Here is a 57,671-nt window from a genome sequence, read left to right as displayed (position 1 = left end):
GGCGGCCTCGGCCGGCTGCTGGTGCAGGGGATGGCCCGCGACCTGATCCGCCGCGGCGGGATCCCCGCGGTGGAGGCGTTCGGTCATGTGCGTCACGGGGGCGCGTCGCCGGTGACGGAACGGGTCCGGTGCACGGTGCCGGCCGACTTCCTGGGCAGCGTCGGCTTCAAGACCCAGCGACCGCATCCGACGTCCCCGCGGATGCGGATGGACCTGCGCTCCGCGCTGACCTGGCGCGACGAGGTGGAGTCGGCGATCGAGCGGCTCGTCGACGTCGTACGGCCGGCTCCGAAACCGGCGAGGCCCCCGACACCCACCCGCGTGAGCGGGAGCGTGCCGAGGGCCTCGGAGTGAGGTGCCGGATCAGTTGATCAGGTCCTCGAGCTCCTTGAGGATCGCGGCCTTCGGGCGGGCGCCGACGATCGTCTTCACGACCTCGCCGCCCTGGTAGACGTTGATCGTCGGGATGCCGGTGACGCGGTACGACGACGGCGTGACGGGGTTCTCGTCGACGTTCATCTTGAAGAAGGTGATCTTGTCGCCGTGGCTGCCGGCGATCTCGTCGAGGATCGGGGCGACCTGGCGGCACGGACCGCACCACTCGGCCCAGAAGTCCACGAGGACCGGCTTGTCGGACTTCAGGACCTGCGCCTCGAACTCGGCGTCGGTCACAGCGGAGATGTTGCCCACGGTTGTCCCTCTCTCTGGATGCCTGGTGCGTCGGAAGTCAGTACTGGGTGAACGCGATGCCTGAGCCGGATGTTCCCCGGCCGGTGGTCACAGGCCCGCGGTCTGAACCTGCTCGGAGACGGCCGAGGAGGCGACGGCGTCCTGGGCCTCCGCCGCGGTGGCCGCCGAGTGGTCGAGATCGGCGAGGTAGCGCTCCGCGTCCAGGGCCGCGGCGCACCCGGTGCCGGCGGCGGTGATCGCCTGGCGGTAGTGGTGGTCCACCAGGTCACCCGCGGCGAAGACGCCGGGCAGGTTGGTCGCGGTCGAGGGGTGGCGGACCTGCACGTAGCCGTCGTCGTCCAGGTCGACCTGACCGGTCAGCAGCTCCGACCGCGGGTCGTGGCCGATCGCGATGAACAGGCCGGTGGCCGGCATGTCGCGGGTCTCGCCGGTGACGGTGTCCTTGAGGGTGACGGACTCGAGGCGGTCGGTGCCGTTGATGGTCTCGATGACGGAGTTCCACTCGATCTCGAGCTTCGGGTCGGCGAAGGCCCGCTCCTGCATGATCTTCGAGGCGCGCAGCTCGTCGCGCCGCACGATCAGCGAGACCTTCGAGCCGAACCGGGTCAGGAAGGTGGCCTCCTCGACGGCCGAGTCGCCGCCACCCACCACGGCGATGTGCTGCTCGCGGAAGAAGAAGCCGTCGCAGGTCGCGCACCACGAGACGCCGCGGCCGGAGAGCTCCTCCTCGTTCGGCAGACCGAGCTTGCGGTAGCCCGAGCCGGTCGCCAGGATCACCGCGCGAGCGGTGTAGGTGTCCGTGGCGGTCTTGACCACCTTCACGTCACCGGTCAGGTCGACCTCGACCACGTCATCGGCCACCAGCTCGGCGCCGAAGCGCTCGGCCTGCGCGCGCATCTCGTCCATCAGGGCCGGGCCCATGATGCCGTCGCGGAACCCGGGGAAGTTCTCGACCTCGGTGGTGTTCATCAGGGCACCGCCGGCGGTCACCGAGCCCTCGAAGACCAGGGGCTGCAGACTGGCGCGCGCGGCGTACACCGCTGCGGTGTAGCCGGACGGCCCGGAGCCGATGATGATCACGTTGCGGGTCTCGGACATGACGTCCTCTCGAGTCGATGAGCTTGCACCTGCAGAACCGATCGTAGGCGAGGGGCATTCCCCGCGCGGGGCCGTGCCGACGCTCGGTCGGGCGGCGCTCAGGAGAGCGGGACCGTGGCCGAGCGCAGGACGGCGCCGCTGCCGCAGCGGAGCAGCTCGACGACGGTCGAGTCGCCCGTCGCCGGCCGGATCGCCAGGACGGCCGGGTGGGCGTCGTACTGCACGGCGACCAGGTGGCCCTCGCCGTACGGGCCGGACTTGCAGGCGTACCAGGAGGCGCGCCCGGCGCTGTCCAACATGGGTCGGTCTCCGGCACGGGCGTCCGCCGGGTATTCCTCGACGGTCGATCCGAGGGATCGGGTCATGGTCGACAGCTCGCGCAGCGCACGCAGCCGGTCGGTGGACGCGAAGTCGCGGTCCCGGACCACGACAGGCCGCGGGGAGGTCGGCTCGGGTGCGCGCAGGCGCTTCGCGAGGCTGCCTGAGTAGTTCTCGGCCGACGGCAGGCTCTCGTCCTGGGGCACGGCCTCCGACGCGTCCGCGTCCGAGGTGGTGACGTACGACGAGCCGCCGGCGGCACTCCCGTCCGATCCCGAGTCGGTCGCCGGCCCGCCGAGCTGTCCGAGCCCGACGCCGACGACCACGACGGCGGCCGCGGCGAGCAGCAGGTTGCGCGCGCGGCGGCGGCGCCGGTGAGCGTCCAGGTCGTCGAGGTCCTCGGCGGGCTCCTGCTCGGACACGACCTCGACCGGACCCACGGCCGCGAGCTGCTCCAGGACCCGGTCGAGCCGGGCGGCGACGTTGACGGGGACCGGGCCGTCGTGCCGCGCCTCGGCGAGGAGTCGGCGCACGTCGTCCTCGCGATCGTGGGCCTGCGGATCCGGATCGGGCATCTGCGCCTCCTCTCGACGGGTGGGGAACGGGTGGGGAACGGGTGGGTACGACGATCCAGCCTACGGAGGTGCCGTCGTGCCCTCCCCAGGTCGGACGGCGGCCGCCGCTCGAGGGTTCCTGGACGGGGTGTGACCCTCGTCCACTCGCGGGGCGAGGGCGCCGAGCAGCGCGGCCAGCCGGGTCCGGCCCCGGGAGCACCGGGACTTCACCGTCCCCTCCGGGCAGTCGAGCATCTGCGCCACCTCGGCGACCGAGTAGCCCTCCATGTCGACCAGGACCAGGGCCGCCCGCTGCTCGGCCGGCAACAGGGCGAGCGCGGCGAGCACAGCGCGTCGTCGCTCGGCGCGCACCGAGAGGTCGGCGGGATCACCCGCGTCGGAGCCCGACTCGGTCACGGACGTGACCATCGACCCGCGGCCGGCGTACTCCTCGAGGTCGTCGGGCAGCGCCTCGGTGCGTCGTACCTTCGCGGCGCGCAGCCGGTCCAGGCAGGCGTTCACGACGACCCGATGGAGCCAGGTGGTCACCGCGGCGTCGCCGCGGAAGGAGCCCGCACGCCGGTACGCCGCGATCATGCCGTCCTGCAGACCGTCGGCCGCGTCCTCCGGGTTGCCCATGGTGCGTACGGCGACCGCCCAAAGCCGGTCGCGGTGCCGGGCGAAGAGCACGCCGAAGGCCGACGTGTCCCCGGCGACGTGGGCGGCGAGGAGGTCGGCGTCGGTGCGAAGGTCCTCGCTCATCCGGCCCGGACCGCGATCTCGGCGACCTCGCCGCGGAAGTCTCCCCCCACCTCCGGCAGGGCGGTGAACCAGACGACGAGGTAGCGCCCGGACACCGGCTGCTCCAGGGTCAGCGTGTCGGAGGTGCCGACCGACTGGCGCAGGACCGGCTCGAGCCCGTCCACGTCCGTGGGCCGGTCGGCGGTGACGTAGAGGCTGATGTCGGAGGGCTCCCCGACGAGCCGCAGGTCGACCTCGCGCACAGCCTGCTCGCCGCCGAGGTCGACGACGAGGCCGACGCCGGTCTTCAGCCCCGGCGGCGGACCGAGCTGGTCGAAGTAGCCCGACGTCTGCCAGGTGGTCGCCGGATCGCCGTCGACGGCGTTGCCCGCCGTGTCGTCGTTCTCGACGCCGTCGTCGCTCTGCGGGTCGAAGGCGGTCGCGGTGATCCCCTCGACCGGCGTCGGTTCTGCCGTGGGCGTCGGGGAGGCGGACGGGGTCGGGTCGTCGTCGGGCTCGGTGCCGAGGGGGGTCTTGCCCCGCCCGAGGTTGAATGCGATGACCACGGCCACCAGCAGGAGGAGCGCCGCGGCGATGCCGGCGGCGAGCCGCAGCCAGCTGCGCCCCGGCACGTCGTCGACGACGGGGGTGATCCCGGTGCCGGAGGTGCGGCCGGGGTCGGTGGCCTCCCAGGGCCAGTACTCGGCGCGGTCCTGCGCCTCGCGGGCGGTGACCGAGGGCCGGACCTGGCGCGCGGGGCCACCGTCGGGAGGCTCGGGAGCGAAGAGCGGCCGCTCGGGCGGGCTCTCGAACGGCGGCGGGGGCGGCGGCGCGGTGTCCGGGGCGTCGAGCCAGGAGACGTCGTCGATGTCGTCGCCGAAGATCGGCAGCCCGGCCCGGGTGGGCTCGGGATCGGCGGCGGGCTCGGGCTCCGGCTCGGGTTCCGGCGGGGCCGGCGCGGGGTCGGGCTCGCGGACGGCGATCTCCGGCACCTGCGGGAGGACCACGGTCTCGCCGGGGCGGAGGTTGGACAGCGCGAGCTGCTCGGCCAGACCGGAGGGGTCGCCGACGAATTCGGTGAGCAGGTCGGCGATCCCGCGCGCGGTCCCGAGGTCGACGTCCTCGCGGCCGCGGGTCGCCGAGTAGGGGTTGAGGACCTCGTCGCACAGCGCGTCGAGGGGACGGGGTACGCCGGCGCGGACCTGGCGCGGACGGAGCACCCGGCCGTGCTCCTGCGGAGCCGGGGGTACGGCGGAGGTCGAGACGCCGGCCCAGCGACCGGTGAGCGCGCAGTAGAGCAGCCCGGCGAGATCCGTGACGTCGGTCCCGATCCGGCCCGGGGCCAGCCCGTGCAGGGCGGCGTCGACCGAGAAGCCGATGACCTTCACCGCGCCGGTCTGGTCGATGAGCACGTTCTCCGGCGCGAGCCGGCCGTGCGCGACCCCGGCGTCGTGGGCCACGGCCATCGAGTCGGCCACCTCCGCCACCAGCCACGCGGCGCGCCGGGCCGGGAGCGGACCGTGGGTGGCGACGACGGTGTCGAGGGAGGTCCCGGAGCCCCACTCGTTCACGACGTAGCAGAGGCCCCCGGTGCGCTCGGCGTCGAGGACGCGCAGGAACCGGGGGTCGAGCACCGTCGCCGACATCCGCGCGGCCTCGACCAGCCCGGCCGCGCGCTCGTCGTCCTCGGCGATGACGTGCAGCGCGACGTGCCGCTCCAGGACCCGGTCGTGCGCGCGCCAGAACCGGCCGTTGCCGCTCTCGCTGAGCAGGTCGACCAGCCGGTAGCGGCCGGCGAGGACGTCGCCGGGTCGGTTCGAGTGCGGCACGAGGCGGCGACTCCTTTCCGACGGCGGGCGGACGGCGGCGGGGCGCTCGCGGGCCCCCGCCTCATCGTAGGCCGGGTCAGGCCCGGTGCGCGGGCGGACGGCGGCGGGTCACGGTCTGCAGCACGGACGTGACCTCGCGCAGCCGCAGCAGTCGGGCCAGCACGAGGAACGCGAGGACGTCGACGACGGTCACCAGCCCACCGACCAGGAGGGCCGGCAGCCAGGAGGAGTCCTCGATCGCGCGCTGCAGCGGCCAGGCCACGGCGAGGGCGATGCCGGTCGAGATCGCGGTGGCGACGAGCAGCCGGACGAGGAAGCGGACGAGCTCGCCGGTGCGCAGGCCGCCGAGGACCCGGCGGAGCACGCCGTACGAGATCGCCGCGCCGACTGCGTACGACGCGGAGTAGGCGATCACCAGCGCCGGCGACGTCTGCTTCGCGCCGGTGTTGAGCACCAGCACCAGGGCGACGGCGATGTTGGTCGCCGCGACCCAGCACTGGATGAAGAAGACCGTGCGGGTGCGCTCGAGGGCGTAGAAGCCGCGCAGCATCAGGTAGTGGACGGTGAAGAACACGACCCCCGGCCCGAAGAGGGCCAGCGTGGGGACGTAGCTGTCGAAGTCGTCGGCCGCGGCGCCGTGGCCCCACACCACCTGCGCGATGTACGGCGCCACCACGGGGAGCAGCGCCGCGAAGGGCAGGACCACGGCGAGGGCGGTGCGCAGGCTGCCGGTGAGGGTCCGGGCCAGCCCGGCGAGGTCGCCCTCCGCCGCGCGGGCCGAGAGCCGCGGCAGGATCGCCGTCGCCAGAGAGACGGTGATGATCGAGTGCGGGACCATCACGATCAGGAAGGCGGAGGAGTACACCATGTAGCCGGTGCCGCCCTCGATGCCGCCGACGGTGCCGCTGGAGGCCAGGCGGACGACGACGGTGTAGGCGACCTGGTTGACGATGACGAAGAGCACCGTCCACACCGCCAGCCGCATCGTGTGCCCGAGACCGGTGCCCCGGAAGTCGAAGCGGGGCCGGAAGGTGTACCCGGCGGCGCGCAGGAACGGCACCAGGATCAGCAGCTGGGCCACGATGCCCGCCGTCGATCCGATGCCGAGCAGCAGCTCCTGGCCCGGGGTGAAGGCGCCGAACCGGTCATCGCCCTCGGCGGGGCCGAAGGTGAGCAGGTAGACGACCAGGACCAGCACCGAGATGACGTTGTTGGCGATCGGCGCCCACATCATCGGCCCGAACTTCCCGCGGGAGTTCAGGATCTGCCCGACCAGCACGAACATGCCGTAGAAGAAGACCTGCGGCAGGCAGAGCCGGGCGAAGTCGATGATCGACTCGCGGTGCGCGGCCAGGTCGGGGGCGTCGTACTGCGAGTCGAGGTAGAGCGACATCACCAGCGGGGCGGCGAGCACCAGCAGCAGGGTGACCGCGCCGAGGAACAGCGCGGCCAGGGTGACCACCCGGTTGGTGTAGGCCTCCCCGCCGTCGGGGTCGTCGCGCATCGCGCGGACCAGCTGCGGGACCAGGACGGCGTTGAAGACGCCGCCGGCCAGCAGGATGTAGAGCATGTTCGGGATCGTGTTGGCGATCGTGAAGATGTCGGCGTGCAGGTAGGCGCCGAGCGCGGCGGCCAGCAGCGCCGAGCGCACGAAGCCGCTCAGCCGGGACACGATGGTCCCGGCCGCCATCACCGCACTGGCGCTGAGGATCTTGCGGTCGGTCTCGGCCGCGTCCTCGCGGGCGCTCGTGTCGGGGACGCTCATGCGGGGGTGGGCGTCTGCTCGGTGGCCTCGGCCTCGTGGCGGGTGTCCTCGGGACCCTCGCCGGCGCCGGAGGTACGACGGGCCGCGCGGATCCGCCGCGCGAGGCGGACCCCGATCGCGCCCAGCAGCAGCGCGCCACCGGTGCCGATGATCAGCCAGATGACGTTGCTGACCTGGGCGGCGCGGATCGGGAGCCGGTCGCTGGTGCCGACGATCGTCCCGGCCATGTCGGTGACCTGGAGGGTGATGTTGTGGACTCCCTGCTGCTCGGTGGAGGCGGTGAGCAGGACGCTGCGCCGGCTCCGCGGCGGCAGGGTGACGTCCTCCTCGGTCATCGTGATGGTGATCGGCTCCTCGGCGACGGCCCGGACCCGGACGGTCACCGGCTGGTCGAGGGTGTTCTCGAGGGTCGCGGAGAACCGGCCGCTCGCGCTGGACAGCGTCACCTGGCGCGGCGCCTCGATCCGCACCCCGGCGAGCAGCTCCTCCAGCACCTCACGGGACGCCGCGTTGCTCGATCGGGCGGCGTCGGGATCGGCGCGGCTCGCGAACGAGAGGGAGGCCAGCGCCTGGTCGCTCACCTCGCGCCCCACGGTGTCGTTGCGGGTCAGCAGGTACTGCAGCGTGGTGCCCGCCTCGCTCAGCTCGCGGGCCGAGGCGAAGACGGAGGCGTCGAGCTGCCGTCGCTCCTGGACGCGGGGGTAGTCGACCTGGGCGGGATCGAGCTCCGTGGCCCGCTCGTCGACCACGTCCGCGACGGTGGTCAGGTCCAGCCAGGGCTGCTCGAGGCCGTCGAAGAAGCCGTCGGCGTCGTCCGCGGACCAGCCGCTGGGCAGGACGACGACCAACGGCTCGCGCGGCGTGGCCTGGCGGCGTACGGCGGCCTCGGCGAGGATCCGCTGGCGTACGGCGACCCCCGCGAGCGGGTCGTCGGGGCCGGGACCACCGCTCGCCGCGGCCGTGGACGCGAGGACCACGCGGCGACCGTCGACCGTGACGACGGTCGGCGCCTCGGCGCCGAGCTCCGGGACCATCAGGTCGGAGCCGAGCAGCGTCTCGTCGTCGCCGGCCAGCTCGAGGGAGTCCGGGTCGAGGAAGGTCCGTCCGCCCAGCGCCGGGCTGGTCGGGACCTCCCAGGGCTGCAGCGTGGATCCCGAGCGCTGCCGCGCCCGGGTGTACGCCGCCGGGTCGTGCGCCGCCGCGGCCGGGACGTCGAGGTCGCCGTACGGCAGGGCCAGGACCTCGGCCGACTCGAGGGCGTCGCCGAGCCGGTCGCGCCAGGCCGTCGCGGACCGGGCGGCGGCCTCCTCGACGGCGGTCGGCTGCTTCGGCGCCTCCTCCTCCGTCTGCTCGTCCGAGCCGTCCTCGCCGGCGGCGGAGGTCTCCGGGGAGGGCAGCGGGGTCTCGGTCTCGGGGGGCGGGGTCTCCGCGGGGTCCTCGGGATCGGCGAGCTGCCGGTCGGGATCCTCGGTGGCCTCGGGGTCGACGGTGAAGCCGAGTGAGCGTCCGGGGTTCCCGGCGGCGAGCCGGGCGGTGACGTCGGTGAGGGCCGGGTCGATCAGCCAGGTGAGCGGGCGGCTGCCGGCCGCCGCTCCGAACCGCACCGCACCGCCCAGCCTCCCATCGGTGGCCAGCGAGGACGACCAGGCCGCCGGGCCGGCGATCGAGCCGTCGTCGTCGTACTCGATCCCGGCGCGCAGCGGCACGACCAGCGCGGTCTTCACCTGACGCTCGGTACCGCCCACGCGCGGCAGGAAGGTGCGGGCGCGACCGTCCGCGGTCGGGGCGCTCGTGCCGGCGTCGGTCGCGCTGCGGCCGAGGGCGTGCACGCCGAACCAGTAGGCGCCCGCGTTCGCCTCGAGGTCCCCGCCCTTCTCGGCGACGTGCGCGCGCAGGTCGGCGCTGCGGACCCGGACCGTGTAGAACGCGGTGTCGCCGGGGGCCAGCTCGTCGACGGTGAAGTACGGCCCCCGCGTCGTGACCCGGTCGCCCACCGACGCGGACGGCGGGGTCGCCGCCGCCTCGACGAGCTCGGTGCGGGTGGTGAGGGGCTGGGCGGAGATGAACGGGTACAGGTTGATCGTCGACCAGGTGACGTCGCTGTCGTTGGTCACCCGGCCGGTGAGGACGACCGGGCCGCGGTCCGGAACGGTCGACGGCGACATCGTCTCGATGCTCACCGACAGCGGCGCGTCGGGGTCGTCGGGCCGGGCCGCCTGGGCCGCCTCGGCGGGTCCGCTCCAGCCCACCCAGGTCGTCGCCGCCAGCACGAGGGCAGGCAGCAGCGACAGGGGGCGGAGCATGCACTCGACTCTATCCGCCGGGAGTCTGAGCCTGCGGCGCCACCTCGTAGACTCACCCGCTGTGCCCGACGTCGTCCTGCCGCCCTTGAACCTTGCCGAGGTACAGCGGTCCGTGGCGACCGAGCTGGATCGGATCGCCCCCGTGATCGACGAGCTCGGCGCGCTCTTCGAGGCGGCCGGGCACGAGCTCGCGCTGGTCGGCGGTCCGGTGCGTGACGCGATGCTCGGCCGGCACCACAACGACCTCGACTTCACGACGTCGGCCCGGCCCGACGAGACCGAGCGGCTGCTGCGGACGTGGGCACGCTCCGATCGCGGCAGCGCGATCTGGGACATGGGCCGCGCCTTCGGCACCATCGGCTGCCGCAAGGGCGAGTGGGACGTCGAGGTGACGACGTACCGCTCCGAGTCGTACGACCCGTCCTCCCGCAAGCCCGAGGTCGACTTCGGCGACTCGCTCGACGGCGACCTGGGTCGCCGTGACTTCACCGTGAACGCGATGGCGGTGCGGCTGCCGGGCCGCGAGGTCGAGGACCCGTACGGCGGCGTGGTGGACCTCGCCCACCGGGTGCTGCGCACGCCCGGGCGCCCCGAGGACTCCTTCTCCGACGACCCGCTGCGGATGATGCGCGCGGCCCGGTTCGCCGCCCAGCTGGGCTTCACCGTCGACGAGTCGGTCGTCGCCGCCATGACCGCGATGGCCGACCGGATCCAGATCATCTCGGCCGAGCGGGTCCGCGACGAGCTGGTCAAGCTGATCTGCGCGCCGTACCCGCGCCTCGGCCTCCAGCTGCTGGTCGAGACCGGCCTGGCCGCGCAGGTGCTGCCCGAGCTCCCGGCGCTCTCGCTGGAGCGCGACGAGCACCACCGTCACAAGGACGTCTACGAGCACACCCTGACCGTCCTCGAGCAGGCGATCGCGCTCGAGGACCGGCTCGGCGGCGAGCCGGACTTCGTGTCCCGATTCGCGGCGCTGATGCACGACGTGGGGAAGCCGCGCACCCGGAAGTTCGTCGACGACGGCACCGTCACCTTCCACCACCACGACGTGGTGGGCGCGAAGCTGACCCGCAAGCGGATGAAGGCGCTGCGCTTCTCCAACGACCAGATCGAGTCGGTCAGCAAGCTGGTGGAGCTGCACCTGCGCTTCCACGGCTACGGCACCGGAGAGTGGACCGACTCCGCCGTACGCCGCTACGTCCGCGACGCCGGCGACCAGCTGGAGCGGCTGCACGTGCTCACCCGCGCCGACTGCACGACCCGCAACCAGCGCAAGGCCGACCGGCTGCGTCGTACCTACGACGAGCTGGAGGAGCGGATCGCGCGGCTCTCCGAGGAGGAGGAGCTCGCCTCCATCCGGCCCGACCTCGACGGGACCCAGATCATGGAGATCCTGGGCATCGGGCCGGGCCGCGAGGTGGGCGCGGCCTACAAGTTCCTCCTCGAGCTGCGGATGGACAACGGTCCGATGAGCGAGGAGGACGCGCGCGCCGCCCTGCTGGCGTGGGCGGCCGAGCGCTGACCGGTCTGGACCGACCTCGTCCTCTTGGGTGAATCCGACCCCAGGAACGGGCGGAACTCCTAGCGTCCGTGGGCGTGTTGCGCATACGCTCCGCCGCTCCTGCCGCGCTGGCCCTCGTCGTCTCCTCGTTCGCCCTGGTCGGACCGGCCGCCCCGGCCTCGGCCGCCCCGGTCCCGCTCGGGCTGGAGGCGGGTGACCTCGTCGTGTCCGACACCGGGCACGACCGGGTCGTGGTGCAGCCCGCGGACGGCGGTCCGATCCGGGAGCTGGCCACCGGTCTGGGGGAGCCCGCGGGCCTGGTGGTGACCCCGGAGGGCGATGTCGTCGTCGCGGACAGCATCCGGGCGAAGATCGTCCGGATCCCCGCCGACGGCGGCGAGCCGGAGGACCTGAACCCGTACCAGGGGGCCTGGGGCGTCACGCACCTCGCGCTCGACGGCGCCGGCGGGGTGCTCTTCAGCGGCACCGGGTGGGGCGGCATCGGCCGGGTGCCGCTGACCGGCGGCGACCTCGAGCTCCACGTCTACGAGTCGCCGTACCCCAACTACGCCGGCCTCGGCGTCCTCTCCGACGGCGACATCGTCGCCGTGGACTGCTGCGACAGCAGCACCACCCGGATGGAGTACGACGGCTCCGACCAGCGGGCCGTCCCCGAGCTGACCTACGACCCCTCGCTCGACCCGTCGACCGTGCAGCCGCGGAACATGTCCGGTCTCGCCGTGACCCCGGACGACCGGCTGGTCGTCGCCGAGACCTGGAACGACCTCGTGTGGGAGACCGACGGGACCGGCGGCCGGACCTCGTTCGGCGAGGATCTCGACGAGCCGGCCGCGGTCGCGCTGGGCGTGGACGGGGCGGCGTACGTCGCCGACCGGGTCAACAACCGCGTGGTCCGGGTGTCTCCGGACCGGTCCGCCCAGACGGACATGCTCGACTCGGCCGACCTGCTGCACCCGTCCGGCGTCGCCGTCGTACCCGTCTCGCCGGCGGAGGTCGGCGACGCGTTCGTCGGCACCGCCGGCGGTGACGTCGTCCGGGTCCGCGGCTCCGAGACCGTCACCGTCGCGTCCGGCCTGGATCCCGTCTCCGACGTCGTGGTTCGCGACGACGGCGAGGTCGTGGTCGCGACCGGCGACCGCCTGGTCGAGCTGTCGGGCGACGGGTCGACCAGCTCCGAGCTCACCTCCTTCGCCCACGGCGTGCAGGCGCTGGCGCTGCGGCCCGACGGTCGGCTGCTCGCCGCGGTGGACGACGGGTCCGGCGGGACCGACGTCCGGATCGTGTCGGCCGACGGCTCCGTCGCGCCCTTCGACGCCTCGCCGCTGTACGCCTTCACCGCGCTGGCGGCCGACGACCTGACCGAGACGTACGCCGCGTTCCAGGTCGCGCCCACGACGGGTCTCGTCGTACAGACCGCCACCGGCTCGCCGGTCGGTGCTCCCTTCGGCTTCGTCTCCGGCCTCGCCGCCGGGCCGGACGGCTCGTTCCTCGTGGCCGACTCGGTCTCCGGCAGCGTGCACCGGGTCGGGAGCGACGACCCGAGCGTCGCGCTCGCGTCCGGGATCGGCGGGCCGGAGCGGGTCGCCCTCGCCCTCGACGGCGACGTCCTCGTCGCGGCCTCCGGAGACGACGAGCTCCTCTCCGTGCCGGCGGCGGGTGGCACACCGACGACGGTCGCCGCGATCGACGACCCGGTCGGCGTCGGGGTCTACGTGCCCCGGCCCACCCTCGACGCCGTGACCGACTTCCCCGGCACCGGCAACGTCGGCACGGCGTACGACGGCTACGACTTCGACGCGGCCGGGAACGACGGCGGCGCAGTGACCTTCCGGGCGTACGGCGAGCTGCCGCCGGGCGTCGCGCTCGACGCGACGACGGGTGAGCTCGCCGGGACGCCGACCGCCACCGGGACCTACGAGTTCCGGGTGGTGGCCGCCAACGCCGCCCGCGGTGCCGCGAGCCAGGAGCTGGAGATCGAGGTCGGCAAGCGCCTGCAGACCATCTCGTTCGGGACGCCGCCGACCGGCGCCGCGCCGGACGACACCTACACGCCGACCGTGACGGGCGGCGGTTCGGGGAACCCGGTCACGCTGTCGATCCACCCGGACTCGGCCGCCGTGTGCACCCTCGACGCGACGTCCGGGGTGGTCACCTTCCTGATCGGCGGCGTGTGCTCGGTCCTGGCCGACCAGGCGGGCGACGCGGACCACGCCGCCGCCCCGACGGCCCGGCAGGACGTGTACGTCGACAAGCTCGCGCAGACGGTGAGCTTCACCAGCACCGCCCCGGTCGACGCCACGGTGGGCGGGACCTACACCCCCACCGCGACCGGCGGGCCGTCGTCGTACGACATCACGTTCGAGATCACCGGCAACCCGATGCCGCCGACGTTCATGACCTACCCGTGCACCTACGACGCCGCGACCGGCCAGGTGACCTTCGACCACGTCGGCACCTGCCGGCTGCGGGCCACCAAGGGAGGAGACGAGCGCTACTGGACCGCGTCCCGGACGCAGAACATCACGATCGGGGCGGGCACCCTCGAGTTCATCTCGACGAAGCCGGAGCCCGGCCGGGTGGGTGGCACCTACACCCCCGCGGTGAGTGCACCGGACGCCTGGTTCCGGATCGACGCCGGCGAGGGCACGGCCTGCTCGTACGACGACTCGACCGGCGAGGTCAGCTTCCTCGCGCCCGGCGAGTGCGAGGTCGTCGCCGACATCTCGAACGACGACTACGCGCCGAACACCGTGCGCGAGACGATCACCGTCGCCAAGCTGGCCCAGGCGATCACCTTCGTCTCCCTCCCGCCGGTCGCGGCGCCGCTGCGCAGCACCTACGAGCCGGAGGCCACCGGCGGCGGGTCCGGCAACCCGGTGACGTTCTCGATCGATCCCGCGTCCGCCGGCGTCTGCTCGCTGGACGCGGGCGAGGTCCGCCTCGACCACGCGGGCAGCTGCGTGATCCGGGCCGACCAGGAGGGCGACGCGTCGTACGAGGCGGCGCCGACCGTGACCCAGACCGTCGTGGTCCGCAAGGACCCGGGCTCCGTCACGGTGACCAGCCCGGCCACGGGCGTGGTCGGCCAGCGCTACGACGTGACCGCGACGACGGTGCCCGCCGGCGGCGACGTCGAGGTGGCCGTGGACTCGCCCGCGGTCTGCCACACCGACGAGGGCGACGTCGTGCTCGACCACGCCGGGACCTGCGAGCTCACGGTCACCTGGCCGGGCGACGCCGACCACGAGGCGGCCGAGGCGGAGCAGAGCATCGTCGTCTCGGCCGCCTCGACCGCGGTCGACCTCGACGTCCGCGGCCGGGCGCTCGTGGCGACCGTGAGCGTCCTCGCTCCCGGCGGCGGCCGCCCCACCGGTCTCGTCGAGTTCTCCGACGGCGCGACCGTCCTCGGGACCGCCGCACTGAACGAGGGGATCGGCGGGGTGATGACCGCCGTGCTGGTGCGCGACCGCGGCACCGTCGGTGGCCAGCACCGGATCCGGGCGAGGTACGTCGGCAGCACCGACCACGCCGCGTCCGAGCACACCGTCGCGTGGGTGGACCCGACGATCCGGTACACGCTCTCGAGCGCCTCCGGACGCTCGGCGGCGGGCTGGTACCGCGGGCCGGTGACGGTCACGTTCCGCTGCACGCCCGGGACGGCGCCGTTGATCGAGACGTGCCCCGCTCCCGTGGTGCTCGACGCGAACCGCCGCGGCGGGCGGACGATCATCCGTGAGGTGTTCGCCCGCGACGGGACGGTGGCGACGGTGGTCGTGACCGGCATCCGCATCGACCTCGAGGGACCGCGGGTGCGCGTGCGCGGCGTCCAGCCCGGTCGGACGTACGCCGCCCCGCGGACGTTGCGCTGCGCGGCCCGTGACCGGTGGTCGGGCGTCGACACCTGCGTCGTCAAGACCACCCGGAAGAAGCGCGGGAAGGTGATCGTCTACCGCGCTGTCGCGACCGACCGTGCGGGCCACCGCAGCGTGGTGCGCGGGAAGTACCGGGTCCGTTGACCGGCGGGTGACCCCGGACGGACGTCCGGGGTCACCCCACGCGCAGGTGCTCGCGCACCCGCCGCTGTGCCTCCAGGACGCGCGGCAGGTCGTCGACGACGTCGGTGGCCGACGGGGTCAGCTGGATCAGCCAGCGGTGCGGACCGACCTCCTCGACCCGGTGCGCCGGTGTGGCGGCCAGCCGGTCGCGCCCGATCAGCGCCTCCAGCTCCGGGCCGACGATCTGCGCCCAGTAGACGCCGGGCAGCCCGGCGGTCAGGTCGTCCTCGGAGAGCAGCACCCAGGGGACGTCGGCGGGGTCGTCGGCGTCGTCGTGCCGCAGCCCGGTCGCGCCGGCGGGCAGCCGCTCGGCGGGGGTCCAGTGGTGCAGGAAGGCGTACGTGGCGTCGAGCGCCGCCAGGGCGAGCAGCAGCCGGCCCGTGGTGGCGGGGTCGACGGTGGCGGTCAGGGAGACCTGGCTGAGCCGGCGTCCGGGCTCGCTCGCGACGGCCAGCTCCCAGGTGGCCGGCGGCTCGGCGCTCGCGAGCCACTGCTCGGAGGGCCACCACGGCGGGGGCGGGTCGGTGGCGGTGAACGGCCGCCACTCGCCGTCGACCTGCACGGAGCCGGGCCAGAGGTCGGGTACGTCGGCGGTGAGGGCGTGGACCACCTGCAGCGTCCGCCGCCAGCCGGCCTCGTCGGGCGCGGTGAAGGGGAGCAGCACGGTCAGGTAGGCGCGTCCGCTGCTGAGGTCCGGCGCCGGGGCCGCCGCGGGGGCGGGCTCGGCGGGAGCGGGCGGGGCGACCCCGTCGAGCTCCACGATCTGTCCGTCGGCGACGACGTGCCCGGAGCTGGCTCCGGCGAGCGCCGCGAGGACGGCGGACAGCACGTGGACGGCCGCCTCGTCGTCGGCGCCGCGGGTGATCTCGAAGCGGGTCCACCAGGTGCTCCCGGCCGCGTCGGTGGGCCGAGCCACTCCGAGCTCCGTCGTGTACGCCGCCACCCCGCCGCCGGTGCGGCTCTCCTGCGGTCCGTAGAGGAGGAGCTCGAGCCGCGCGGTGTCGATCCGGGTGACCCGGAGGTGCTCCTCGGGGCTGCCCGCGAGCGTGGCCTCGCCCAGCACCGAGCGGACGCCCGGGTCGGAGAACAGCTGCTCCAGGACGCCCCGCGTCAGCCGCCTGCCACTCACCAGCACGATCTCGGCGCCCATCGCCACCACCTCCCGCGAAGACGCTAGTGCCCCGGGGGCCGGGGCCGGTCGTAGGGTGCGAGAGGTGAGCACCGACGAGTCCACCGACCCGATCGCCCAGGCCGTCGCGGCGGGCTACGCCTTCGACGGGCCGGTCCTCGAGCTGGGCGGCCTGCTCCTGGAGGACGGCGGGCTGGCCGGCGTACCGGTCCGGGTGCCGCTCGGCATGCTGAACCGGCACGGCCTGGTCGCCGGGGCGACCGGCACCGGCAAGACCCGCACCCTGCAGCTGCTCGCCGAGCAGCTCAGCGCGCAGGGCGTCCCGGTCTTCGCCCCCGACCTCAAGGGCGACCTCTCCGGACTCGCCCAGCCCGGCACCCCGAGCGAGAAGCTGACGGCCCGGGCCGCGACGCTCGGCCAGCAGTGGACGGCCACCGGCTTCCCCGTCGAGTTCTACGCCCTCGGCGGCGTCGGGGAGGGCGTCCCGCTGCGGGTCACGATGAGCGCGTTCGGTCCCACGCTGCTCAGCAAGGTCCTCGGTCTCAACGCCACCCAGGAGTCCAGCCTCGGACTGGTCTTCCACTATGCCGACCACGCCGGTCTGCCGCTCCTCGACCTCGCCGACCTCCGGGCGGTCGTCGCCCACCTGCTCAGCGACGAGGGCAAGGCCGAGCTGAAGGAGCTCGGCGGGCTCTCCTCGGCGACGGCCGGCGTCATCCTGCGCGAGCTGGTCGGCCTGCAGGACCAGGGGGCGGACGCGTTCTTCGGCGAGCCGGAGTTCGACTCCGCCGAGCTGCTGGCCCTCGCCGAGGACGGCCGGGGCGTGATCTCGCTCGTGGAGCTGCCGCAGCTGCAGGACCGACCTGCCCTGTTCTCCACCTTCCTGATGTGGCTGCTGGCCGACCTCTTCCACGACCTGCCCGAGGTCGGCGACGTGGAGAGGCCGAAGCTGGTCTTCTTCTTCGACGAGGCCCACCTGCTCTTCGACGACGCCTCCGAGGAGTTCCTCGACCAGGTCGCCCGCACCGTGCGGCTCATCCGCTCCAAGGGCGTCGGCATCTTCTTCGTCACCCAGCGGCCCACCGACGTACCCGACGACGTGCTCTCCCAGCTCGGCTCGCGAATCCAGCATGCCCTGCGCGCGCACACCCCCAACGACGCCAAGGCGCTGAAGCTGACCGTCGCCACCTACCCCACCAGCGGGTACGCCGACCTCGGCGCCGTCATCACCGGCCTCGGCACCGGCGAGGCCGTCGTGACGGTGATGGACGAGGACGGCGCTCCCACCCCGGTCGCCGCGACCCGGCTGCGCGCGCCCGAGGCCCGGATGGACCCGTGCGACCCCGACCTGCTGACCGCCACCGTGGCGGCCAGCCCGCGGCAGGCGACGTACGGCGCCGCCATCGACCGGGAGTCGGCGCGCGAGCTGCTGGCCGCCCGCCTCGAAGCCGGGGCCGCCAAGGCCGAACAGGCCGAGCAGGCCGAGCCGGCCAGGTCGCCCGCGCCCCAGCCGCGGAAGAAGACCGAGAAGAGCGTCGTCGAGCAGGTCGTCGGGTCCTCGGCGTTCAAGCAGTTCGCCCGCACCGCCGCCCGCGAGATCGCCCGGGGCATGTTCAAGACCGGCCGCCGCTGACCCACCGCCGAGTCGGCAGAAGTTACCCCTCGAGTCGGCAGTAGTTACTGCCGACTCGACGCGCAACTTCTGCCGACTCGGCAGAACGACGAAGCCCCGCCCGAACCTGGTGGGGTCGGACGGGGCTCCGTGCGGATCAGCGGAGTGACTCAGTCACTCACTCGTCACCGGCAATGAAGGCCTCGACGCGGCGGCGACCCTCGTCGTCCGGCAGCTGCACCGGCGGGGACTTCATGAGGTACGACGACGCCGAGATGATCGGGCCGCCGATGCCGCGGTCCTTCGCGATCTTCGCGGCGCGGAGCGCGTCGATGATGATGCCGGCGGAGTTCGGGGAGTCCCAGACCTCGAGCTTGTACTCGAGGTTCAGCGGGGCGTCGCCGAAGGCGCGACCCTCGAGCCGGACGTAGGCCCACTTGCGGTCGTCGAGCCACTCGACGTGGTCCGACGGGCCGATGTGCACGTTCTTGTCGTGGACCTTCCCGGCGAGCTCGCCGGTCAGGTTGGACGTGACGGCCTGGGTCTTGGAGACCTTCTTGGACTCCAGGCGCTCGCGCTCGAGCATGTTCTTGAAGTCCATGTTGCCGCCGACGTTGAGCTGGTAGGTGCGGTCCAGCACCACGCCGCGGTCCTCGAACAGCTTCGCCATCACGCGGTGCGTGATGGTGGCGCCGACCTGGGACTTGATGTCGTCGCCGACGATCGGGACGCCGGCGTCCTCGAACTTCTTGGCCCACACCGGGTCGGAGGCGATGAAGACGGGCAGCGCGTTGACGAAGCCGACGCCGGCGTCGATGGCGCACTGGGCGTAGAACTTGTCGGCCTCCTCGGAGCCCACCGGGAGGTAGGACACCATCACGTCGACCTGCCGGTCCTTGAGGACCTGCACGACGTCGACCGGCTCGGCGCCGGACTCGTCGATGGTCTGGCGGTAGTACTTGCCGAGGCCGTCGAGCGTCGGGCCGCGCTGCACCTCGACACCGAGGGTCGGGACGTCGGCGATCTTGATGGTGTTGTTCTGCGAGGCGTTGATGGCCTCGGAGAGGTCCTTGCCGACCTTGAGGTCGTCGACGTCGAAGGCGGCGACGAACTCGACGTCCTTGACGTGGTAGTCGCCGAAGGCGACGTGCATGAGGCCCGGGACGCTACCGCTCGGGTCGGCGTCCCTGTAGTACTCGACGCCCTGGACGAGGGAGCTGGCGCAGTTGCCGACTCCCACGATTGCTACGCGAACCGAACCCATCGGGATTCCTCTCCTGTCACCGCTGGGGATGACGTCTGTCTGGGACTGTGTGGTCTAGGTCTGGTGCCGGCCGGGTCGGCCGGAGCCCGGTCAGGCCTGGTGCGCCGGTGGCACCGGCGGCGTCGCGGGCGGGGGCAGGCCGGCGTTGCGCTCGGCGTTGATGAGGTCCGAGAGCCAGCGGACCTCGCGCTCGACCGACTCGACGCCGTGCCGTTGCAGCTCGGCGGCGTAGCGGTCGACCTCCTGCTCCGTCATGTTCAGCTCGCGCTGCACGCGGTCGAGCCGCTCCTGCAGCCGGATCCGGCGGCCTTCGAGGACGCGCAGCCGGATCTCCATGTCGGTGCGCCCGAAGAAGGCGAACCGGATGTCGAAGTTGTCGTCCTCCCAGGCGGTGGGGCCCACCTCCGACATCAGGCGCTCGAACTCCCGGGTGCCGGCCTCGGTGACCTCGTAGACGATGCGGGCGCGCTTGGTCACCGGGGTGATCGTCGCGGTGGTCTCCTCGATGAGGGAGCCACGCAGCATCTTCTTCAGGGTCGGGTAGAGCGATCCGTACGACAGCACCCGGCCCCAGCCGAGCATCAGGTTGAGCCGCTTGCGCAGCTCGTAGCCGTGCATCGGTCCCTCGTGCAGCAGCCCGAGGACTGCCAGCTCGATGGTCTCTGCCCGACGTGCCATGCGACCTATCGTAGCGATATATCCAGCCGACGTGAATTCGCATCGCATCGAGTCGCAGGTTTCCGCAAATGAGACCGCTGGGTCTGGTTGCGTACCCTCTGTCGTGGCCTTAACGGCCTCCCGAGCCCTGATCCCGACCCGAGACCGTGGAGCTACCGCGCGTGAATGGCAAGCGCCGGGCCGCCGGCCCCGCTCAGAAGAAGGCCCCGAAACCGGCCCGGACCCGCAAGCAGAAGATGCTACGGGCCGGCAAGTGGGTCGGCATCGTCGGCCTCGTGTGCACCCTCCTCGCGGTCGGCTCGTTCGTCGCGCTCTACCAGGCAATCGACGTCCCGGCGCCGAACGAGGAGTTCCAGGACGAGACCACGGTCGTCAGCTACGCCAACGGTGACAAGCTCGGGACCTTCGCCACCCAGAACCGCGACATCATCCCGCTCGAGGAGATGCCGGAGACGCTCCAGAACGCCGTGGTCGCGGCGGAGAACCAGTCCTTCTGGTCCGACCGGGGCATCGACCCCAAGGGCATCCTGCGCGCCGCGTTCAGCAACGCCTCCGGCGGCTCGACGCAGGGCGCGTCCACGATCACCCAGCAGTACGTCAAGATCCTCTACCTCAACCAGGACCGCTCCTACACCCGCAAGGTGAAGGAGGCGATCCTCTCGCTGAAGATCCAGCGTCAGCAGAGCAAGAAGGAGATCCTGGCCAACTACCTCAACACCATCTACTTCGGCCGGGGGGCGTACGGCGTCCAGGCGGCCTCGCAGGCCTACTTCCGCAAGCCGGCCAAGGAGCTGAACCTGCGCGAGTCGGTCGTGCTGGCCCGGGTGCTGAACAACCCGACGGCGTACGACCCGGCCAACGGCGACACGGCCAAGGAGAGCCTCAAGGCCGGCTACGACTTCATCCTCAAGGCGATGGCCCGCCTCGACTACATCACCGAGGAGCAGTCGACCAAGGCCCAGCGGCGGCTGCCGAAGTTCCCGCCGGTGGTCAAGGAGGACTCGTACGGCGGCCAGCGCGGGCACATGCTCGCGATGGTCAAGGCCGAGCTGGCCCGCCTCGGCTATCCGGAGGAGGAGGTCGTCGGCAAGGGCCTGCGGGTGACCACCACCCTGCGCAAGAAGGACATGGACGCCGCGGCCGAGGGGGTCAAGGAGGCGCGGCCCGAGGGCTTCGGTGACAAGAACCTGCACGTGGGCGTTGCCAGCGTCGAGCCCGGGACCGGCGCGATCCGCGGCTTCTACGGGGGCCAGGACTACCTGCAGTCCCAGCTGAACTGGGCGGTCGCCGGCGGCCAGGCCGGCTCCATCCTCAAGCCGTTCGCGCTGGCGGCCGGCATCAAGGAGGGCTACTCCCTCAAGGACACCTTCGACGGCAACAGCCCGATCACCATCGGCAGCACCGACTTCGAGAACCAGGGCAACCGGTCCTACGGCCGGGTCAACATGATCAAGGCGACCGAGGACTCGATCAACACCGCGTTCATCGACCTGACCGACAGCATCCCGAACGGTCCGGAGAAGGTCATCAAGATGATGAACGCGATGGGCATCCCGCCCGAGAAGGCGCCCTCGCGCCGCTCGGCCGGCTTCCCCAACAGGACGCCCGGCCTGGAGCCCAATATCGGCGTCGCCCTCGGCAGCGCGACGGTCAGCCCGATCAACATGGCCACGGCGTACGCCACCATCGCGAACAAGGGCGTGTACGCCGCGCCGTACCTCATCGAGAAGATCGTCGACCGCAACGGCGAGGAGGTCTACGTCCACCACGGCAAGAACAAGCGCGTCCTGGACGAGGACATGGCCGCCGACGTCTCCTACGCCATGGAGCAGGTCATCCGGACCGGCTCGGGCTCCGACGCCAACGCCCTGGGCCGGCCCGCCGCGGGCAAGACCGGCACCTCCACCAATGACAAGGACCGCGTCGTCTCCTCCTGGTTCAGCGGTTTCACGCCGCAGCTCGCGACGTCCGTGGTCTACGTCCGGGGCAAGGGCGCCGAACCGCTCGACGACTGGCTGCCGAGCTTCTACGGCGGCGACTACCCGACGGCGACCTGGACCGCGGTGATGACCCGGGCGATGGAGGGCGAGGAGGTCCTCGACCTGCCCGACCCCGTGTACGTCGACGGCGAGGCGCCCCAGCAGGGCCACGCGCCGTACGTCCCACCGCCGCCGAAGCCGACGAAGAAGCCGTCGAAGAAGCCGTCGGACAAGCCGACGAAGAAGCCGACGAAGAAGCCGAGCAAGGAGCCGACTCCGACCCCGGAGCCGCCGCCCCCGCCGGTGACGACGGCGCCGACGACACCGCCTCCGGTGACCCCGACCGAGCCGGTCCCGACCGAGCCGACCGAGCCGACCGGGTCGCCGGTCGTCGGCGGGGCCGGACGCCGGTGAGCGAGACCGTCCACCCCACGCACACCGACGGCGTCGTCGCGTCGGTGAGTGCGGGCGTGGGCGGACCGCTGGGCACGCGGGCCGGCCGGCACCGCTGGTGGACCCCGGTGCGGGTGGTGCTCGCCCTCGCCGCGCTGACCTTCGCGCTGGGGATGGTGCAGAAGTCGGCCTGCTACGAGGACACCTGGACCGACGGCACCACGCGCTACACCCAGATGTGCTACTCCGACCTGCCGTACCTCTACACCGGGCGCGGGTTCGCCGAGCTGGCCTGGCCGTACGACGACGACGCGGACGTCCGCAGTCGCTACGAGGTGATGGAGTACCCCGTCGGCATCGCCTACTGGGCCTTCGCCACCGCCAAGGTCGCGCAGGTCCTGACCGGGTCGCCCGACGTCTCCGAGCGCGCCCAGCGACCCACGTCCGAGTTCTTCGGCGACCCCGAGGTGCAGCGCGAGATCCGGGCGTTCGTGATCGTCAACGCGCTCGGCTTCGCCGTCCTGGTGCTGCTCGCCGCCTGGCTGCTGGCGAAGGTCGACCCACGGCGTCCCTGGGACGCCGCGATGTTCGCCGCCTCCCCGGCGCTCGCCCTCACCGCGCTGGTCAACTGGGACCTGGCGGCGGTCGCCCTGGTCGCCGGCGCCCTGTGGGCCTGGGCGCGGGACCGGCCGGCACTGACGGGGGTGCTGATCGGCCTGGGGGCCGCGACCAAGCTGTACCCGCTGTTCCTGCTCGGGGCGGTGCTGGTGATCTGCCTGTGCGACCGGCGGGTGCGCGACTTCGTCGTCACGACCGCCGCGGCCGTGGCGGCCTGGGTGCTGGCCAACGCGCCGGCGTACCTGCGGGGACCGGAGGAGTGGAAGGTGTTCTGGACCTTCAACTCCGACCGCGGGCCCGACCTCGGCTCGGCCTGGCTGGTCGTCTCCCAGGCCACCGACGGCATCGACGCCTCGACCGTGAACACCTGGTCCTGGCTGCTCTTCGGCGGCTGGTGCGTGGGCGTGTTCGTGCTGGGCATCCTCGCCCCCGAGACCCCGCGGATGGCGCAGCTCGGCTTCCTGATCGTCGCGGGCTTCCTGCTGGTCAACAAGGTGTACTCACCGCAGTACGTCCTGTGGCTGCTGCCGCTCGCCGTGCTCGCCCGGCCGCGCTGGCGCGACCAGATCGTGTGGCAGGCCACCGAGATCTTCTACTTCGCCGCCGTGTGGTGGTACCTCGGCGGGTTCCTCGCGCCCGGCGGCGGCGGGGACGCCGGCGTCTACTGGGTCGCCATCGTGCTGCGGATGGCCGGCGAGCTGTTCCTGGTGGGCCTCGTCGTCCGCGACATCCTGGTGCCGCGGAAGGACCCGGTGCGCGCCGACGCGGCCCGGCTCGAGGCCCCGCCCGGCGACCCGCCTCAGGACACGACGACGCGGTCGAACGTCGTCGCGGTGTAGCGGACCCGCACCTGGACCGCGTCGCCGACCTCCGGCACCCGCGGGCCGTGCGGCAGGAAGAGCATCGACGCCTGCATGTGCGGCGGCTCGGCGAAGAGCCGCTGCTTGCCGTCGATCGAGAACGGCGAGCGCACGAAGCCGACCGCGTCCAGGCCCCCGCGGGCCACGGTGGCCGCCCGCGCGCGGATGCTCTGGTCGCCCGTCGGCGCCTCGAGGCCGATGCCGTGGGCGGTGCCGCCGCTGACCACCAGCAGGTGGCCGGACTTCGGCGCGGTGCGGCCGCGGTAGCCGAACGCGTCGCCGCGCTCCACCTCGTGCACGTCCAGCACCGTCGCGGTGACCCGCAGCGCGTCGCGGTCACCGAGCCACAGGCCGGTCCCGATCCGGGGCCGGATGTCGTAGTCGGCGTACGACGCGCGCAGCTGGGCGAGTTCGGCGTCGGTGAGGTGGCTGACCCAGATCGTGCGGGTCGGGAGCTCGGCCGCGACGACGTCGTTCATCAGCCGGCTCACCTCGGAGAGGTGCGAGCCCTGCTGGAGCGGCAGGTGCAGGGCGATGCCCTCGAGCCGGGCGCCCGGGTGCCGGTCGTGCAGCAGGCGCGCGGCCGCCCACAGCTCGCGGGCCGAGAACCCGTGCCGCTGCATGCTGGTCATCCGCTCCAGCACGAATCGGGCGTCGCGCTGGCGCTCGAGCAGGGCGGCCAGGTCGTCGGTGCGGCCGATGGTGTGCACCAGCCGGCCGGCCAGGGCCGGGTCCGTCTCGAGCGCGGCGCCGAAGGGTCGCCACGGGGTGAGCACCAGCAGCGAGCCGTCGAAGCGGGACGCGACGTGCGGCAGCTCGTCGTACGTCCCGACGGCGAGGGTGTCGACGCCCAGCCACTGCGCCTTGCGGGCCAGCCGGCCGAGGGTGAGGCCGTAGCCGTTGCCCTTGGCGACGGGCACCAGGCCGGGATGGGTCTCGGCGACGGTACGCAGGTGGGCGCGCCAGCGGTCGCCGTCGACGGTCAGGGTGAGGCTCATGGTCAGCGTCGCTTCATGTAGAGGTCGAAGGCGGCGTACAGCGCGCGGTTCAGCGGGAGGTCCCACTCGCCGGCGTACTCGACGGCCTCGCCGCCGGTGCCGACCTTGAACTGGATCAGCCCGACGTGGGAGTCGTCGGCGTCGAGGGTGTCGGTGATGCCGCGCAGGTCGTAGACGTGCGCGCCGGCCGCGAGGGCGTCGCGCATCATCGCCCACTGGATCGCGTTCGAGCCGCGGACCTCGCGCTTCTCGGTGGAGGAGGCGCCGTAGGAGTACCAGGCGTGGGTGCCGACCCGGACCGCGATGGTCGCCGCGACCAGATCGCCCTCGTGGCGGGCGAACCACAGCCGGAACCGGTCGGGGTCCTCGTTGCTGAGCGCGTCGGTCATGGTGCGGAAGTACGACAGCGGCCGCGGGGTGAAGTGGTCGCGGCGGGCGGTGTGGACGTACAGGTCGTGGAACGCCTCGAGGTCGTCGCTGCTGCCCGCCTCGACCGAGCCGGTGGTGACCTCGACGCCCTCCTTGGCCGCCTTCTTGATGTTGCGGCGCCAGAGCTGGTTCATGCCCTTGAGGACCTCGTCCTCGGTGCGGGGGGTGCCGTCGGGATGGACGAGCGGGACCTGGAAGACGTACTGCGGCTGACCCGCGGCGAAGCCGCCCTCCGCGACCTGGGGACGCCAGCCGAGCTCGTGCAGCTGGGTCACGACCCGGGCGCCGGTGGCGTCCCGCTCGGTGGGCGGCAGGTCGCCGAGGCGCCGTACGGCGGGGGCGGCGATGCCCTCCTTGACCTGGGCGGCGGTCCAGCGGCGGGTGACGACGGGCGGACCCATCCGGACCCCGAACGCGCCCCGGTCCTTCAGGTGCGCGGCCATCGGGGCCAGCCAGGCCGAGAGCTGCTCGGTGTCCCAGTCGATGACGGGTCCCTCCGGCAGGTAGGCGAGGTAGCGCTTGAGCCGGGGGAGCTGGCGGTAGAGCACCAGCGCGGCACCCACGAGCTCGTCGTCGGCGTACCAGCCGAGGGACTCGCGGCGCCACTCGGCCTTGACCTGCCCCCACGCCGGGGTCTGCAGGAAGGAGGCCGAGGGACGGGTCCGCAGGAACGCGAGGTGCTCCTCGGGGGAGATCTCGCGGACGCTGAGGGCGGAGCCGGGGTGAGTCACGGCCCCGAGGCTAGTTGACCGCCCTCGGCTGGTCTGAACACCGTGGCGCGCGGAGGTGGTCTGCACCACCATGAGGTCAGGGGTATCAGGACGGAGCCACGGTGCTCCTGGGCAGACGTGATGGTGCTGGAGGCGAGGATGGCGGCGAGCCGACCGACCGGACGTGTCGCGACGGGGGCGAAGGCGCCACCCGACCGGCTCTGGGTCGACGCCGGGCAGGCGTTCGAGCGATGGGGCGCCGGCGACCCGAGCGGGCTCGACGACCTGGTCGCGCTGATGACGCCCGTGCTGTGGCACGTGGTGCGCGCCTACCGGCTCCCGCAGGACGTCGCCGAGGACGTCGTCCAGACGACCTGGCTCGCGCTGGTGCGCCGCCGTACGACCATCGCCGACGCGACCGCGGTCGGCGGGTGGCTCACCACGACCGCGCGCCGGGAGGCCTGGCGCGTGTCCAAGGCGGGCCAGCACGCCACGCCGACGCCCGACGACGAGCTGGCCGCCCGGCTGCCCTCCGGCCGGTCGGCCGAGGCCGACGCCGTGGAGAACGACGACCGACACCGGCTCTGGGCCGCCGTCGACGCGCTGCCCGAGCGGTGTCGCCGGCTGCTGCGCGTGGTCGCCTTCGAGCGGCGCCCCGACTACCAGTCGCTGGCCAGCGACCTGGACATGCCCGTCGGCAGCATCGGGCCCACCCGCGGCCGCTGCCTGGCCAAGCTGCGCGTCGCCCTCGTGCAGGCGGGAGGAATCTGATGAGCGAGATGAGCCGCGAGGACCTGCTGGACGTCGTACGCCGGGTCTACGAGGAGCGCGATCCGGTCCCCGAGGGCCTGGTCGCCCGGATGCAGGCCGCCGCCGCCCTCGAGGCGAGCGACATCGACGGCGAGTTGCTCGGGCTGATGGAGCTGGTCGAGCGCTCCGAGGAGCTGGTCGGCGCTCGCGGCACGGCGACGTACACGCTCCGCTTCGTGCACGGCGACACCGACCTGCTGGTCCGCGTCGCCGTCGACGACGGCCGCTCCCGCATCGACGGCTGGGTCGTGCCGCCCGAGCCGATGACCGTCCGCGCCGGCGAGCACGCCGCCACCGTCACCGACACCGGACGCTTCGAGCTCACCGGCCTGCCGCTCGGCCTGCTCCGGCTCAGCCTGGAGCCCCACGACATCGCCCGCCCGGCCTTCTCCACCCCCACTTTCGAGATCTGAGGAAACCCCATGGCGCTGCCCGACGACGAGAAGCCTGCCGCTCCACGCAAGCCGCTGGATCGCGACCCCGTGCCGCCGCCGCGGGATACCATCGCCGGCGTCGAGGGGCGGGTGCTCGACCCCGCCACCGCGATCACGGTGCGGGGTGTCCGTCCGCGGTCGACGGTGTACGTCGGCCCCCGGTTGCTGGTGTCGAAGTCGGTCGACCTCGACGGCGCGCTGGAGGTGCTGCGGGCGGTGGCGAGGCCGCTCGGGTGGGACGTGCTCCCGGGGGAGGAGGATCCCCGGACCGCCGGCCTACGCTTCGGTGTGGTGCCGCTCCGACTCGTCGTCGCGTCGAACCAGGCGACGATCGCACCCGACGGCTGGACGCTGCTCCAGCAGACGCGCGCCCAGTTCGGCGTGGAGTCGGTCCGTGGCGTGGGCCTCGAGCACGTGGTGTTCGCCAACCCCTACAACCACGGACATCCGGCGGGCGAGGGGAACCCCTACAACCACGGGCACCCCTACAACCACGGCCATCCGTACAACCACGGCCACCCGGCGTCCGGTCCGATGACCGCGTACGGCGAAGCGGGGAGCGGTGGCCGCCAGCCGGTCGCGTACGTCGGACCCGCACCGCTGCGCCGGGCCGACGCGGAGATCCCCGGGCGGCGGCCGGTGGTCGCGATCCTCGACACCGGCTGCGGCACTCACCCCTGGTTGGACGACGTCGTCGACACTTCGGTGACGCTGGACGGTCAGCCGATCGGCTTCGACCCGACCGTCGCCGACTCCGAGGTGGGTGGTGACCTGGTCGGACCGCTCGACGGGGTCATCGACGCGATGTCCGGGCACGGCACCTTCATCGCCGGCCTGGTGCACCAGGCCTGCCCGGACGCCGACATCCTGTCCTGGCGGATCATGCCGTCCGAAGGACCGGTGGCGGAGTCGGACTGGATCACGGCCCTGTCGCAGATCTCCGAGCTGGTCCGCCGGCACCGCGCCGGCGAGGAGGGCGGGCAGCCGATCGACGTCCTCAGCATGTCGATCGGCTACTACCACGAGACTCCCGAGGACCTGCTGTTCGACCCGACGCTCTACGCCATCCTCGAGGACCTCTCGCGCCACGGCACGATGGTCGTCTGCTCGGCGGGCAACGACGCCACGAGCCGGCCCGCCTTCCCAGCGGCGTTCGCTCCGTGGTCGGACGGTCAGGGACCGGTCCAGCCGGACCCGACCTGCCTTCCGGTCGTCTCCGTGGCGGCGCTGAACCCGAACGGGATCAGCGACGCCCTGTTCAGCAACGCGGGACCCTGGGTCACGACCCAGGTCCCGGGCGCATCGCTGGTCAGCACCATGCCGCCGTTCGAAGGCGGACTGCAGCCGGTGGCGCGCACGGAGGCGTTCGGGCGCCAGCGCGAGTCGATCGATCCGGACGACTTCCGCGGGGGCTTCGCGGTGTGGAGCGGTACGTCGTTCTCCGCGCCGTTGTTCGCGGGGCGCGTGGCGGCCGGTCTCCTGGCCGGGCCGGCGGCCGAGGACAGCATCTCGGCCGTGGCGCGCGGATGGGAGATCCTGGGGGAGCTCGCCTCGGTCACGCCATGATGTGAGGGTGGCACCGACCGAAGAGCTGCACCGCCGCGGGGTCGCGGCGATGAACGCCGGCCGGCTCGGTGCTGCCCGCTCGCTCTTGCGGAAGGCCTTGGCGGCCGCCACCGAACCGGGGCAGCGCGCCCAGGTCGAGGCGAGTCTCGCGTACGTGGAGACCGACGCCACCGATCCCACGACCGGCCTGGCGCTCGTCGAACGGGCGCTCGCCAACCGCGACCTGCCCCGCTCGATCAGGGGCGTCCTGCTGTGTCAGCGCGCCCTCATCCTCCGTCGGACCGGGCAGGCCGCCCTCGCCCTCGAGGCGTTCGGCCAGGCGATCGCGGCGCTCGACGAGCAGACCGCGGATCGCGGCAAGGCTCTGCTGAATCGTGGCACCGTGCACCTCGACCGGCGGGAGATCCGGGCGGCCGACCGGGACTTCGGCGATGCGGCGAGGACACTCGCGGCCGCGGGCGACCGGGTGGGCGAGGCGAAGGCGATCCACAACCAGGGGTACACCCGATTCCTCGCGGGCGACCTCGTCGGTGCGCTGGATCTGATGGCGAGCGCCCACGAGATTCTGGCCCCCCGGGGCCAGGTGCTGAGGGCGGTGGGTCTCCAGGACCGTGCCGAGGTCCTGCTTGCTGCCGGCCTGTCGGCCGAGGGCCGACGGATGCTGGACGAGGCGGGCCGGGCCTACGGGTCGCGTCGGCTGCGTCAGCTCCAGGCCGAGGCCGAGCTGACGCTGGCCCGCAGCGTCCTCGACCAAGATCCCCCGCAGGCGAGGCTGAGCGCCCAGCGCGCCCGGCGACGGTTCCTCGCTCTCGGTGCCGACGCCTGGCGTGCACGTGCCGACGCCGTTCTCCTCGCGGCCGACGCCGCGACCGGCCGGTCGGTCTCCGAGCGTCGGGTCCACGACGTCTCGACCGAGCTGGAGACCCAGGGCATCCGGTGGGAGGCGATCGCCCTGCGGCTGCGCACCCTCCCGCACGTCCGCACACCGGTGCCCCGGGGAGCGCCCCTCGGCGTACGCCTGCTCGACCGGGAGGCCCGAGCCCGCGCGGCGTCGGCAGCCGGTCGGCGTACGGATGCGCTCGGACACCTGCGTGCGGGCCTGGCCGACCTGCATGCGTGGCAGAGCTCGTTCGGCTCGCTCGACCTCCAGACCGGCGTCGCGGGCCACGGCGTACGCCTGGGCGTGCGCGGTCTCGCCCTGGCGGTGGAGTCGCGGAAACCGGCCGTCCTGTTCGAGTGGTCCGAGCGCGCGCGGATGCTGGCCAGCCGGGTGCAGCCCGTGCAGGCCCCCGAGGACGAGCAGCTGGTCGCCGACCTGGCCGAACTGCGCGAGCTGGCGTCCGGCGAGAGCCGCGGTGACCCGGTGCGGGAGGCCCAGCTCCGGCAGCGGGTGCGCGAGCGGGCGTGGCAGCACCGCGGATCCGGTGAGGTCGTGGACCCGGTCGGCATGGCCGAGCTGCAGGGGACGCTCGACCCGGAGACCGCGCTCGTCGCCTACGTGGTGACCGCTGACGTGCTGGTCGCCCTGGTGGTGACCGATGCCGACGCGACCTGGGTCGACCTCGGTGCCCGGAGCACCCTCGACGATCTCGTCGGCGGCCTGTTGCCGGACCTCGACGTGGCCGCAGCCGACCTCGCCCAGCCCATGGCCGGTGCCGTGCGCGCCGCCCTGGCGGCACGCCTCGACGAGCTCGCTGCGCTGCTGGTCGCTCCGGTGCTGGACGCGGTCGGCGATCGTCGGGTGGTGCTCACCCCGTCGGGCGTCCTGGCGGGGATGCCCTGGACGCTGTTGCCCGGGTACGTCGGACGCCCCGTCACCGTCGCGCAGTCGGCGACGTCCTGGCTGGCCCGCCGTACGACCCCGCTGCGCACGAGGACGGCGGGCTTCGTCGCCGGGCCGCGCGTGATGCGTGCCGAGGACGAGGTCAACGCGGCCGTCAAGGAGTGGCCCGCGGCGCGGGTGCTGACCGGGGCGAGTGCCACCGCCGCCGCGGTCTCCGAGCTCGCCGAGCAGGTCGACGTCCTGCACGTCGCGGCGCACGGCCGGCACTCCGCAGAGAATCCGCTCTTCTCCGGCCTGATGCTGGCCGACGGGTCGTGGTTCGGCTACGACATCGACCGGCTCCGCTCCGTCCCCGACGTCGTCCTGCTCTCCGCGTGCGAGGTCGGCCGCTCGACGGTGCGCTGGGGCGAGGAGCTGATCGGCATGAGCGCGGCGTGGCTGCACGCCGGCGCGCGCTGCGTCATCGCGTCGGCAGCCGCGGTTAACGACGCGGCGGCGTACGACGTCCTGGTCGCCGTGCACCAGCAGCTCGCCGCCGGCGTCGATCCGGCTACGGCGCTGGCCGAGGCGGTGCCGGCCGTCACGACCGGCACCGCTCCGGTGCCGCTGGTCTGCTTCGGCTGATCTCAGTTGCCCGCGTGGTACGGCGCGGCGAGCGCGTAGACGGCGAGCGCGGTGGTGGCGACGCTGGCGGCGGCGACGTAGACGCGGGTCTTGAGGGAGTCCTTCATGGGTTCACCTCCTTCGAGACGTGAGGGACGGGCAGAGCCTCGAAGAGCGGCGCGAGAACCGCGGCGAGGAGGATGGCGCAACCAGGGGCGAGCAGGAGATCGCCGATGCTGATGACGGCGTCGAGTCCGGGGACCGGCAGGACGTCGCCGAGCAGGAGCGCGGGCAGCTGGGAGGCGTGAGCGGCGACGTACTGGGGGTCGGGTCGATCGCCGGGCTGGAGGTCGGAACCGAGCCAGCGCGCGGACGCGGCCAGGACCGGCATGAAGCCGTAGACGAGCGAGGCGAGCGCGTTGCCGGCGGCGCCTGCGGCGGTGAGGAGCACGCCGCTCCGGACCAGTCGGGACTGCTGGTTCCAGTTCATCCTCACGAAGGCGATGGCCGCCGCAAGGACGACGACGGCGAGGACCCGGTTGACCAGACTGTCGGACACGACGGTCCCGGCCTGGATCCCGCTCGCCAGCACGGTGGCCAGGAGGACCAGGAGGACGAGCCAGAGCGCGCGGAGCGGTGTGGCAGCGACGAGCCGACGCCGATGGATCAGGAGCAGGACGCCGGCCGCGACCACCGGCGCCAGCATGAGAACGACCAGACCCGGTCCCGGCACCCGCCGAGTAGAGCACCGGGCGGGTCGCGTCGAGAACCCCTGGCTAGACAACCGGACCGGGGTATCAGGGCCCGTCCTCGGGGCTCCTGTCCGACGTACACCCCGTTCGAGGAGGCCCACCATGTCGATCGCCACGAAGCAGCTGATCAGCCATCACGTGCTCGAGGACCCGGCGTCCGGGCAGGCCGTCGACGCCCGCGTGGGCGACTGCGTCCAGCTGGTCTTCCGCCGCCGGCTCGGCGCCAGCCGGTGGCGGGTGGCCCAGCGGCCGTCGTACCTCGTGCCGATCGAGGACGACGGGCACGTCTTCTCGTTCCTGGTGTTCGGGTCGGCAGAGCTGGCGTCGTCCGGCGACACGGTGCGGATGGAGCGTCAGCGCAGCGGCCGCCCGGACTCGGTCGAGGTGCGTCTGCTCGACGTCGCCGTCACCGCATGAGTCGTCCCTGAGTCGTGCCCGGGGGCCGGCCGCCGCACGGGGGCGGCCGGTTCGCGGGGACGGCTCAGAGCCGCTCGCGCAGCCAGGCGAAGTCCGCGACGTGGGCGTCGGCGGGACCCGGTGTCTCGCAGACCACCGGGGCGCCGGCGTCGCGGACGACGCCGGCCAGGAGATCGGGATCGATCCTCCCGGCGCCGAAGTTGGCGTGCCGGTCGGCGCCGGAGTCGAACTCGTCGCGGCTGTCGTTGCAGTGGACGAGGTCGATCCGGCCGGTGATGGCCTTCACCTTCTCGACGACCGTCTCCAGGGCGTTGCCGCCGGCGTGGGCGTGGCAGGTGTCGAGGCAGAAGCCGACCATGTCTGCCTGCTCGGTGCCGGAGATCGCCGCCCAGACGCCCTCGATGCGGTCGAGGTAGCGGGTCATCGCGTTGTCGCCGCCGGCGGTGTTCTCGATCAGCAGCGGAAGCTTGAGGTCGGTGGCCTCGACGGCCTTGCGCCAGTTGTCGAACCCCTTGGCCGGGTCGTCGGCCTTGTTGACGTGGCCGCCGTGCACGATCAGGCCCTTGGCGCCGATCGATGCCGCGGCGTCGACGTGCTGCTGCAGCAGCTTGCGGCTGGGGATCCGGATCCGGTTGTTCGTGGTGGCCACGTTGACGATGTACGGCGCGTGGACGTACAGGTCGATGCCCGCCGCCTCCGCGTCCGCCTTCAGTCCATCGGCCCCGCCGGCGTACGCGAACTCGGGGCCCTGGTAGCCCTGCGGGTCGCCGAGGAAGAACTGCACGAGCGGCGCGTTGCGGGCGCGCGCCTCCGCGATCGGGTCGGTCTGGTCGACGTGGGCTCCGATGGCGATCTGGCTCATGCGCCCATCGTAGGAAGGCGCGGGGACAGTGGGGTCGGGGCCGGGGTCTGCAGGCTCATCACGGTATGCAGACGAGCCGTCACCTCCCACGGTGGGTACGCCGTGGGAGGTGCCGACTGGTCTGCATACCGTGATGAATCCGAGGCTGGAGCGACGACCGCGCCGGGCCGGTTGCACGTGAAACCAAACCGCCGTCCCGACGCCTCCCACAGGATTGGGAGGCGGTACGACGCCGCTGCTAGCCTGTGCTGTCCGCTGCGCCCTGCCCACCGACGGGACCAGGTCGCCGCGTGGCCTCCACCTCGAAGCCGTTCCGGTTCGTCGTGGGGACGCAGCACCCTCCTGCCACGGAGAGACCGTGGCCGCCGAGTCCAAAGGAGGACGCGCTTTGCGCGCTTACGAAGTCATGGTCATCCTCGACCCGAGCCTCGAGGAGCGGACCATCGGTCCGTCGCTCGACAAGTACCTCAACGTCATCCGCAAGGACGGCGGCTCGGTCGAGTCCGTCGACGTGTGGGGTCGCCGCCGGCTGGCCTACGAGGTCAAGAAGAACGCCGAGGGCATCTACGCCGTCATCTCGCTGAACGCCGAGCCGGCTACGGTCAAGGAGTTCGACCGCCAGCTGACGCTCAACGAGTCGATCCTGCGCACGAAGGTCATCCGCCCCGACGCTCACTGAGCGTCGTCTGTGGACGACCCCTTCCGGCTGTCGGCGCCCTGCTCCACGATGGGCGCGACGACGACCGGACACGATCAGACAAGAAGCTGAGGAGACCTCATGGCAGGCGAGACCGTCATCACGGTGGTGGGCAACCTCGTCGACGACCCGGAGCTGCGCTTCACCCCCTCGGGTGCGGCAGTGGCGAACTTCCGGATCGCCTCGACGCCGCGCACCTTCGACCGGCAGACCAACGAGTGGAAGGACGGCGAAGCGCTGTTCCTGTCCTGCTCGGTCTGGCGGCAGGCCGCGGAGAACGTCGCCGAGTCGCTCCAGCGGGGGATGCGCGTCATCGTCCAGGGCCGGCTCAAGCAGCGGTCCTACGAGACCCGCGAGGGTGAGAAGCGCACCGTCGTGGAGCTCGAGGTCGACGAGGTCGGTCCCGCGCTCGCCTTCGCCACGGCCAAGGTCACCCGCGCGTCCCGCTCCGGCGGCGGCGGTGGTGGGTACGGCGGCGGTGGCGGCCAGTCGCGTCCGCAGCAGCAGCAGCAGGCGAACGACCCCTGGGCCACCCCGGCTCCTCAGGGTGGCAACTCCGGCGGCGGCGGCGGTGCTCCCGCCAACGACCCGTGGGGCGCCCCCGGCGTCGGCTCCGACGAGCCGCCTTTCTGAGTCTGATCGGTTTCGAGACGGGCGCAGAGCGCCCTCCTCAACCACCGTTAACGAACACCCTCAACCATTCCGGCGCGAGCCGGGCTTCTAGAAAGGAAGCACCACAATGGCCAAGGCAGTGATTCGCAAGCCGAAGAAGAAGGTTTGCCAGTTCTGCAAGGAGAAGGCGGGCGGTGTCGACTACAAGGACACCACCCTGCTTCGCAAGTTCATCTCCGACCGCGGCAAGATCCGCGCGCGTCGGGTGACCGGCAACTGCGTGCAGCACCAGCGCGACGTCGCCATCGCGGTCAAGAACGCTCGCGAGGTCGCGCTCCTGCCCTACACCTCGACCGGTCGCTGAGAGGGGACGGACGCATGAAGATCATCCTGACCCAGGAGGTCACCGGCCTCGGTAGCCCCGGCGACGTCGTCGAGGTCAAGGACGGCTACGGCCGCAACTACCTCGTCCCGCGCGGCGTGGCGATCCGGTGGACCCGGGGTGCCGAGAAGACCGTCGAGTCGATCAAGGCCGCCCGCGCGAGCCGCGCGGTGCGCGACCACGACCACGCGGAACAGATCAAGACCAAGCTCGAGGCCCAGGCGGTCTCGGTCAAGGTCCGCTCGGGCCAGGGCGGCCGCCTCTTCGGCGCCGTCACGGTGTCCGAGATCGCCGGTGCTCTCACGGAGGCCTCCGGCGAGGCCGTCGACAAGCGCACGATCGTCCTCGGCAACCCGATCAAGGCTCTGGGTGCCCACGAGGTCTCGGTCAAGCTGACCGACGAGGTGTCCGCCAAGGTGGCCCTCAACGTCATCCCGGCCTGACCCACGCCTGACCACCAGGACCCGTTCCTCCTCACGGAGGGACGGGTCCTGCTGCGTCTCCCCGCGGGAGGTCAGGCGCCGGTCACCAGCCAGGCGTCGCCCCGGGCACGGTGCACGAGTACGACCAGGCGCGCGCCCATGAAGAGGAAGGCGAAGCTGACCCACACCGCCACCAGCCCGCCGCCGGCCACCAGGAGCACGACGGGCGCGTAGACCACCAGCGTGACCAACCCGCCGCGGGCGAGGTAGCTCCCGTCGCCGGCGCCGATCAGCACCCCGTCGAGCACGAACACCACGCCCGCGATCGGCTGGGCCAGCGCAGCGACGACGAGCACGGGGACGAGGGCGTCCCGGACCGCCGGGTCCGTCGTGAACAGGCGGCCGAGCAGGGGACTGCCCGCCGCGAGGAGCAGACCGGTCACGACGCCGCTGCCCACCCCCCACTGCACCATCCGGCGGGTGACGGCCCGGGTCTCCTCGGTGTCGCCGGAGCCCAGCAGCCTGCCCGTGATGGCCTGCGCGGCGATCGCGATGGCGTCCAGCACGAAGGCCAGGAAGGTCCACAGCGTGATCGCGAGTTGGTGGGTGGCCAGGTCGACCGAGGAGTCGACGGCGCCGAGCGTGACGGCGTACGTCGTGATCAGGAGCGCCGCCCGCAGGGTGAGGGTGCGGATCACGAGCGGGACTCCGGACCGCCCCGCGGCCCGGATACCCGCGGGGTGCGGTCGCAGCGACGCACCCTCGCGCCGGGCGCCGCGGACGACCACGAAGAGCAGGGCGGCGGCGCTCGCGACCTGGGCCAGGACGGAGCCCAGCGCCGACCCGGGCAGACCGAGGCCCCCGATCGGGCCGACGCCGTACACGAGCAGGAGGTTGAGCGCGATGTTCAGCGCGTTGCCGGCCACGGCGACGACGAGCGGCGTGCGGGTGTCCTGCAGCCCGCGCAGTACGCCGGTCGCCGCGAGCATCAGCAGCAGCGGCGTGGTGCCGAGGAAGGCGATGCGCAGGTACGTCGTCGCGTGCTCGGTCACCGCGGGTGAGGCGTCGAAAGCCGCGACGAGGGGGCCGGTCGTGGCGATCCCGAGCACGGTGGCGACGACGCCGATGATCACGGCGAGCCAGAGCCCGTCGACGCCCTGCGCGAGGGCACCCCGCCGATCGCCCGCACCGAGCCGTCGAGCAACCCCGGCGGTGGTCCCGTAGGCGAGGAAGACACACAGCCCGACCACCGTCTGCAGGACGACGCCGGCGATGCCGAGACCGGCGAGCTCGGGGGTGCCGAGGTGGCCGACGATGGCGGCGTCGGAGAGCAGGAACATCGGCTCGGCGACCAGCGCCAGGAACGCGGGGACCGCGAGCCGCAGGATCTCCCGGTCCTGGGCGCGACGCACCTGCGAGAGCCTAGTCATGTAGGGACCACGGCCCGGAAATGACGGCAACGGGACTAGTCAACGAGAGCGGTGGAAAACCCCGGTGTTCCTGTGGAAGGACGGCGGTTCGGGGTGCTTTGTCGACATAGCAACGGGCTACGTCCAGATGGCGGGCGGATGAACGGAGCAACCTGGCGGATTTCTTCGTCCACATGCGAAGGCGACTGTTTCCGCAGGTCAGCGGCTTGGTGAGGGTAGCCTGCGGCGTGTCTTCCACAGTCTTCTCCCCATCCTGTGCACAGCTGCGTGCGTGTCGTCCACGACCGTCGGACGGTTATCCCCAGGCCCTGTGGACAAGGTGGTGTCGCCCGGCCCGCCCCGCGTCGTACGGTCCCGGGGTCGTCGGCACCGCCGGGTGCGTTGCTGCGACGCGTTGTCGGTGCCCGTCCCTAGGGTCGTCACCATCATCCGGGGTCGATCCGGGACCATCGTGGGAGGCATGTTGAGCGTCGCCGAGCAGGCCGGACGGGAGTTCCCCGAGCCGCCGTTCGAGGACTGGGGAGACGGTCCCGTCTCCTACGCGCCGGGGGAGCGCCCGACCACCCCGGGCGACCGCACCCCGCCGCAGGACATGGCCGCGGAGCAGTCGGTGCTCGGCGCGATGCTGATCTCCAAGGACGCGATCGCCGACGTCAGCGAGACGGTCCGCGGCGTCGACTTCTACCGCCCGTCCCACGAGACGATCTTCGACGGGATCATCGACCTCTACGGCCGTGGCGAGCCGGTCGACATGGTCACCGTGGCGGCCGAGCTCCAGCGCCGCGGCGAGCTGCAGCGGATCGGCGGCGCGCCGTACCTCCACACCCTCTCGGCCAACGTGCCGATCGCGGCCAACGCGGGCTACTACGCCGAGATCGTGCGCGAGAAGGCCATCCTGCGCCGGCTTGTCGACGCGGGCACCAAGATCGTGCAGATCGGGTACGCCGGTGAGGGCCAGGTCGACGACGTGGTCGACCAGGCGCAGGCCGAGGTCTACAAGGTCGCCGACCGGCGCACGGGCGAGGACTACGCCCCGCTGAGCGACATCATGACCGGCGTCCTCGACGAGATCGAGGCGATCAGCAACCGTGAGTCCGGCATCTACGGCGTGCCGACCGGTTTCGCCGACTTCGACGAGCTGACCAACGGCCTGCACTCCGGCCAGATGATCATCGTCGCGGCCCGTCCCGCCATGGGGAAGTCGACGCTGGCCCTGGACTTCTGCCGCGCGGCGTCGATCCACAACAACCTGGCCAGCGTCTTCTTCAGCCTCGAGATGACGCGCACCGAGATCACCATGCGCCTGCTCTCCGCCGAGGCGAAGGTCCCGCTGAACCACATCCGCAACGGCAACATGAACGACGACGACTGGACCAAGCTGGCCCGCAAGATGGGCGAGGTCTCCTCGGCCCCGATGTTCATCGACGACTCGCCGAACATGACGATGATGGAGATCCGGGCCAAGGCCCGCCGGCTCCGTCAGCGCCACGACCTGCGGCTGATCGTCATCGACTACCTCCAGCTGATGTCCTCGGGCAAGAAGGTCGAGTCCCGCCAGCTCGAGGTCTCGGAGTTCTCCCGCCAGATCAAGCTGCTCGCCAAGGAGCTCGACGTTCCGGTCATCGCGCTCTCCCAGCTCAACCGTGGCCCCGAGCAGCGCGCCGACAAGCGCCCGATGGTCAGCGACCTGCGTGAGTCCGGCTCGATCGAGCAGGACGCCGACATGGTCATCCTCCTGCACCGCGACGACGTCTACGAGAAGGAGTCGACCCGCCCCGGCGAGGCCGACCTGATCGTCGCCAAGCACCGCAACGGCCCCACTCGCGACATCACCGTCGCCTTCCAGGGGCACTACTCGCGCTTCGTGGACATGGCGCACTGAAGCTGGGACGTGCCGACGATAGCTGAATCTGCAAGGGAACGATCCAAACTGCAATCGTTGCAGACTGCGGCCGGTCAGCAGCTGTTGAGATGCAGCGAACTTGTTACGACCCGCACCGCGCGACGTCATACCGCCGAGTTGGCGAACAAGGCGGAGGCGCTCGACCGCGCCGCAATCGTAGATCCTTCAGCCGCCCTTCGCGGTCGGGCCACAGGTGCCAACGTCGCAACCAGCTGCTCGCGCGACGCGTGTGGCAGCGTGGCCCATGAGGGCGGGCTCTCGTATCACTATGAGAGTGGTACGGGGTCGAGGCCGCGAGCAGCTGCGAGACAGGCAGCCGATGCTCTCTCCTCGAAGGTCTGGTCTCCCCATTGATGATCAAGAAGGTAAGCCTGCAACGCTTCCGCGGCGGCGAGATAGCGCGCGAGATAGTACAGCGTCAGTCCCCGAGGCCAGCTCAACTCGGCGAGCCGATCCGGTGGTTGTCGGTAGAGGGCGTTTGGCTCGACGTCGTCCTCGGACTCCGGGAGGGTCGGCAGGTCCGCGCTCGCCGGGTAGTCGTATTGCAGCCAGCGACGGGTGTATTCGAGCACCTCGTCCCCGTGATCCACCAGTAGCCGCTTCACATCGCCGAGGACCTCAATCCCACAGCGCCGCAGCTGTGTGGCCCTCGCGCCGGCGTACTCGCGGTCAGCCATACCATTGGTCGCCTCGGCGCCAGCGCCGAAACGCGCGATGGCTAGGTCCATACGGTTCAGCGTGTTGTCTCCGGAAGTCAGGAGCGCGTAAATTGCGTCCTGGTCAATCTCGACGCCGGCGTCGCCACGAGCCACCCCCTCCGCGATCGCCGACTGTCGCTCAGCCAGGCGGTCTCGAATGCGCACGAACTCGTCGTCGGCCAGCTCGAGCATTCCGGCGAGTCGTGAGAAACCACGCCGCTCGCTCCTCGGCACGGCTGACTCCGACTTGTAGCCAATGTCGTGCTCGATCTCCGCCCAGGCGTGCTGCAGGACCGATCGAATTTGTAGCTCGAACCGCACATTCTCGAACCGCCGGTACTCCGGCAACGCGACACGCTCAGCCGAAAGAGACGCGACATAATGAACGGACAGGTATCCGAAACGGTCGGGGTCCAGGGCTGCACGCTTGTCGACCGAGTTCTCCTCATCGATGTTGAACTCTCGTTCGACGATTTTGGCGACTTCGTCGACCTCGTCACGCAGATATGTGATGACACGCAGACCGACGACATCGGTCATATGCTCGATGCTGGTGAGGTTCTTCCTCGCGAGCTTCTTGAGCGCGGACTCCCTCGTCTTCACGCGGTGCCGGTGCTGAGGGTCGAGATGACCTCGGCGTCCAGCAGCTTCCGAAGGATCCGCTCCGCGGCCGCACCAAGGTCCGAGCGCAGTCCGAACTGGGCCGTGTAGGCGTCCTCGAATTCAGGCTGGTCCATAGGCGACAGTTGTACCCGATCCGCCGGGAGGCGGGAACTGATCGGATCGAAAACGACGTCGTGTGCCGACGCGCTGCACCTGGTCGCGACCTTCAACTGTCGCGGTCAGAGGTGGCCAGGATCCAGGGGTGGCAGGAAACGACTCGCTAGTCGATGACCGGTGTGCGCGGCATCGCGACGGCGGCGATCGCCATCCGCCCCGTGATGGCCTCAGCGAGTTTGGTCGCGTGCGCTGTACTTCGGGCTGAGTCGGTAACGACTAATGAAGGCTTGGCGGCGTCGACGTAGTCCATCGTCTCCTCGAAGTCCGCGTGGCCGGTGATGGCTATGCGGCAGTACCGCGGCGTGATCTCAAGGTAGGGATCGTCCATCTGCGTGATGGACCCAGAGAGCTTGATTCGGTGCTCGCCAGGGCGCATCTCCCGAAGAGGGTCTCCTGTGCCAACGAACTCCACGTAGGCACCCGCTGCCCGTGCCCCCTTGCCCTGCTCGCTCGCGGGGTCTAGGAGAGCGGCTTGCACGTAGCCGAACTGCGCGTGCACGGCGCTTTCCGCGCGCTGACCGGGGGAACCGAGCATGGGTAGCTCACAAGCGTCATCGAGAACGGCGATCGCGCGCTGGAGGGTCCCACGGTGGGCGTATACGATGACGGGGCCGAGTTTCGAGCGGCTGAGGACCTCGTCCACGAAGCGTTCCTCGGCCTGTACCTGGCTGTACCGGCGACGGCTCGTGTCCGGGCTGCCGTACGTGGCATCAAGCACCAGCTCGTCGACCTGCATGACCTCGTCGAGAGGCATCGAGAAGTCGCCGCTATACCCGACCGCGTAGCCGTCGCCTCCCTCGACCTTCGTTTGGGCGGCGCCAACCATATGTCCAGCCGGCAAGAGGGTGATTGTCGCCTGCCCGCCGGCCGGGTCCTCGAAGGTGAACGGCTCGCCGTACTCGAGACCCCTCAGGTTGCTGCGGAACCTGAGGTCAGGGTCACGCATGGCTATCAGCAGAGCACGCGTCGCTTTCGTGCACACGATCTGGCCGGAGCCCTTGCTGGCGTCGAAGCCGAGAAGGTGGTCGGCGTGCACGTGGGACTGCACACGGATCGCCGCGTCCGCGTTGTACCCGTCGGCGACGACGCCGGCGGCGAGTCCTATGGTTCCGTCCGCCGCGACGGACACTCGCGGGCTATCTGCCACCTCAGGCTGCCTCAATCGTCTCGGCGAGGGCGCGGTTTATCTCGCCCTCAAGTCGGTCTGCGTCTGCTCTAGCGCCCGTCTCCTCATCGAGGACCAGGACGTAGCCGCGCTCGGTCAGCGTGGCGTCCAGGACCGTGAGGCCGACGCTCGCGAGAGCGCCCGATAGGAGCGCCGCGCGGTCCGCCTCACTCATCGCCGCAACAGCCACCTGTACCTCGGAGCGGGACAGGCTCCCGATCTGCACGTAGCGCCGCTCGATCACCGGCCGCAGGCGGACCGTTTCTTCGACCCCGGCCGCGACGCCGACCCCGCGGCGCAGACAGATCTGAACCGCGCCGCGCACCTCGGTACCGCTGAGCCGGTACTCGAGCGTGAGCCTAGTGAGCTCCCTCTGCTCGGACGGTGCCTCGAGCCGGGCGATCTCCTGCGCCTGGGTGAGGTTGATCCACTTCGCGCTCCGCCCCCAACCGACGCTCGCGCCGATCTCCGGTGGGAGGCCGGCTACTCGGATGAAGCGGCCGATCATGGCCGCCGAGTCCAGGTGGAGCGCCTCCGCCATCGCGTCGTGACGTACCCCACGAGCCGCCTCCCGCGTGAGCAGCGACCCGACTGCCGCGGGCGTTAGGGGCCGAACGTGGGCGCCGCCGCCTATGCTCGCGAGCAGCGCGGCGCGCTCGTCCGAGGTCCAGCGCGGTTCGATTGCGGTCATCTGTTCAGAAGCCGGCGTTGTTGAGCGCGACCTCGATAAGCTGCGCTGCGGCGTCGTCCTGCTTCGCACCCTGCTCTTGCGCGTAACTCTGTATGCGGGCGTGCTGGGCCGAGGTGAGCGTGACGACGATCTGGACGATCTTGCCAGGCCCCTTCGCCTCCTCGATCAGTTCTTCGACGGGCGCGTCCGGCTCGGCCTTGGCCTGGGCGGCCAGCTTGTCCTGCTGGGCGCCGCTCATCCCGGACATCTCCTTGGCCAGCTCAACGGCTACGTCCGACTGCGGGTCACCTGAGTCCGTCTTCGAGGCCGCGATGTCCTGGGCGCGGAGCGCGACCTTGAGCTTCACCTTGTCGTGGTCAACGAGGTCGCGAAGCTCAGGCATCAGACGCGGGTACTTGATGTACTCCCGGAGCGTTGACTGCGAAATGCCGGTCTGCGCGCTGACCTCCTTGATTGAGTCATACAGCTTGTATAGGTATACGCAAGCTTGGATTGTGTCGCGCAGCGTCAGCGGCCGGCGCATCAGGTTCTCCGTCAGGCTGATCGCCTTAGCCTCCGCCTCGTCCACCTTTTCGGACAGGACGGCGCACATGATCTCCGGAGGGTCCAGACGGCCGGTCTCCTGCAGCTTGACGTGGGCGAGAAAGCGCCGCTGCCCTGTCAGGATCTCGTATCGCCCGTCGACGTCGGTGGGGGCGACGACGATGGGCTCGAGCAGTCCGACCGCAGCGATGCTGTCGGCCAACTCATCGATTCCGACGCCCGTCTCGCTCACACGGACCTGGCCCTGCCCGATCTCGAGATCATCGAGGGGGATCGCCCTGTAGTCCTGGAACTTTGCCACGGAATGTCTCCTTCGGAGGGTTAGGTCCGTCATGTTAAGTGGACCGACTGTTTCTGCAGCTCGGTTCGCCGCATGTTCTGACTTTTCGGTCAGGTGCGGTCAAGGACCGCCAGAAGGTCGCGGCGCGACCAGCCGGCCACCTCCGCAGCGCCGACCATCCCGTCCTCGACAACCTGGTCGAAGATGTCGGTCTTGTCCTGGGCAATCTGCACGATGCGGTCCTCCACCGAGTCCGCGACACGGAAGCTGTAGACGAGGAGTGCGCCGACGCGGCCGAACCGGTGGGCACGGGCCACGGCCTGGTCCTCCGCCGCCGGAGTCCACCAGCGGTCGAACAGGACGACGTGTGTCGCCTCCGGGATGTTGAGGCCGACACCACCAGCCTTGAGTGAGAGCAGCAGCACCGCTGTCCCATCAGCCTCCTGGAAGGCTCGAAGCGCCTGATCGCGCGCCGTCGCGGACAGGTCTCCGACGTAGAGCATGGACCGCTCCTCCAGCACCTCGGCAAGCCAGCGCAAGGTCCGCGTGTACTGACTGATCACGATCACTTTGGCCGGCTCGTTGGCCGGATCGTCGAGGATCAAGCGGAGCGCGTCAAGCTTGACGCTCGAACCGTCCGAGGCGCGGTTGCAGACAAGCTTGAGTCGGGTGATCAGGGCGAGCAGGTCGGCGACGCCTCCGTTCCACTCCTGGTCGTGGAGGAGGTCGTCGTACTCGGTGCGCTGCTGGCCGCTCAGCCTGAGCGGCATCTCCTGAACGATGAGCGGCGGCAGCTCACGGAGCACGTCCACCTTGCGGCGCCGGAGGAATCGACCCTGGAACGCCTCCTGAACCTGCGCCGAGTCCTCGGACGCGGCGCCCCCGCGCGGTAGCAGTCCGAGGACCTCTGCCAGGCTACCGAGGTCCGCAACACCGTTCTCGAGAGGTGTGGCACTGAGTAGCCACACCCTCGACCCGCCTGCGCGATGGGCCGCCCAGGTCGTCACGCTGTCGCGGTTCTTTAAGCGCTGCGCCTCGTCGAACACAACAACGTCGAAGTCCGTTCGCGGCGCAACCGGCAGGAAGTCGGTTCGGAGGCTCTCGTAACTTGTGATTGTCAGAGGGACGGGAAGCCGGTAGAGCCACTCGCGGTCCGATTCGCCCAAGTCTTGAGTCGAGCGAACCGCGCAGGGCGGGCCGAACCGCCGAAGCTCGCGTGTCCAGTTCAGCTGGAGGCTCGCCGGGCACACGATGAGCGCCCGCCGGAGACCTCCGTGCGCCCGCAGCCGCGCGAGTGCCACAGCGACCTGGACGGTCTTGCCCAGGCCCATCTCGTCCGCCAGGAGGGCCCGGTCGGTGGCACTAAGAAACCGAACGCCCTGCTCCTGGTAGTCACGGAGCTCGAATGGCTCAGCGGTCGTCATACCTCAAGCGTCGCCAGCGCCCCACCGTCGTCGATAAGTCCGTCCGAAACCCACACCTGCTTGATGAGCGCTACCTCCTCTTCGCTTATCAGCTCCTCGCCGAGTAGATCCTGCAGACTAAGGAGCCGCTCGAGCACGTCGCGCCGCACCGATAACTTGAGCGGCCCGTTGCCGGGACGACCGTTGCGACGCACTGGCTCGCGGTAGTCCTCCGGGTTGTCTCGGAGCTCGATGAGCCAGTCCCGCATTTCCGCCATACCGGCGTACTCCGCGCGGCCCGACCCGATGAATCCCTCGATGCTCTTGTCGCGGTCCACAACGGTGCAGGTCCAGCAGCCGAAGCGGCTGTTACCGCACGGCTTAGTCGTCTCGTCCATCACGATCGCGCACTCGCCGCTGTTCGCTTCTTTGTAGAGCACTTGCAACTGCCGGTGATTCCCACCCCAGGGCGACGGGGTCAGCGCCAGGTACTCCCACACCTCTTCGGTCGTAAGGTCACGGATAGGCGCCCACACCCAGGCGCTCTTGAGGATGCTATGCGGATTGATGTCGCTCCCGGACGTCTCGTGCTTGCGGATGCTCCGCGCCCGGGTGGCGCTCTCTTCGATGCGGCTCCCCAACAGGATCAGGACCTCGCCCGCCGCCTCGACCTGCTGAAGGATGAACGAGTTGGTCGGCTTGATCTTGAGGCGCTCGGTGCACCAGCGGAAGGTGCGGTTTGGGGCCGGGTAGCCGTACCCGATCAGCCGTACCCAGAAGGTCTCGTGGAGCTCGGGCCGGACGAGATGAGTGGTCATCGGCAGACCGCGAAGTCTCGCGCCGTCCGCGATCGCCTTCAGTTGACTCGTCACGAACGACGAGATGGCGGGTGTCTCAACCAGGGTGTCGGAGGACAGGAGGTGCACGTGACGGGTGCGCCGGGAGGGCCGCACGCGGGCTAGCGCCTCGAACACGAGGTGGCCGACGAGGGTCGAGTCCTTGCCTCCACTGAACGCGACGATCCAGGGCCGGTTGTCGGCCGGGTCCTCGTACCGCTCCACCAGCCTGGCGACGATCGCGTCAGTCTTCTCGCGCAACTCCTCGCTGATCTCGGTGGGTCCGTGGAAGACGGTCGGTCGGGTGGTCATTGACGCCAACTTTCTGCTCCAAGGGCGACTGCCATTGTCGATGGGACGGCGCGTAGCTCGCGGCCCTGCCCGTCCATGAGGTCCACCAGGCCGAGATTTGCGAGAAACTCAACGCTGTCGCGCTCCGAGGTAGTGACCGGCAGCCCGTCGCCCGCGTCATGGATGCGCTCCATGGTGGCAGAGTCCGACGCCGTCATCCCAAGCCGGTTCAGGCCCCAGGCCGTCAGCACTCGCATGGCCTGCGACTCCGATACGCGTCCGGTCGCAGCCCCGGAGGTGCCGACCTCGTCGATCAGTCGAGTCGCAGCCGCCCTCGCCCTGCCGAGGTCGAAGCGGCCCACAAGAGCGAGCAGCCTGCGCACCTCCACGGGCAGCCGGCCGAACTCCCGTCCGAGCGACGCCGCCACGCTGTCGCGTGTCTGTGCCCCGCGGCCGCCGGCGACAGCTGGCGTACTGGCGTCCTGCAGCCGAATGCGCTCAGCGATCTGGTCCACCACTGATCCACCGCCCGCGGCGGCATTGATGACCTGCAGCCCCCGCTCCCAGTGTCCGATGATCAGAGTTCGGAGCTCGGCGGCCGAGACCTCCTCGTCGTGGTGCCGCACGATCAGCGCTACGAGGAGGCTCGCGGGTCCTGGCCTGCCCAGCAGAGTCGTCCCCTTGATCTCCTTGCCCTTGCCACCGACCGGAGACACTTCGACGGAGATTGGCGCCGGATCGGCTAGCGACGTGGCCAAGGCGACCCGACTAAGGACGTTCTCGTTCGACAGGCCGCTGGCTGCCGTCAGTCGCCTCAGGCGGCCGGAACCGGTGGGCGAAAGCTGGTAGGTCGCATGCAGCGCACCTTCGACAAGACTAGTCACGCTTTGCCCTCCGCGAAATAGTCGCCAGCGACGATCCGGCTCTCCGACACCGCGTCGTCGTGCAGGATCACGAAGGTCTCGACGATGTACGGACGCAGGCCCTCAAGCAAGGTCCCGCGCACCTCTTCATCGGTGCTGAGCACGAAGACCTGCCTGCCGACGCGCGGCCAAAACCGCTCGACGACGTTGGTGCGGTGCGAGGCGTCCAGCCGCGCGAGCGGAGTGTCGATGAACATGGGGAGGGCGGAGTCGGAGCAATCTAGAATCGCCGCCCCGAATGCCATCGCCGTCAACTGATGCTCGCCCGCCGATGGCAGGTGCACCTTCCGCCCGCCGCGGCCAAACAGCTGTGTCTCGTAGGTGACAGGGTCGATTTCCACGGCAGTGACAAGGTGCTGCTTATGGAGGAGGTCCTTCAACCTCCGGAGCAGTGCCTTGGAGACCCCGGCGAGCGCGAGTCGACGCCGTTCGTCCGCATACGCTCGGAGCCCACGTGTGAGAAGGTCCGCCGCCGCAAGCCAGCGATTCGCGCTGTCGCTATCCTCTGCACGCGCGGTGAGCCGGGCGATCGACCGCTCGAGTTCAGCCACCTTGTCCCGCTTCTCGGCGGCGGCAAGCTCAGTTGCTCCAAGCTGCGCCCGCAGCTCCGATAGACCGTCACGAAGCTCCTGCGCGCGCACAAGCAGACGGTCCACTGCGCCCTGCTCGGCCAGCTCGAGGCGGCGCGTCTCTAACTTCCCAATCTCGGCTTGGATCGCCGTCAGGTCCTGCGCCAAGTATTGGATATCCTCTACGTCGCGCTTGTCCAGCGTCTTTGCGGTGGACAGTGCCGCAGCAACCTCCTCATCGGAGAGGACGCCGAGCCCGCTCGATAACTCGTCGCTCGAGCAAGCATCAGCGCCCTCCGACAGGTCACCGCGGAGCTGCACAGTAAGGCGCTCGACCTCCTCGACCGCTGCCGGCGGCATCCGGCCGGATAGACCAGCCAGGAGGCGCGCGGCGAATTTGTCGGATGCCTCCGCCTGCAGCTTCCGTCGCTCGCGGCCAGCCCTCGCGTCCTGCTCGCTCGCGAGGTCAATCGAGACATCCCGCAGGAGGTCCGGGAACATGCCGAGGTACAACCACTCGCCGAGCCCTCGACCGAAGCGCGAGCGGAGCTCGTCGCGGCGCCCGCGCAGGGATGTGAGTTCAGCGTCAATCTGGACGGTCGTGATGGGCGACGAGCCCGACAGGCGCTCGTCGATCGCCGCTTGAACGGTAGCCAGGCTCTCTTCCAGGTCGTCGGCCTGCATGCGGCGTTCCCGCTCGTTGAGCTGGTTCTCACGGAGCGCCTCCGTCAGTGCCCCAAGCTCCCTTTCCCACGCGTCGAGAACGTCCACCTGCGTCTCGGAAAGCAAGGCGGTGCGCCTGTCCCTGCTGAGCCTGGCGATGTCGGAGGTGAGCTTCTTGATTGGCTCGAGGTCAAGAAGACGGTCAAGGGCGTCGGCGATCGAGCCGGAGTCGTCGCCAAGCTTGGAGCGGACCTGCTCCCCGTCGAAAAAGATCAGTTCAGCCAAATGCCGCGGCATCCAGATCGCGACGCGCTCTTGTGCGTCCTCGCCCGAGTAGAGCTCGGATCCAATTTCGCGGTCCTCTCGGACCTCGAGCAGTTCCTCTTCGACCGACCCATCGGCCCGGAACCAGATCGACCGCTTGACGTCCACCCGGCTGTCGCCGTCTTGCAGCACGACGCCGACGCTCATGAGGTCGTCATGCGCCCCGCGGGCGCCGGCGCTGCAACCGGCCGCCAGCCACTCGGCGTAACGGCGGCGGAAGTCCCGGCCCTGCCGCGGCATTCCTGGCAGACCGCTGGCTCCCACACCGTACAGAGCCAAGAGCACCGCCTGGACCAGAGTGGTCTTACCCGCCCCATTTTCCCCGCCGAACAGGTACACGTTGGCGTTGCGGGTGGGCTCCGCCAGATTTAGAACGTGCGTGCCGCGGTACGCCTTGAAGTTGTGGAGATGGATTTGCCGGACGAGCATCAGGCAGTCCCACGCGCTCCGGTGGTGTCCGCGATCTCCGAAACGAGTTCGTCAATGCGTCGAGCCGGAACGGCGCGGACGCGGTGTCGCCCCACGGCGCGCGCCTCGACGATCGCCTCCTCGAGCAGCGCTTCGGGGATGCCAAGCGCCCTCGTCACGGTGCCCATGGCTGCAGCATGGTCGTCCCCACCGACAGTTTCGGCGTCGGGCGGTCTCTCCCGTCGATCAGCCATTCACTTCCTCCAAGTCGCTCGGCCTCTACCGAGCTTGCCACGAGTTCCGGGCAAAGTCTCGCAGGTGGTGGACGCCGGTTCAGGCGCCGGTCGAGACATCGACCACCGGAAGCGGCGCTGTGTATGCCTCCAGCGAGGACACCGCACGCCGATGCCGTTTCTGGGCCGGCGTCTCCTCGCAGGCGTGTCTGACCGACGTCACGGCTACCCCTGACGGCGAACGTCCTAGTCATCAACCTCAACCGGCCTACGGTGAGTCCGTCCAACACACGCTCCGGAAAATCATCAAGACGGCCCACCCGGTCGCGGACGAGGGGTTGAGCGCCGACCGGGAGCGCCAGGTAGCCCAGGTTTCGTCGGGCATGAGCGCCGAACCGACTGCGCCAGTCCAGACGACCGCCAGGCTGGCAAGGACCTGCCGCTTGCGACCGCCGGGCGCGTCCCGAGTGACGGCGCCGACCGCGTCCAGCACGGCGCGGCGCTCCCCGACCGTCGCCGCGGCCTCGTAGTCCTCGCGGAAGGTGCGGTCGGTGCCTTCCTGGACGCACTCGACTGCGGCGCCTCGGCCCGCTTCTCGTCGCGCAGGCCGAGCAGGCTGCCCTGTTGCGCCTGCAGGTCGGCACGCGCCTCCCGGGGACGGCGCGTCACGGATCAGTCGGTCGAGTTCCTACAGCCGCCGTTCGACCTCGGACTCCACCGCGGCGCCGCCCTGGTGGACGGCCTCGACGCGCCGCCAGCACACGTGCTCGCCCTTCTGCCGCAGCAACTCCCCGCCCAGGTCCTTGAAGTTGCTGATCGTCTGGCTGCACATCGGGCACGAGTAGGGCTCACGGCTCCGGGTGGTGCCGCGCTACATCCGCTGGCCGCTGCAGTGGCCGCACGCCATCAGGCCGCTGAGCACGCTCGACGTCCGCGTCCGCTGGCCCGTTGCGACCCGGAACGACGCCCGCGTTCTCGTCTTCGGAGAGGGGCGCCACTGTGGCCGGCGTCGACCGAGAGCGTATGCAAGACAGGTTCCGGCGTGGGATTATCGCCACTTCTTGGTGGAGGTCCGCTTCTCCCGGGCCTCGATGTCGGTGATTGGGATCCGCCACTGCCCTCCGATGCGGTTGGCGGACAACTCTTGGCGCGACATCATTCGCCGTACTGTGCGAGCGCTGATGCCGAAGTATTCGGCTACCTCCTCCGACGACATGGATGCCTTGCCGCTCTTAGCGGCGCGCTGCTTATCCGTAATGGGCCCCGACGGCAGTGCTGTAGGCGGCGCAACCTTCAGGCGGAATCGATACCGCGAGCCAGCGGATCGCACCTACGCGCTCTCGCAGACCTTCACCGATCTCGATGACACCCATACGCAGTGCTCGCGCCACTTCCGAGCGCGCCCGCCCGGGGGCGTGGGCCACCCGGTCACCACGCGGGCCGACTTATGTCACTGGAACCCCGCGTTCGAACAGTAGGAGTACATGGAGGGCATGGGTCGGCTTCTTCTCCTGCAAGTTGGCCGGCCAGCGACCTACGACAAGGTCGCGGCGGTGGTCCTGCGGGCGGACTAGCCGAGTGCCGAGCGGCAAGATCGGTTGTAGCGCGGTGCAGAGCGTCTGGCAGTTCTCGGGGTCTGTCTTGCCGCCCCTCGCCCACGACAGGATGCGATCGCCTTCAATCTCCTACACCTTGAGTGCTGGCGGCACGTGCACGCCTACCATGCCCGCATGGCGTGCACGGTATGCGGACTTGGCGGACACAACAGCCGCACCTGTCCAGGGGAGCACCCGACCTGCCCCAACTGCGGCAACCCCACAGCGAACATGAATGAGTACTCAGAGCGCCACGACAGCCGCTACTGCTCGCCAATGACGTCCCCGGACTGCTGGGACTGGGCCAACGCAAGAGATCAGTGAGGGCGAGATGACCATGCTCACCTGCGAGGGCTGCGGCGAGCCGATACAGGGCGACGACAGCCACCTCGACTTCAACGGCGAGGACTGGCACGAAGGCTGCTTTGAAGTCAGCGGCGGACCGACGTACTGCTGCGGGATGATCTACGAGAACGGCGAGGACACCTGCTTCAGCTGCGGCGAACCCCTTCTGTGATCCGCGCGAACTTCCCATCGGCCGACAGCCGCGGCTAGGACCCGATGCCCACCGGGCAGTGGCTCGGCTAGATGTCATGCACAGCGCGCGGCGGGTCGTCGGTTCCATATGACGACCTCGGTCGAGCAGGGACACGATCCACACGACGCGCAAGCGGCACGCATCTTCGGGTTCCGGTGCGGTTTCAAGAGATCACGGATCGCTTCTTCAGCGACAGCCCGAGCGTCGACGACCTCATCTTGGCACTGGCTGGCGCCTACTGGAGCCAGGTGCAGGAGCGGGTCAAAGCTGGCCTGGGGCCGGTCGCGTGAACGTCTGCACCCGATTGGACAGTCGAGCGATCGTTGCCTCAGTGGCGATCTGGACCGGTACTAGCCACGACCGCGGGGGGTCGACTGACGCGCGCGACGCCTCCACTCGTGCTCGGCCTCCTCAGCCTCGATAGCGATAGCGACTCTCGGGCTCACCCAGGGGAGCAGACTCATCAGGTCGGCGATCGCTCCAAACAGTGCTCCTTCGGTGGCGCGTTTGCTGATCGGACTATCACCTGGTTTCGGCGTCAATCGGCTCATGTCGCCAGTTCCGTTGCAGGTTGTGCAGCGCTTGCCTGATCGCGGCTCGAAGGCCGCCTCAAGGGCCGAGTTTTTGAGGCTGTCCGCCAGGCCTCCGTTCTCGTCATCTTCTCCGACTTCTCGCCGCCACCTCGCGGGCGCCACATAGGGCTGACGGATCTCGACCAAGTAGGCAAGATCAGAGGCCGTGCGCCGTCGCTCACGGGTGGTCAGTGACGAGTCGCTAAGTCGTTCGAGCAGTTCCTCGATGGCCGCCGAGAGCGCCCGTTGGCGTACGCGGAAGTCGTCGGCGCACTTGTGGTTGCAGAACCATCGGTCGCGCCCGCGCTCGGCTCCGCGCACGATCGTGCGGCCGCACCCCGGCAATCTGCACGGAGCAGTCAGGACTGAGTGATCCGGAGAGTGAGATATGAAGCGCAGTCGCCTCACCGTGCGGGGGCTGAGACCGCGCAGGATGTCGGGGGATGCGGCCACTTGTTCCAACCTTTCACGTAAAAGATCGTCCTTACCCGTGAGACTAACTTGATGAGTCCGGAAAAGTCAGCGTGGAATGGGCAGGCACTTCGGGCAGAACACTCACGCCTGAGATCGCGAGGGGTGTGCAAACACGCTCGAGCGGCGTAGTTTGTCCCTCGACGAAGCCCTCGCATTCCGCCAGAAATGGCGTGAGGTCCCGCTGCGCCAACAGTCGGGACCTCACTTGCGGTGGCCCTCGTCGGAGCATTGGACTGCGAGTACGACAGAGGGTGACCGCTGTGTCCCATCATCCTGCATCTGACGACGTTTCGTCATGCCTGCCGCAGGCGCGCGGCTCGGTTTCGAGACCGTCCAAGGCCGCCGAATCGGCGCCGGACGAGGCCGCAGGGACTGCTCTCGTGAAGAACCTGCCCGACCCCCATCCGCGGATGCCGAAGGCGACTGCGCGTCGAGGCACCAGACGGATGGCACCGGAGGTGCGCGCAGCGATCGGGCCGGTACTTGCAAGAACCCGCACTCTCGAACTGATGGCCGCAGGCGAGATCGAACCCGGTGGGTGCACCATCGTGTTCGTGCAGGGCCCCGATGGGCCGGTGAAGGCTCATGCCGTCTTCGCTAAGTGTGTCAGCACCAAGTACCTATGGGTGCGGGTCACCGCAGGAGCCCCACGGGGTCGTGACGTCGCACTGCTGCTGTGGGACATGGCGGGCGGCGAGGAGACGTTCGCCTCCGGAGTTGCCAACCGCCCGGGGCAATCGGTTCCAGCGTTGCCGCGGAACGTGTTGGCGCTGAACTTATGGCGTAGCACTGGCGCCCCGCCTGCCTGGCTGCCCGGAGCGATCGTTCTGGACCACGGCCCCAAGGAGGAGAGCCATCGGCTCATCCGATACTGCGCCCAGATCGGAGTCACGATCCTGTGGGCTGCCACCCGTGAACCGACGGACAAGGCGTACGTCGAGTCCGTCATCAGCGAGTTCGCCCGAGCCTGCCAACTGATCCCGGGCCACGAGGGCAACGCCGTCGGGAACCGCCCATCCGCTGACCCTCAGCGGATTCCCACCACTGCCATGCCCATTGGCGCGTATGCGCGCCATCCACTCCAACTGCGACGCAAGGCGTGTAGGCGTCTATCAACGGAGCCTCGGAACACGCCCATCCACTCGAAAGCGACCGAAGGATGACGGGCGGCGCCCCGCACCCCCGCGATAGTCCTGCCGAAGGCTGGTCCCCCGCGGAGTGTGCGCTCCCGGTCGTGCATGAGGTGTCGCCTGCTGCGACAGCCCGTCGGGGTACTCGGCGCATCCCTCAGGCCGTTCGCCGCCTTGTGGGGCGGCAGCTTTCTCGCGAGCGGGCGATGGCTCTCGTGGCGTCGGGTCAGATGGACGATGTGCGGGCCAGGGTGGTGTGGAAGGTCGCTGAGTCCGCCGTGGTGCAATCAGTCCTGGACTTCGCGATCCCCACCCCGGCCTACCTCGTCGAGCCGGTACGCCGCGTTGGCACCTATGAGGGTGCCCGCAGCCGGATCGCCATGCTTCCGGTAGTGCGTGAAGGCCGGGCGCTCATGCTGACCTTGGACTCCGGTCTCGAGTTGGCCTGGGCTCACGCGTTGGTCATGCACCCCGATGTCTCAGCACTCTACGCCCAACCATTCATGCTGGTCTGGGACCACGACGAGGGATCGATTGTGCACATCCCGGACCTGACCGCCGTCATCGACGGACAACTGGTCGTCTTCGAAGTGAAGCCCGCCTTCCGGCGGGCTGACCCGTGGATCGAGGCTCGCACCGCATTGGCACAGCGCTCGCTGGGCAGGGCAGGGACCAGGTACCACCTCCTGAGCGATGTGACGCGCCAGATGTCGATGAACCTGCAGATTCTCTCTGGTTACCGACGACCCAACCCGTTCCTTGCTTCCGAGGTCCGGATCGCCCTTCAGTCTCGGTCACGCTCGATCGGAGGCGTCGTCGAAGCGATCTGCCGTGAACGCGCCGGCGAGGCCTACCGACCGCCGCAATCGGGTGCTGCGGGCGCAGCACCCGAGACCGACTTCGCAGACGGTGCCCACCGCGAGAAGTCCCAGATGGCGTCGGTGCGGATCGGCCTGGAGGTTGCTATGCATCTTCTGGCTGTTGGTCATTTCCACACGAACCTGGATCAGCCGCTGCGACTTTCGAGTGTCTTGTCGAGGCAACATCCGGACGTTTCGAGTTGGGCACGTTGAGCGACGACGTGCGCGATGGAGGATCCGTGGATCCGGCCGAACATCCCTGGGATCCCGATGCGCCGGCCCCCGGAGGCGGAGGGAACACGTCCACGGCAGAGTCAGACCTTCCGGACCTGACCCCTTCCTTTGCTCGCGCACAACCGGTCGTTCGTCTGACGCTAGCGCGAGACGAGCGACCTGCGGTGTCGGCAGACGGCGAGCAGCCCATCATTCTGGACAGTTACGACGACTCCGGCCAGATCATGTTCGAGTTGTTCAAGAACGGCGAGACCGAATCTAAGTCGCTCCAGGAACTGCTGAGTGCGGTCTCGGTGGCCCATCGGGCGCTCACTCCTGACTTTGTGCCGGACCCTGACGCCGAAGTGCTCCACTGGATCGCACCAGAGGTCCGCAACAAAGCACTCCGTTCCCAGGCCCATCTGATCGATGTCATCAGTGGTCGGCCCGCCGGAGACACAAGTAAGGATGCAGAACTGTATGACGCCGAGAAGACGACGGTCACCGAGCGTCGTACAGCCAAGCGCGCCGAACTCGGCTGGAGCGCCTCGACGATGTCGCGCCGCGAGGCTGCGTACCGTGCCCGCGGCATCGTCGGTCTTATCCCTCACTCCGGTCGCAAGGCCCAACTGAAGAACGTCATCGACGTTGCACCCGAGATCCTCGCGGTGATCCGCGAGCACGCCCAGGCCGGGCATCTGGGCAGCAAGAAGCACCTGCAGTCCGACTACGCGGCCGTCATCGTCGACCTTCGACGCCGAGGGATGGTGTCGCGAAACCCAGGAACCCCCGGCCCCGACGGTCGGGAACTCCCGGGCATCGACGAGGTGCTCCCATACCACCGCTTCGCTGCGCTCTGGCATCAACTCAACGGTGGCCGCACCCAGCGCAACGCTAAAACGCGCCACGAGCAATCCAAGCGACCGACGGACGGACCGCTGCGCCACCGGGCATACGACTTCGCACAGATGCTCGAGGTGGACGCCACACCCACCGACTTCTTCGTGCAGGGTCCTGACGGTGAGCCACGCCGTGCCTACGCCGTCTTTGCAGTGTGCGTCTCGACAAAGATGACCTGGCTGCGCCTGGTCCGGGAACCCCCGCGGGGTCGAGATCTGGCGCTGCTTCTGTTCGACATCATCGGCGGTCACTGCCTTGCGCGCGCGGAGCATGGTGCCCAAATCAGCGCCGTGCCCTCGCTCTTGCAGCTGAACGCATTTCCCCCGAATGCCGGTCCGCCACCGGGGGTGCTGCCTACCAGCATTCGGCTCGACCACGGCGCTGAGGAGGAGAACACCCTATGGATCTCCCTATGCGCCCAACTGTCGATCGAGTTGCACTGGGCGGCGACCATGACACCGACGGACAAGGCCTTCGTCGAGTCGCTGATTCACACGTTCGCAATCTCGTGCCAGTTGGTTCCGAGCCACAAGGGCAACACCGTTGTCAATCGCCCGAAATTCATTTCCCCAGGAGACATTCCCACCTTCGAGCAGGCTGCACGCGCCTTCAGCCAGTGGCCAGAATGGGCGGCCAACCAGCCACATACCGGACTGCAAGTTGGCACCACCAACCGCTTTCTGACGCCCATCCAGGCGGTCCTCGCATCGCTGCGCTTCGGCAACGTCATTGGAGTCCTTGCGGACCCCACCCTGGCCCTGCGGTTGCTGCCGACCAAACTGCTCAAACCCGAAGACGACGGGGTCACCTGGGAGCGCCGTCGCTACTGGTGTGAGGACTACCAGGACCTGAAGGACGCGTCCACGCGTCGAGGAGAAGCACGCAAGTTGGCCTTCTTCTATGACCCTCAGGCCAAGCACCGCCTTTACTGGATCGAGCCCGGGACGTTCAACGTCCGTCGGCTCTCTAGCCCGGGGGCCGACAGTGGGGTCGCCCCGGCTTTCGACAGCGTCCGACGCATGATCGCCACCACGCTGGGCCACACCGGCCAAAAGTGGCCGACCCATACCGAAATCGGGGAGCGCCGAGCCGATCTGTTGGAGTTGTTCCAGCAGTCCTGGAACGACGACGACCTCAACCCCGACGAGAATGTCGTGCCCCTGCGCCGCACCTCCTCCCGCACTAAGCGCAAAGGCCCAGCGGCAGAGGCCCACGTCGACAACGGTGGTTGGCGGCTCGAGGACTTCATACCTGACACCGCCAACGCCTCGGACTCGTCCGCTGCCTCGGTGAGGGAGTGGGACGAGGGCATCACCGGGGGCTCGAGGGACGCCGCCGACCCCTGGGGTCCGACCGGAGGTGGGGCCTGATCATGACGAACCCGTCGAGATCTGCGGCGTCCAGTACCGACAAAACGGAAGGTCCCCTGGCCGGGCACCGGCACGCGTTCCGGTTCACGGATCACAGTTCCTGGGGGGCTATCCACCGGCTGCGAACGGGGCCGCCGCCGTCGCAATCAGGGCCGGAGATGGAGGCATGGATTCACACCCTGCACGTGGCCGTGTACGAGGACCAGATCGCCGTCGCGATCGATCGACTTCTCCGCCAGCACACCGGCACGAACCGGCGATGGTTGGCGATCGAAGGACCCTCGCTCCTCGGCAAGTCGAGCGCGATCACTGCTGTCCTCCTCGACCGTGCGATGGCACATCCGCAATGGCGGACCCAAAGCCCGGAGGGCCGCCAGCAGACTCCGTACATCTACTTGGCGTCGCAGACCAACCAGACCTCCAAGGCCTATCTGGTGGCGATCGCGCGTGCCTGCGGGCTCCCCGCAGATGGTGATGAGCACCGTCTACACAACCGACTCAGCGAACTCCTCCTTGCCCATGGCGTGGAACTGATCGTCGTCGACGACGGCCACTTCTGCCGCCGCATCTCCGACCAGGCGAGCAGACTCAGCGACGGTCTTCGCGCGTTGCTCGACCTACCGGTCCCCATCGTGGTGGTCGGCATCGATCTGAGTCGCTCAGCCTGGCTACGAGATCCTGGCCGAAACAACGACTCAGCACAGCAGTTGCGCCGCCGAGCCAACCGCCTGGTGCTGCTGCCCTTGCACCGCGACCGAGGTCCCAAGCCCGCAGACCTGTTCGCTGCCCTGCTTCGGCACCTACAGCGCATCGAGGGTTTTCATGCGCCCGGTCTCAACCCCGAGACGATGTTCTGGCTCACCACGCGCCTCGAAGGTTTGACCGGATCCATGCTGGAGGCCGTCAAGACGGCCGCAGTTGAGGCCATCTGGGACAACGGACGTGCTCTCACCAAGGACCACCTCTATGCCGCGGTCGGTGACTTCGCATGACCCGGAACGGGCTCATGGGGCGGTTACCGGCCCGGACGCACCCCGACGTCCCGAACCCCCGGGCCGTCGTAGAACTTGACCTACCGCCGGGCTCACCGTTCGGCTCCGCCGGGGAGAGGTTCGGGTTCATGCCGACCCCGTTTGAAGACGAGCCGCTCGACGGCTACCTGGAGCACCTCGCGCACGGCATGCGCACCGATCCGATGAACCTGCGACGCCACTTCGCTCTGCCCCTCAGGTTGGCCCTCGGAGCGGTGGCGCCGCTCGGTGCCGAGCAGGTGCTGAGACTCAGCCTGGCCCTCGGTCTGGGCGAGGTGACTCTGCGAGCAATGACGCTGCAGCGCTTCGAACATCTTGGGCTGGTTCCTCAAGCGGATGCCCGTGGGTACCCCTCCGGTTCCTGGCCGCGCGGCCAGGGAGCCCGGTTCTGCCCCGAGTGCCTCGTTGAGCGCGGGGCTCGATGGCGGATCGGCTGGTACCTGATGTGGTCCTTCGCCTGCGTGCGCCATCACCGGCTGCTACTCGGAGACTGCCCCACCTGCTCTCAACCGGTCCGAACCAGCCCGATGGGCCATCCCAGAGGGATCAACACTGGACTGCGAGTCAACGCCCAGCGAGAGTGCGTCTGTCCGGTCGAGGCACTCGCCTCGTCGACCCAACAACTCACCCCGGAGACGCCAGACGAGTCGTTCGGTCCGGTGAGTCGGGCGCAGCAGCTGCTTGACCGTGTGCTCGATGGGGACATCACCACGATTGAGTCCCTGGGTGCCGAGCGCCCCGCCGTCGAGTGGCTTGGCGACGTGGCAACCATCGTGCGGCTGCTGGCCACCCGTCTCGATGCGCAACTGGCCGGACCCCAACTCGGTCAACTCCTGGATGCGCAACCACCCCTTCCAAGCCGCAACCCACCTCGCCACCTCGCCCCAGAGGCCCACGGAGAATCGGCGCTGGGCTTGGGAGAACTCTGGGCTGATGCTCTTCGGCTTCCGAACAGCGAACGAC

The 57,671-nt window shown here is 70.3% G+C and carries 48 protein-coding genes (2 of these 48 running past the window's edge); 21 read left to right on the top strand and 27 right to left on the bottom strand.

Annotation, left to right across the window (positions count from 1 at the left end; all coding sequences use genetic code 11):
* Positions 1-354 carry the 3' portion of a GNAT family N-acetyltransferase gene (locus VMF51_RS13835; RefSeq protein WP_325475024.1) on the top strand. Its footprint begins 330 nt before the window's first position, so 354 of the gene's 684 nt are visible here — the last part of the coding sequence; its start codon lies off the left edge, out of view; the stop codon is at positions 352-354.
* Between the two features lie 9 nt (positions 355-363).
* On the opposite strand, the gene trxA is transcribed toward VMF51_RS13835, so the two are convergent.
* From trxA to VMF51_RS13800, 7 genes are all read right to left on the bottom strand, one after another.
* Entirely contained in the window at positions 364-690 is a 327-nt protein-coding gene (gene trxA, locus VMF51_RS13830; protein WP_280637362.1) for a thioredoxin, read from the bottom strand.
* 87 nt (positions 691-777) lie between these two features.
* Positions 778-1,788 carry a thioredoxin-disulfide reductase gene (trxB, locus tag VMF51_RS13825; protein ID WP_325475023.1) on the bottom strand — a complete coding sequence of 337 codons (1,011 nt, stop codon included), beginning with the start codon at positions 1,786-1,788 and terminating at the stop codon, positions 778-780.
* Between the two features lie 98 nt (positions 1,789-1,886).
* Entirely contained in the window at positions 1,887-2,681 is a 795-nt protein-coding gene (locus VMF51_RS13820) for a hypothetical protein (RefSeq protein WP_325475022.1), read from the bottom strand.
* A 60-nt stretch (positions 2,682-2,741) separates the two neighbouring features.
* Positions 2,742-3,422: an RNA polymerase sigma factor SigM gene (gene sigM, locus VMF51_RS13815; RefSeq protein ID WP_325475021.1), complete on the bottom strand. Its 681-nt coding sequence runs from the start codon at positions 3,420-3,422 to the stop codon at positions 2,742-2,744.
* On the bottom strand, positions 3,419-5,230 hold the full coding sequence (locus tag VMF51_RS13810) for a protein kinase family protein (protein ID WP_325475020.1): 1,812 nt from the start codon (positions 5,228-5,230) through the stop codon (positions 3,419-3,421). The genes sigM and VMF51_RS13810 overlap by 4 nt, the downstream gene beginning before the upstream one ends.
* A gap of 76 nt (positions 5,231-5,306) precedes the next feature.
* Positions 5,307-6,995, bottom strand: coding sequence for a murein biosynthesis integral membrane protein MurJ (gene murJ, locus VMF51_RS13805; RefSeq protein ID WP_325475019.1), 1,689 nt, complete (start codon positions 6,993-6,995; stop codon positions 5,307-5,309).
* On the bottom strand, positions 6,992-9,298 hold the full coding sequence (locus tag VMF51_RS13800) for a DUF6049 family protein (protein WP_325475018.1): 2,307 nt from the start codon (positions 9,296-9,298) through the stop codon (positions 6,992-6,994). The genes murJ and VMF51_RS13800 overlap by 4 nt, the downstream gene beginning before the upstream one ends.
* Between VMF51_RS13800 and VMF51_RS13795 the strand changes: the two genes are divergently transcribed.
* Together VMF51_RS13795 and VMF51_RS13790 are read left to right on the top strand one after the other, a co-directional pair.
* On the top strand, positions 9,297-10,820 hold the full coding sequence (locus VMF51_RS13795) for a CCA tRNA nucleotidyltransferase (protein WP_414689469.1): 1,524 nt from the start codon (positions 9,297-9,299) through the stop codon (positions 10,818-10,820). The two genes, VMF51_RS13800 and VMF51_RS13795, sit on opposite strands and share 2 nt — an antisense overlap.
* A gap of 74 nt (positions 10,821-10,894) precedes the next feature.
* Positions 10,895-14,836 (top strand): Ig-like domain repeat protein, encoded by a 3,942-nt coding sequence (locus VMF51_RS13790; protein ID WP_325475016.1) that lies wholly within the window; start codon positions 10,895-10,897, stop codon positions 14,834-14,836.
* Positions 14,837-14,867: 31 nt separating this feature from the next.
* Here VMF51_RS13790 and VMF51_RS13785 read toward each other — a convergent pair whose 3' ends face one another.
* A complete protein-coding gene (locus tag VMF51_RS13785) occupies positions 14,868-16,025 on the bottom strand; it encodes a hypothetical protein (protein WP_325475015.1) in 1,158 nt (385 codons plus the stop codon).
* Positions 16,026-16,089: 64 nt separating this feature from the next.
* Here VMF51_RS13785 and VMF51_RS13780 point away from each other — a divergent pair, with 64 nt between their 5' ends.
* Positions 16,090-17,637 carry a helicase HerA-like domain-containing protein gene (locus tag VMF51_RS13780; RefSeq protein ID WP_325475014.1) on the top strand — a complete coding sequence of 516 codons (1,548 nt, stop codon included), beginning with the start codon at positions 16,090-16,092 and terminating at the stop codon, positions 17,635-17,637.
* A 157-nt stretch (positions 17,638-17,794) separates the two neighbouring features.
* Here VMF51_RS13780 and VMF51_RS13775 read toward each other — a convergent pair whose 3' ends face one another.
* Entirely contained in the window at positions 17,795-18,880 is a 1,086-nt protein-coding gene (locus VMF51_RS13775) for an inositol-3-phosphate synthase (protein WP_325475013.1), read from the bottom strand.
* 90 nt (positions 18,881-18,970) lie between these two features.
* Positions 18,971-19,558 (bottom strand): PadR family transcriptional regulator, encoded by a 588-nt coding sequence (locus VMF51_RS13770; protein WP_325475012.1) that lies wholly within the window; start codon positions 19,556-19,558, stop codon positions 18,971-18,973.
* A 161-nt stretch (positions 19,559-19,719) separates the two neighbouring features.
* Here VMF51_RS13770 and VMF51_RS13765 point away from each other — a divergent pair, with 161 nt between their 5' ends.
* Both VMF51_RS13765 and VMF51_RS13760 read left to right on the top strand, forming a co-directional pair.
* Entirely contained in the window at positions 19,720-21,951 is a 2,232-nt protein-coding gene (locus tag VMF51_RS13765; RefSeq protein ID WP_325475011.1) for a transglycosylase domain-containing protein, read from the top strand.
* Positions 21,948-23,387, top strand: a complete 1,440-nt coding sequence (locus VMF51_RS13760; RefSeq protein WP_325475010.1) for a glycosyltransferase family 87 protein — start codon at positions 21,948-21,950, stop codon at positions 23,385-23,387. The genes VMF51_RS13765 and VMF51_RS13760 overlap by 4 nt, the downstream gene beginning before the upstream one ends.
* On the opposite strand, the gene VMF51_RS13755 is transcribed toward VMF51_RS13760, so the two are convergent.
* Both VMF51_RS13755 and VMF51_RS13750 read right to left on the bottom strand, forming a co-directional pair.
* Positions 23,348-24,406, bottom strand: coding sequence for an alanine racemase (locus VMF51_RS13755; protein WP_325475009.1), 1,059 nt, complete (start codon positions 24,404-24,406; stop codon positions 23,348-23,350). The two genes, VMF51_RS13760 and VMF51_RS13755, sit on opposite strands and share 40 nt — an antisense overlap.
* A 2-nt stretch (positions 24,407-24,408) precedes the next feature.
* Complete coding sequence (locus VMF51_RS13750; RefSeq protein ID WP_325475008.1) at positions 24,409-25,566, bottom strand: lipid II:glycine glycyltransferase FemX; 1,158 nt, start codon at positions 25,564-25,566, stop codon at positions 24,409-24,411.
* Positions 25,567-25,704: 138 nt separating this feature from the next.
* On the opposite strand from VMF51_RS13750, the gene VMF51_RS13745 reads away from it, so the two are divergent.
* Genes VMF51_RS13745 through VMF51_RS13730 form a run of 4 tightly spaced genes read left to right on the top strand, consistent with a single transcriptional unit; the run spans position 25,705 to position 30,762 of the window.
* Positions 25,705-26,316 carry a sigma-70 family RNA polymerase sigma factor gene (locus VMF51_RS13745; RefSeq protein WP_325475007.1) on the top strand — a complete coding sequence of 204 codons (612 nt, stop codon included), beginning with the start codon at positions 25,705-25,707 and terminating at the stop codon, positions 26,314-26,316.
* Positions 26,316-26,768, top strand: coding sequence for a hypothetical protein (locus VMF51_RS13740; RefSeq protein WP_325475006.1), 453 nt, complete (start codon positions 26,316-26,318; stop codon positions 26,766-26,768). Before VMF51_RS13745 ends, VMF51_RS13740 begins: the two co-directional genes overlap by 1 nt.
* A 9-nt stretch (positions 26,769-26,777) precedes the next feature.
* A complete protein-coding gene (locus VMF51_RS13735; RefSeq protein ID WP_325475005.1) occupies positions 26,778-28,355 on the top strand; it encodes a S8/S53 family peptidase in 1,578 nt (525 codons plus the stop codon).
* Between the two features lie 7 nt (positions 28,356-28,362).
* A complete protein-coding gene (locus VMF51_RS13730) occupies positions 28,363-30,762 on the top strand; it encodes a CHAT domain-containing protein (protein WP_325475004.1) in 2,400 nt (799 codons plus the stop codon).
* 103 nt (positions 30,763-30,865) lie between these two features.
* On the opposite strand, the gene VMF51_RS13725 is transcribed toward VMF51_RS13730, so the two are convergent.
* Complete coding sequence (locus VMF51_RS13725; protein ID WP_325475003.1) at positions 30,866-31,447, bottom strand: DUF5317 family protein; 582 nt, start codon at positions 31,445-31,447, stop codon at positions 30,866-30,868.
* Positions 31,448-31,595: 148 nt separating this feature from the next.
* Between VMF51_RS13725 and VMF51_RS13720 the strand changes: the two genes are divergently transcribed.
* On the top strand, positions 31,596-31,910 hold the full coding sequence (locus VMF51_RS13720) for a hypothetical protein (RefSeq protein ID WP_325475002.1): 315 nt from the start codon (positions 31,596-31,598) through the stop codon (positions 31,908-31,910).
* A gap of 64 nt (positions 31,911-31,974) precedes the next feature.
* Here the strand turns inward: VMF51_RS13720 and VMF51_RS13715 are convergent, their stop codons facing one another.
* Positions 31,975-32,772, bottom strand: coding sequence for a deoxyribonuclease IV (locus tag VMF51_RS13715; RefSeq protein ID WP_325475001.1), 798 nt, complete (start codon positions 32,770-32,772; stop codon positions 31,975-31,977).
* A gap of 388 nt (positions 32,773-33,160) precedes the next feature.
* Here VMF51_RS13715 and rpsF point away from each other — a divergent pair, with 388 nt between their 5' ends.
* The 4 genes from rpsF to rplI all read left to right on the top strand — a co-directional run bounded on the left by rpsF (position 33,161) and on the right by rplI (position 34,906).
* Positions 33,161-33,451 (top strand): 30S ribosomal protein S6, encoded by a 291-nt coding sequence (gene rpsF, locus VMF51_RS13710; RefSeq protein WP_244930651.1) that lies wholly within the window; start codon positions 33,161-33,163, stop codon positions 33,449-33,451.
* Between the two features lie 99 nt (positions 33,452-33,550).
* On the top strand, positions 33,551-34,102 hold the full coding sequence (locus VMF51_RS13705) for a single-stranded DNA-binding protein (RefSeq protein WP_325475000.1): 552 nt from the start codon (positions 33,551-33,553) through the stop codon (positions 34,100-34,102).
* Between the two features lie 106 nt (positions 34,103-34,208).
* Complete coding sequence (rpsR, locus tag VMF51_RS13700; RefSeq protein WP_090851440.1) at positions 34,209-34,445, top strand: 30S ribosomal protein S18; 237 nt, start codon at positions 34,209-34,211, stop codon at positions 34,443-34,445.
* Between the two features lie 14 nt (positions 34,446-34,459).
* A complete protein-coding gene (gene rplI / locus VMF51_RS13695; RefSeq protein WP_325474999.1) occupies positions 34,460-34,906 on the top strand; it encodes a 50S ribosomal protein L9 in 447 nt (148 codons plus the stop codon).
* Positions 34,907-34,977: 71 nt separating this feature from the next.
* Here rplI and VMF51_RS13690 read toward each other — a convergent pair whose 3' ends face one another.
* Positions 34,978-36,315 (bottom strand): MATE family efflux transporter, encoded by a 1,338-nt coding sequence (locus VMF51_RS13690; RefSeq protein WP_325474998.1) that lies wholly within the window; start codon positions 36,313-36,315, stop codon positions 34,978-34,980.
* A gap of 460 nt (positions 36,316-36,775) precedes the next feature.
* Between VMF51_RS13690 and dnaB the strand changes: the two genes are divergently transcribed.
* On the top strand, positions 36,776-38,197 hold the full coding sequence (gene dnaB, locus VMF51_RS13685; RefSeq protein WP_325474997.1) for a replicative DNA helicase: 1,422 nt from the start codon (positions 36,776-36,778) through the stop codon (positions 38,195-38,197).
* 287 nt (positions 38,198-38,484) lie between these two features.
* Here the strand turns inward: dnaB and VMF51_RS13680 are convergent, their stop codons facing one another.
* From VMF51_RS13680 to VMF51_RS25885, 12 genes are all read right to left on the bottom strand, one after another.
* On the bottom strand, positions 38,485-39,519 hold the full coding sequence (locus tag VMF51_RS13680) for a hypothetical protein (protein ID WP_325474996.1): 1,035 nt from the start codon (positions 39,517-39,519) through the stop codon (positions 38,485-38,487).
* Positions 39,516-39,653: a hypothetical protein gene (locus VMF51_RS13675; RefSeq protein WP_325474995.1), complete on the bottom strand. Its 138-nt coding sequence runs from the start codon at positions 39,651-39,653 to the stop codon at positions 39,516-39,518. The genes VMF51_RS13680 and VMF51_RS13675 overlap by 4 nt, the downstream gene beginning before the upstream one ends.
* A 146-nt stretch (positions 39,654-39,799) precedes the next feature.
* Positions 39,800-40,825 (bottom strand): MBL fold metallo-hydrolase, encoded by a 1,026-nt coding sequence (locus VMF51_RS13670; protein ID WP_325474994.1) that lies wholly within the window; start codon positions 40,823-40,825, stop codon positions 39,800-39,802.
* 19 nt (positions 40,826-40,844) lie between these two features.
* Entirely contained in the window at positions 40,845-41,552 is a 708-nt protein-coding gene (locus VMF51_RS13665; RefSeq protein ID WP_325474993.1) for a hypothetical protein, read from the bottom strand.
* A 4-nt stretch (positions 41,553-41,556) separates the two neighbouring features.
* Positions 41,557-42,396, bottom strand: a complete 840-nt coding sequence (locus VMF51_RS13660) for a ParB/RepB/Spo0J family partition protein (protein WP_325474992.1) — start codon at positions 42,394-42,396, stop codon at positions 41,557-41,559.
* Between the two features lie 89 nt (positions 42,397-42,485).
* On the bottom strand, positions 42,486-43,799 hold the full coding sequence (locus VMF51_RS13655; protein WP_325474991.1) for a DEAD/DEAH box helicase: 1,314 nt from the start codon (positions 43,797-43,799) through the stop codon (positions 42,486-42,488).
* Positions 43,796-44,926: a DNA phosphorothioation system sulfurtransferase DndC gene (dndC, locus tag VMF51_RS13650; RefSeq protein WP_325474990.1), complete on the bottom strand. Its 1,131-nt coding sequence runs from the start codon at positions 44,924-44,926 to the stop codon at positions 43,796-43,798. The genes VMF51_RS13655 and dndC overlap by 4 nt, the downstream gene beginning before the upstream one ends.
* Complete coding sequence (locus VMF51_RS13645) at positions 44,923-45,789, bottom strand: DndE family protein (RefSeq protein WP_325474989.1); 867 nt, start codon at positions 45,787-45,789, stop codon at positions 44,923-44,925. Before VMF51_RS13645 ends, dndC begins: the two co-directional genes overlap by 4 nt.
* Positions 45,786-47,813, bottom strand: a complete 2,028-nt coding sequence (gene dndD / locus VMF51_RS13640; RefSeq protein WP_325474988.1) for a DNA sulfur modification protein DndD — start codon at positions 47,811-47,813, stop codon at positions 45,786-45,788. Before dndD ends, VMF51_RS13645 begins: the two co-directional genes overlap by 4 nt.
* Entirely contained in the window at positions 47,813-47,980 is a 168-nt protein-coding gene (locus tag VMF51_RS13635) for a hypothetical protein (RefSeq protein WP_325474987.1), read from the bottom strand. Before VMF51_RS13635 ends, dndD begins: the two co-directional genes overlap by 1 nt.
* A gap of 733 nt (positions 47,981-48,713) precedes the next feature.
* Positions 48,714-48,857: a hypothetical protein gene (locus VMF51_RS13630; RefSeq protein WP_325474986.1), complete on the bottom strand. Its 144-nt coding sequence runs from the start codon at positions 48,855-48,857 to the stop codon at positions 48,714-48,716.
* 216 nt (positions 48,858-49,073) lie between these two features.
* Positions 49,074-49,241: a helix-turn-helix domain-containing protein gene (locus tag VMF51_RS25885; RefSeq protein WP_414689472.1), complete on the bottom strand. Its 168-nt coding sequence runs from the start codon at positions 49,239-49,241 to the stop codon at positions 49,074-49,076.
* A gap of 710 nt (positions 49,242-49,951) precedes the next feature.
* Between VMF51_RS25885 and VMF51_RS13625 the strand changes: the two genes are divergently transcribed.
* The 5 genes from VMF51_RS13625 to VMF51_RS13605 all read left to right on the top strand — a co-directional run.
* Entirely contained in the window at positions 49,952-50,137 is a 186-nt protein-coding gene (locus VMF51_RS13625; RefSeq protein ID WP_325474985.1) for an LIM domain-containing protein, read from the top strand.
* 2,403 nt (positions 50,138-52,540) lie between these two features.
* Positions 52,541-53,407 (top strand): hypothetical protein, encoded by an 867-nt coding sequence (locus tag VMF51_RS13620; protein ID WP_325474984.1) that lies wholly within the window; start codon positions 52,541-52,543, stop codon positions 53,405-53,407.
* Positions 53,404-55,677, top strand: coding sequence for a hypothetical protein (locus VMF51_RS13615; protein ID WP_325474983.1), 2,274 nt, complete (start codon positions 53,404-53,406; stop codon positions 55,675-55,677). Before VMF51_RS13620 ends, VMF51_RS13615 begins: the two co-directional genes overlap by 4 nt.
* Before the next feature lie 185 nt (positions 55,678-55,862).
* Positions 55,863-56,669 carry an AAA family ATPase gene (locus VMF51_RS13610; RefSeq protein ID WP_325474982.1) on the top strand — a complete coding sequence of 269 codons (807 nt, stop codon included), beginning with the start codon at positions 55,863-55,865 and terminating at the stop codon, positions 56,667-56,669.
* A 128-nt stretch (positions 56,670-56,797) separates the two neighbouring features.
* Positions 56,798-57,671: the 5' portion of a TniQ family protein gene (locus tag VMF51_RS13605; RefSeq protein WP_325474981.1), read on the top strand. 1,319 nt of this gene lie beyond the right edge of the window; only the first 874 of its 2,193 coding nucleotides appear in the window; the start codon lies at positions 56,798-56,800; its stop codon lies off the right edge, out of view.

Source organism: Nocardioides sp. (genome assembly GCF_035503875.1).
Lineage (GTDB): Bacteria > Actinomycetota > Actinomycetes > Propionibacteriales > Nocardioidaceae > Nocardioides.
This window is presented reverse-complemented; position numbering and strand designations above follow the sequence as displayed.

Coding starts and splice junctions, on each gene's coding strand:
- trxB (WP_325475023.1), bottom strand. CDS start 1,788: ATGTCCGAGACCCGCAACGTGATCATCATCGGCTCCGGGCCGTCCGGC.
- VMF51_RS13820 (WP_325475022.1), bottom strand. CDS start 2,681: ATGCCCGATCCGGATCCGCAGGCCCACGATCGCGAGGACGACGTGCGC.
- sigM (WP_325475021.1), bottom strand. CDS start 3,422: ATGAGCGAGGACCTTCGCACCGACGCCGACCTCCTCGCCGCCCACGTC.
- murJ (WP_325475019.1), bottom strand. CDS start 6,995: ATGAGCGTCCCCGACACGAGCGCCCGCGAGGACGCGGCCGAGACCGAC.
- VMF51_RS13795 (WP_414689469.1), top strand. CDS start 9,297: ATGCACTCGACTCTATCCGCCGGGAGTCTGAGCCTGCGGCGCCACCTC.
- VMF51_RS13800 (WP_325475018.1), bottom strand. CDS start 9,298: ATGCTCCGCCCCCTGTCGCTGCTGCCTGCCCTCGTGCTGGCGGCGACG.
- VMF51_RS13785 (WP_325475015.1), bottom strand. CDS start 16,025: ATGGGCGCCGAGATCGTGCTGGTGAGTGGCAGGCGGCTGACGCGGGGC.
- VMF51_RS13775 (WP_325475013.1), bottom strand. CDS start 18,880: ATGGGTTCGGTTCGCGTAGCAATCGTGGGAGTCGGCAACTGCGCCAGC.
- VMF51_RS13770 (WP_325475012.1), bottom strand. CDS start 19,558: ATGGCACGTCGGGCAGAGACCATCGAGCTGGCAGTCCTCGGGCTGCTG.
- VMF51_RS13755 (WP_325475009.1), bottom strand. CDS start 24,406: ATGAGCCTCACCCTGACCGTCGACGGCGACCGCTGGCGCGCCCACCTG.
- VMF51_RS13745 (WP_325475007.1), top strand. CDS start 25,705: ATGGCGGCGAGCCGACCGACCGGACGTGTCGCGACGGGGGCGAAGGCG.
- VMF51_RS13740 (WP_325475006.1), top strand. CDS start 26,316: ATGAGCGAGATGAGCCGCGAGGACCTGCTGGACGTCGTACGCCGGGTC.
- VMF51_RS13735 (WP_325475005.1), top strand. CDS start 26,778: ATGGCGCTGCCCGACGACGAGAAGCCTGCCGCTCCACGCAAGCCGCTG.
- VMF51_RS13725 (WP_325475003.1), bottom strand. CDS start 31,447: ATGCTGGCGCCGGTGGTCGCGGCCGGCGTCCTGCTCCTGATCCATCGG.
- VMF51_RS13720 (WP_325475002.1), top strand. CDS start 31,596: ATGTCGATCGCCACGAAGCAGCTGATCAGCCATCACGTGCTCGAGGAC.
- VMF51_RS13715 (WP_325475001.1), bottom strand. CDS start 32,772: ATGAGCCAGATCGCCATCGGAGCCCACGTCGACCAGACCGACCCGATC.
- VMF51_RS13705 (WP_325475000.1), top strand. CDS start 33,551: ATGGCAGGCGAGACCGTCATCACGGTGGTGGGCAACCTCGTCGACGAC.
- rpsR (WP_090851440.1), top strand. CDS start 34,209: ATGGCCAAGGCAGTGATTCGCAAGCCGAAGAAGAAGGTTTGCCAGTTC.
- rplI (WP_325474999.1), top strand. CDS start 34,460: ATGAAGATCATCCTGACCCAGGAGGTCACCGGCCTCGGTAGCCCCGGC.
- VMF51_RS13690 (WP_325474998.1), bottom strand. CDS start 36,315: ATGACTAGGCTCTCGCAGGTGCGTCGCGCCCAGGACCGGGAGATCCTG.
- dnaB (WP_325474997.1), top strand. CDS start 36,776: ATGTTGAGCGTCGCCGAGCAGGCCGGACGGGAGTTCCCCGAGCCGCCG.
- VMF51_RS13675 (WP_325474995.1), bottom strand. CDS start 39,653: ATGGACCAGCCTGAATTCGAGGACGCCTACACGGCCCAGTTCGGACTG.
- VMF51_RS13665 (WP_325474993.1), bottom strand. CDS start 41,552: ATGACCGCAATCGAACCGCGCTGGACCTCGGACGAGCGCGCCGCGCTG.
- VMF51_RS13655 (WP_325474991.1), bottom strand. CDS start 43,799: ATGACGACCGCTGAGCCATTCGAGCTCCGTGACTACCAGGAGCAGGGC.
- dndC (WP_325474990.1), bottom strand. CDS start 44,926: ATGACCACCCGACCGACCGTCTTCCACGGACCCACCGAGATCAGCGAG.
- dndD (WP_325474988.1), bottom strand. CDS start 47,813: ATGCTCGTCCGGCAAATCCATCTCCACAACTTCAAGGCGTACCGCGGC.
- VMF51_RS13635 (WP_325474987.1), bottom strand. CDS start 47,980: ATGGGCACCGTGACGAGGGCGCTTGGCATCCCCGAAGCGCTGCTCGAG.
- VMF51_RS13630 (WP_325474986.1), bottom strand. CDS start 48,857: ATGTGCAGCCAGACGATCAGCAACTTCAAGGACCTGGGCGGGGAGTTG.
- VMF51_RS25885 (WP_414689472.1), bottom strand. CDS start 49,241: ATGTCGTCGGAGGAGGTAGCCGAATACTTCGGCATCAGCGCTCGCACA.
- VMF51_RS13625 (WP_325474985.1), top strand. CDS start 49,952: ATGACCATGCTCACCTGCGAGGGCTGCGGCGAGCCGATACAGGGCGAC.
- VMF51_RS13620 (WP_325474984.1), top strand. CDS start 52,541: ATGGCTCTCGTGGCGTCGGGTCAGATGGACGATGTGCGGGCCAGGGTG.